The following is a 56,687-nucleotide window of genomic DNA, read 5'->3' as shown; positions in this document are numbered from 1 at the left end:
TAGTAGGCCGTGGTGGTGCCGATCACGCCGCCGCCGAGAACGATGACTTTCATGGTGTATTTGCCGATTCAGATGGAATGAAGGGAATCTAAAGTGCTCAAGGCAGTGAATTCCATTGTTTTCATGGGTTTGGCGGTGGAATACACTGTCGGCCATCGTCCAAACCCGCGCGCGGAGTGAAATGCCCGAACTCGATCGAATCGACCGTCGCATCCTCGACCTTTTGCAGCGCCAGGGCCGCGTTTCCATGACCGAGCTGGCCGAGCACATCGGCCTGTCGGCATCGCCCTGCGCCGAGCGCGTGAAGCGCATGGAGCGCGACGGCGTCATCACCGGCTACCACGCGCACGTGTCGCCCGAGGCACTGGGCAAGACGCTGCTGGTGTTCGTCGAGATCAAGCTCTCGGCCAAGTCGGGCGAGGTGTTCGACAAGGTGCGAAAGGAACTGCTGCACATGCCCGAGGTGCTCGAATGCCATCTCGTGTCGGGCAGCTTCGACTACCTCGTGAAGGCGCGCCTCAGCGGCATGAGCGAGTACCGGCACCTGCTGGGCGACATCCTGAAGAAGCTGCCGGTGGCGGCCGAGTCGCACAGCTACGTGGTGATGGAAGAAATCAAGGAAACGCTGATGCTGGCGGTCGACCGCTGAGCACACGCATCATTCAAGGACAGGCATGACCATTTCGATTCGCCGCGACGGCACCACCGGCACGCGCCACATCCTCAAGATCCGCAATCACGAGATTCCGGTCGACGCCTCGCCCGCGGGCGGCGGCAGCGACGCGGGCCCCGAGCCGCACGACCTGTACGACGCATCGCTCGCCGCATGCAAGGCGCTCACCGTGCTGATCTACGCGCGCCGCAAGGGCATCCCGGTGGAAGACATCGAGGTCGTGGTCGACCGCGACGACGGCGAAGAGCGCAAGGGCGTCTACCGCCTCAAGTCGGGCCTGCGCCTGAGCGGCGACCTGAGCGAGGCGCAGCGCGACGAGTTGCTGCGCGTGGCCGGCAAATGCCCGGTGCACAAGCTGATGACCGAAGTCAAGACCGAGATCGAGACCGGCTGGGCGGACTGAGCGCCAGGTGCCGCACGGCCAAAAGGCGTGGTCAGGTCCGTTTTGGGGCAAGGATTTACACTAGCCGGTGCCGTTTACAGGACACTTTCAACAATGAAGTGGGTCATTCTTGCCATCTTCGCGCTCAGTGCGCTCTACGTTCATTTCCGCGGCCAGGTGCGGCATCGCTTCTTCAGGCAGCTCTCCGACCACTCGACCTTCCTCGCGCCGCTGAACGTCTTCATGTACCTTTTCTCGAAGGTGCCGGGTACGCCGTACCTGTCGCCCGCGCAGTTCCCCGAGATGCGCGTGCTCGAAGAGAACTGGGAGGTCATCCGCGAGGAAGCGCTGGCCATGCGCAATGGCGGCAGCATCAAGGCGTCGAGCCAGTTCAACGACGTTGGCTTCAACTCCTTCTTCAAGAGCGGCTGGAAGCGCTTCTACCTGAAGTGGTACGACGAGGCGCATCCGTCGGCCGCGGTGCTGTGCCCGCGCACGACCGAGCTGCTCAAAGGCATCGGCACCATCAAGGCCGCGATGTTCGCCGAACTGCCGCCGGGCAGCCGCCTCGTGCGCCACCGCGACCCCTTCGCCGGTTCGCTGCGCTACCACCTGGGCCTGTGGACGCCGGGCGTCGAAGGCTGCTACATCGACGTGGACGGCCAGCGCTACCACTGGCGCGACGGCGAGGCCGTGGTGTTCGACGAAACCTACATCCACTACGCAGAGAACACGACCGACCACGACCGCGTGATCCTGTTCTGCGACATCGAGCGCCCGCTGAAGTACCGCTGGGCCAGCGCGGTGAACCGCTGGTTCGCAAAGAACCTGCTGGCCGCCGCCGCATCGCCCAACGACACCGGCGACAAGACGGGTGGCCTCAACCGCGCGTTCAAGTACATCTACCAGATCCGCGTGGTGGGCAAGCGCCTGAAGGCGTGGGACAAGCGGGCGTACTACCTCGTGAAATGGGCCATCTTCGGTGGCCTGGCGCTCTGGATCTTCTGGTAATCACGCCAGGCGCCCGGCGTGGGCGCCGACCATTTCCGCCAGCGCGTCGGCCACAGTCCTGACGCGCGGCGAGCGCCTCACGTCGGGGTGCACAACGCTCCACACCTCCCGCATCACGGGCCGAACTTCGCCCGGCACTTCGACCAGTGCGGCATCGTCGCGCGCCATGAAGTCCGGCAGCATCGCGAGGCCCAAGCCGCAGCGGCAAGCGTTGTGCAGGGCCGTGAGGTCGTTGCTGCGCAGGACGAAAGGGCGCGTGCCGGCAAGATCGGCCAGCAGCCGCTGGTGCGGCACGTTGCCGAGCGAATCGCTGTAGCCCAGAAAGCGCCAGTCGGGCTCCGCGCGCGTGAGCCACACCGGCGCGGCGTAGAGGCGGAAGGCCAATTCGCCGAGCTTGCGTGCAGTTAGGCCGGGCTCGGTCGGGCGCATGAAGCGGACCGCGATGTCCGCGTCGCGGCGCTGCAGGTTGGCACTACGGAGTTCTCCGACGATGTCGAGCGCGATGCCCGGCCGCCGGTCAGCCTGCGCGGTCCACAGCGGCACGATGAAGTGACTGGCAAAGGCAGGCGGCGCCGAGACGCGCACCGTGCCTTGGTCCGCCGTGTTCGCCGCGGCGACACGCGCGAAGGCGAGCACTTCCTGCTCGAGCCGCTCGGCGGGTGCGAGCAGCGCTTCGCCTTCGTCCGTCAGCGCCCAGCTTCGCGGCAGGCGGTCGAAGAGGCGCACGCCGATGTGCGACTCCAATGCGCCGACGCGGCGCGCGACCGTCGAATGCTCCACGCGCAACTGCCGCGCGGCACCCGAGAGGCTGCCCTCGCGCGCCACGGCCACGAAAAAGCGAATGTCGTCCCACGCAAGGGACGCAAGGGAAGCGGGCGCGGAGGCGTCGAGGCGGTGAGCTGGCGATTCGTGCACAACGGATGCGAAGTTTTGGGGAATGGCCAATCATTCTGCCCGCCGATATCGTCCTGTGCATCGTTCGTCACTTCACAGGATTCGCCATGAGCCCCGCGCAACAAACCTTCATTTCCTACGGCCCGCCCGTGTCCCTCGACATCGCCCGGCGCGTCACCGCGGCCGCCGAAGCCGAGGCGCGCGCCAACGGCTGGCCGATGGTCATCGCGGTGATGGACAGCGCCGCCAACCTCGTGGTGCTGCACAAGATGGACCACGCGCAGACCGGCAGCGTCGAGATTGCACAGGCCAAGGCGCGCAGCACCGTGCGCTTCAAGCGGCCGACGCACGTGTTCGAAGAAGCACTGGCCGCGGGCGGGCTGAACCTGCGGCTTTTGGCCACCGAGGGCGCATGCCCGCTCGAAGGCGGCTTGCCGCTGATGCACCAAGGCTGCCTCGTCGGCGCCATCGGCGTCTCGGGCATGCAGTCGACGCAGGATGCGCAGGTGGCGGCCGTGGGCGCGGAGGCGCTCTGACCGCGCGATCCGCACGCGCTCATGGTGCGCGGCGATGCACCGTCGCTCGAACACGCGCTCACCAACCTGCGCGGGCGGGGCGCGGGGGCTGGGTCTTCACCTCGTGGCCCAGGTCACTCGGCTGCATCGCGGGCGGCTGACCATCGGGTCGAGCGAATCGGGCGGCGCGAAGATGGGGCTCGAGTTGAATCTGGATGTGTGAGAACCTCGCCGCCATGAATCTCATCGACCGGCTGCCCGAGCCCACGAACCTTGCCGGCGCGCAAGCGTTGATTGCCCGCGTGCAGGCGGTGCTCGATGCCCAGGGGGTCGCCATGCGTGCGCCGCCGCCCGAGCCCACCACCTGCTGCGGCCGCGGCTGCAACGGCTGTGTGTGGGAGGGCTGGCTTGCCGCCGTGGCCTACTGGCGCGACGAGGCCTCGCTGCTGCTCGATTGAAGGCTCAGGCATGGCGCCCCTGGCCGCGGCAAGGGGCGCTCTCCCTGCCGGGCAGGGCAGCATCGATCAGGTCGGTGCGCCGGAGGACTTTGCGGGTGTCCTACCCGGCCGGCAGATTTCCGCTGACGGATACGAGTCCGCAATGCACCCACGAGGTCGAAGGAGAACGTCATGGCAATTGCAGAACCCGACCTTTCCGCCCGCCCCATTCATTGCGTCGTCGAGCGCAGGATGGCCTGTGCCCCGCACGCGATCTTCCTGGCCTGGGCGCAGCAATTCGATCGCTGGTTCGCCGCACCGGGCACCGTGTTGATGACGCCGAAGGTGGACGCGCCGTTCTTCTTCGAAACCCGGCATGGCGAACAACGGCATCCCCACTACGGTCGATTCCTCCGCCTCATGCCCGATCGACTGGTCGAAGTCACGTGGTTGACCGGCGCAGGCGGCACCGAAGGCGCCGAGACGGTGGTCACTGTCGACATTGCGCCGAATGGTTCCGGGGCACTTGTCCGCCTGACGCATTCCGGCTTTCCGAACGAGGCCTCCATGCGGCGCCATGACGAGGCATGGAGGGCGGTACTGGAACACCAGGAAAACGTGCTGTCGAGTGGCACTTGACAACTATTCATCGGGAACCGGCAGCGTCGCGGAAGCGAGGTAGAACATGCTCGCCAATACAACCACGTCGGGTCAGCTCTTGGACTTTGCGTATTCCTCTGCGCTCATCACCTCGAGGCCGACGAACGAGTCGTTGCCTTCGACCCACGCGTCGTGGCCCGGCGGGATGGTGTACGACATGCCTTCCTTGATGACGGCTTGCGAGCCGTCATTCATTTGCACGGTGATTCGACCGGAAACCGCGTACCCGACGTGAGCCACTTGGCAACTGTCCGTGCCCACGACCGGCTTGATGCATTTCGACCAGCGCCACCCGGGCTCGAACTTGAAGCGTCCGAGCGTGTAGCCCTCGAGGCGGACCACCTCGACCCGGGTCTTTTCGGGCTCCCGAACCTCGTCCGGTTCGTCATGGGATTTCGTCTGAAGCTTGTTGACATTCATGGGACTGGCCATCGCTACTCTCCTTGCACGAGTGAGCAACTGGTTCGCGGCAGCCTCGTGCCAAGCCGCACGTGAACGATTGAATCGTAATCCTGGGCCACCCGTGCGGTGACCCGGAAGCAGAGTTTTCTTTACTGATCATTCTTCCTTCATGGAGGCTGCGATGCGCCTGGTGAGCGGATGCAGGAGGTAGACGAGCAGCGAGCGTTCCCCCGTCTTGAAGACCACCTCGACCGGCATGCCCGGCTGCAACGAACGTTTGCCCAGCTTTCTCAGGCCCTCCTGCGTCACCGCCACCCGCGCGAGGAAATAGCTCGTGTTGGTCTGGGCGTCCGTCAACAGATCGCCGGATACCGAAACCAGCCTGCCCTGCACCACGAGCTGCGGAGAATGGGCAAACGTCGAGAAACGCACGTCCACCGGTATGCCGGCGTGGACGCGGTCGATCAGATGGGGTGGCACTCTCGTTTCAAGCAGCAAGGGCTCGTTGGCAGGCACCACATCCATCAGCTTTTGCCCCGGCGCGATCACGCCGCCCACGGTCTGCGCCACCAGTGCCACCACCTGGCCCGAAGCGGGCGAGCGGATCTCGGTGCGGCCCAGTTCGTCCCGCAAGGCGAGGAACTTCTCGAAGTCTCCAAGCACCTCGCGGCTGACTTCCGCCTGCTGTGTCTCCACTTCCTTGTGGTACTCCTGCTGCTTGGCGATGGCGCGCTGGCGAAGCTCCGCGACCGACCGCCGGGCCCGGCCCATGTTGCCGATGAGTTCGGCAATGAAGGTGCTCGATTCCGCTGCCTGGCGCTCCATCTCCAGCTGGCGAGTGCGCGGGACATAGCCTTCGGCAACCATCTTGCGTGTCTGGGTCAGTTCCTCGTCGAGAAGCGCAAGCTGGGTTCGGCGGCTGCTCAACATGCTTGCGTAGGCTTGAGACAACGCTTGCTGGCCCTGGATGTTCTCTTCGATCGATTGCAGGTCGGCGCGCAAGGCGGCGCGGCGCGACCTGAGCAGTTGCTCCTGGTTGAACATCTGTTGCCGGATCAGCGGGTCCGTGGCAGCCGCCTGCAAGTCCGGATGGAAATCGATGGTGTCCTGTCCCCCCTGCTCGGCCAGCAGGCGGCCTTGTATGGCGCGAAACCCCAGGTAGCGCTGCCGCACGGTTTCGAAGCTCGCCCTGGCCGCGGCGTCGTCGAGCTTGAACAGCAACTGGCCTTCCTGGACTTGATCGCCTTCGCCGACCCGCACCTCCTTGAGGATGCCTCCGATCTGGTGCTGGACCGCCTTGCGCTTCGTGTCGATGGCGACTTGCCCCTGGCTCGGCACGCCCTCGTCCAGCGGAGCAAATGCGGCCCACAGCAGAAACCCGCCGAACCCTGCGACCAAGGCCCATGCGCCGATTCGCCCTGCGCGTCCAAACTCGTTTCCGAGTCCATTGGCATCCTGCGATCGATCGTCCTCGATCGGCGAGGGGACGGAACTCACGTCTCTGAGAAGGTTCGGTTTGGCCATTTGGAACTCCCTGCGAGATGAATCGAGGACAGGACGGCGCCGGATCAGGCCGACTGCACCAAGGCCGCCGGCCGCACGCCAGGCCGAGGGCGACGAAAAGATGCGAGCACGGCATCGCGTGGTCCGTCTGCCGTCAGTTCGCCATCGCTCAGAACCATGAGGCGGTCGGCCACGGCCACCGCGCCCTGGCGGTGGGTCACCAGGAACACCGTTGTCCCCTTGGCCTTCAGCTCCCGTATGGCTCGCAGCAGCGCTGCTTCCCCGGCATCGTCCAGGTTGGCATTCGGCTCGTCCAGAACGATGAGCGATGGGTTGCCATAGAGCGCCCGGGCCAGCCCGATGCGCTGCCTCTGACCCCCGGAAAGCAGGCGCCCCGCGTCCCCGATGGGGGTGTCGTAGCCTTTGGGAAAGCGCAGGATCGTCTCGTGCAGGCCGGCGCTGGATGCCGCCTCGATGACCTTGCGCGAATCGACCTCGCCGAGCCGCGCGATGTTCTCGGCAATGGAGCCCCCGAACAATTCGACGTCCTGCGGCAAATAGCCAAGATGCGGGCCCAACTCGAGACGATTCCAGCCCCGGATCGGCACGCCGTCGAGCAGCACCGCGCCACGGGATGCCGTCCAGATTCCGACCATCACCTTCACCAGCGTGGACTTGCCCGAGCCGGAAGGCCCCAGCACCGCGACCACGGTTCCTGCGGGGACCGCAAACGAAATGTTCTTCAGGATGGGGGCCGTGCGCCCTGCAGCCTCCGCAAAGACGCCTTGCAGGCTGATCTCGCCGGTGGGCGCGGCTCGGGAAGGGGCAGGGGCCTGCTCGGGGAAGTCGGCCAACAGTTTCTCGAGACGTTCGAGTGCGGCACGGCAGGAGACAAACCCCCGCCACGCACCGAGCAGTTGGTCGATGGGCGCGAGGGCGCGGCCCATCAGCACGTTCGCCGCAATCATCGCGCCTGCCGACAACTGGCCATCGATCACCAGCAGCGCGCCTGCCCCCAGCGCGAGCGACTGTTGGCTGTAGCGTATGAACTTGCTCCAGCCGGCCACGCGATTGACAAAGCCGTGCGCGGAAGCGCTCTTGTCCATGCAGGCCGCGTGCTGGCGATTCCAGCGCTCTTGCAGGTTGGCGACCATGCCCATCGATTCGAGCATCTCGATGTTCCGAAGCTTGCTCTGCAGGTCGCTCATCGTCTCGCTCGCGGCTTTCAGGGCCGCTTCCGATGGCGCGACGGTCTTCCTCTGGCCGAACCAGGCCAGTGCGGCCTGGACCAGGGCGAACCCAAGCGCCAGGACGCCGATCCAGGGATGAAGAAAGAAGATCACCGCGATGTAGATCGGCGCCCAGGGTGCATCGAAGAGCGCAAAGACGCCCAGGCCGGTCAGGAACTGGCGGATCTGGTTCAGGTCTGCGAACGGCCTCGACCCGGTGGATGCCGACTGGCCGAGGTAGGCCTGAAAGCTCCCGTTGAACACCCGGGTGCTCAGTTGCCGGTCGAAACGCAAGCTGGCCCGCACCAGCAGGCGCGAGCGCAGCCATTCCGACAAGGCCAGCGCACAGAAAAGGAACATCGTGATCAAGGAAACCGCGAGCAGGGTCAGTTCACTTTGACTGGCCAGCACGCGGTCGAACAGCTGCAGCATGTAGATGGTCGGCGCGAGCATGAGCAGATTGGTCAGGAAGCTCAGCATCCCGACCAGCAGGAACTCCCTGCGGAACCCCCAGAGCGCGCGCCCCAGTTCGCTGCGGTTGAAGAGCGGAAGTTTCTTCATGGCAGTGGACTCGCCTGAAGCGCGGCGCTCGCAGCGGTTGCGGCATCGCGCGGCTTCGGTACGGGGCTGTTTGCCGCCTTGCGCATCCGGTCCACCGCCTGCTCGCCGGCTTGCCGCAGCGCAGCCAGGACCTCGTCGCGTGCGCCGAATGCCTGCATCGCGCCGTCGCACAGCACCAGCATCTTGTCCGCCACGGCCAGCACGCTGGTGCGGTGCGTCATGACGACGAATGTCGTGCCACGCGCCTTGAGATTCGAAATGACAGCCGCCAATGCGGCGTCGCCGGCCTCGTCGAGGCTCGAATTCGGTTCATCGAGCACCACCAGCGCGGGCTCGCCGTAGATCGCGCGCGCCAATGCGATCCGCTGCCGCTGCCCGCCCGACAGCATGGTCCCTTCGGGGCCGATCGGGCTGTCGTAGCCCAGCGGAAGGTTCGCGATGCAGGCGTGCAGGTCGACGGCCAAAGCTGCCGCCTCGACCTTCGCGGGCCGCACCTCCCCGAAGCGCGCGATGTTCTCGGCCACCGTACCCTCGAGCAACTCCACGTCCTGGGGCAGATAGCCGATGTGCGGGCCGAGTTCGCTCTTGTCCCACGCGAACACGTCTGCGCCATCCAGCCGCACCTTGCCGCTCGTCGCGGGCCAAAGGCCGACGATCAGGCGTGCCAGGGTCGTCTTCCCCGCGGCAGAAGGACCCACGACGGCAAGCACCTCGCCGGGCACCAGGCCGAAGGCCACGTTCTTCAGAATGGCCGGACCGTTGCCCGGGGCGCCGGCAACGAGGCTTTCGACTTGCAGCGCGCCTTTGGGCGGCGGCAGGGACATCGTGTCCGGTCTTTGGGCGATGACTCCCAACAGGCTGTCCAGTCGCTGCCACGCATCGCAGGCATTCACCACCGCGCGCCATTGCGTCACGAGCTGCACCAGCGGCGCCAGGGCCCGGCCGCCCAGGATCGAGCCGACGACCATCATTCCGGCGCCGCCGTTGAGCTGGTTCTTCAGCAGCAGCCAGGCACCCAGGCCGAGCAGCAGGGAACCCATGGCGACCTGCAGGAACTTGCTGACGGCCTGATAGGCCCCGGCACGGTCCGAAGCGATGGCCTCGCGCTGCAGGAAGTCGCGTCGCTTGCCCATCCAGCGGCGATGGACGTCCGCCAGCATGCCCATCGACTCGATGACCTGCGAGTTTCGGAGCGCGGCGTCCGCATACTGCTGCGCTTCGATCGCGCTGCGATTGGCCGACACCAGCGGCGGCCGCGTGCTCCGGTCGTTGATCCACCCGACGAACACCTGCAGCAGCGAGCCCACGACGGCCGACAGGCCCAGCACGGGGCTGATGGCGAACATCAACCCCACGAAGACCAGCGAAACCGGCGCTTCCATCAACGCCAGCAACGGCGGTGAATACAGGAACTCCCGCAAGGTCCGAAGGTCGTTGAGCGGCTGTGCGGTCCCGCCCGGCAGCCGCTTGAGACCCGCTTCGAAGATGGCGCAGAACACGCGGTCCCGCATCTTCCGATCCAGTTTCTGTCCGGCCCGGTACATCACCTCCGCGCGCGCCCAGTCGAGTATTTCCATCAGGCAGTAAGCGGCCAGGACCAGCAATGTCAGCATGGCCAGCGTGAGGGTGCTGCGGCTGTTTACCACTCGCCCATACACCTCCAGCATGTACCCGCTCGGCGCCAGCAGCAAAAGGCCGGAGCAAACACTGAACCAGGCCGCCCGCACGAAGTAGGCGCGGAGCGTTGTCACCGCCTGCCGCAATTCGCCAGACTTTTCCTGAGGCTTCATACCACCTCGCAGGTTCGACATCAGTACGCCCGAGCACGCGCCAGGTGAGAAGGGGGCGGCATTTCTGCTGCCCCCTTGCTCCAGGACTCGCTACGCGATCGCTTCCGTTTGCTGGGTCGTGCCTATCAGGTTGGCCACGCCGTCGATCTCCAGGTGGACGTCGAAGTTGAAGCCCGCGAAGTCGGCATCGCCGTCGATCACCTGACCCACGAAATTCAGGTCCACGTCCGAATTGATCGTCGTCGATGTGATCACGTCGATCTTGATGATCTTGAACACATCGTTGTCCGCCGTATCGGCATAGTTCGAGCCGGTCGCGGTCAGATTCACCGTGTTATGCCCGGTTAGGCTGATGCCCGTGCCGGTGATTTCTTCGGTGCTGCTCAGGACCTGCACGCCCGTGATCTGGTAATTGGCGCTGTCGTAGTCGTCCTCGCCGATGCTGACGACCTTCAAACCTCCTCCGGCCGATTGATAGTCCGCCGCGGAGTTGGCGACCAGGAGCCTGGTCGTGGTGGTGTTGTCCGACGCCTTGAACAGCTTGAGCAGAACAACCACATCCTCGCCGTCCGTGATCTGGTCGATCGTGATGTTGATCGCGTCGGCGTAGGCCGTGTCCGTACCGACGATGGCCGCCCCTGGGCGCTGCGGTGGACTCGTCAGATTGGGATTGCTCACCGGATTCGACTTGTAGAAGTCGAAGTTCAGCAACTCGCCCGATTGGACGGTATCGGAGTTCACGCCGAGGGTGTTGGTTGCGACGTTGACGAAGCCGGCACTCTCGCTGGTGAAGGTTTCACCCGCCAGAAACGCGTGATTGTTGCCTGCCAGCAGATCGCCGGAGTCGCTCGGAGGCGTGGACGCCCTGGCCGAAAGCACGCCGAAGAAGTCGTTGCTGTATTTCTGGACCACGATCTCCGGCGAGTTGTTGCCTTCCGTGTCGTAGTTGAAGGATGCCAGCGGCGCACTCGTGGAGAACGTCGTTTGCCCTCCGAAGACCTGATCCAGGTCGAAGGAGAAAGTACCGTCTGTCTTGTTGAAGACGACCGTGCCCGTTGCCGCCTGCGTCGTCGTCGACGTCGGCCCGGGGAAGTAGTTGAAGCCGAATTTGTAGGTGACCGTCGTGGCGTCCTCTGCAAAGTGCGAGACGGTTGCATCGGTGATGGCCCGCCCGCCGCCGGTCGTTCCGGTCAGGCTGTTCAGCACGATGCCGTCGGTCGACGCGTTGTCCACATCGTCTGCGCCAATGGAGAAGTTGTAGGTTCCCGCAATGGGCTGGGCGTCGTTCGCTCCGCTGAGGTCGGAGATGGAGGTCACCGTCGGGCCGTCGTCGTCGAACTTGATGTTGGCGCCGATATTGAGCACCTTGGAATCGGTCGCGGTGTCGCCATCACCGTCGGTGAGCGTCACGGCATGGGTCAGGGTGATCAACGTGTCGACCAGCGTGGCCTGCTGGGCCGCGTAATTCGAGGAAGAACCCGGCAGCGCGTGGTCGATTTCGGCAAACTGCTGCAGCGTCACCGAACCGGTCCCGCTCACCGTGAGGTCGAAGATGGTGTTGGCCGCCGTGATGCCGGCCGCGGTGGCGGAGGTCGATCCGACGACCGTCGTGCCAACCAGGTACAGCTTGATGCTTGCGCCGTCGCTCGTGAGTCCTGAAGCTCCCCCTTGCGTTGCCACGCCGAGCGCATAGGTCGACGTGGTGCTGCCCGCTCCATCGGCGCCAAAGCTGCTCGACGTCACGCCGAAGGCACTCGCGAAGTCCTGGGTGGCGGAGTCGGTGGCCGCTGCGATGGTCTGGGCGTCCTGGGTATTGAGCAGCGCCGTGTCGGTGGGCGTTGCCAGCACGATCGTCGGGCCGTCATCGTCGAACTTGATGTTCGCGCCGATGTTGAGCACCTTGGAATCGGTGGCGGTGTCGCCATCGCGATCGGTGAGCGTCACGGAATCGGTCAGGGTGACCAGATCGTCGGCCAGCGTGGCCTGCTGGGCCGCGTAGTTCGACGAAGCGCCCGGCAGCGCGTGGTCGATTTCGGCGAACTGCTGCAGCGTGACCGAACCGGTTGCGCTCACGGCCAGGTCGAAGACGGTATTGGCCGCCGCGGCGCCGGCCTCGGTGGCGGAAGTCGAACCGATGACCTTGCCGCTCAGCAGATACAGGTAGATGGTCGCGCCATCGCTCTTGAGTCCGGAGTCTCCACCTTGCGTCTTCACGCCGAGCGCGAAGCTCGAGCCGGTCGTGCCCGCCCCGTCGGTTCCGAAACTGCTCGAAGTCGTGCTGAAGGCGGTCGCGAAGTTCTGGGTGGCGGAGTCGGTGTTGGTTCCGATGGTGTCGGCGTCCTGCGTGTTGAGCAGCGCGGTGTCGGTGGGCGTCGCCAGCACGATGGACGGGCCGTCGTCCTCGAAGTTCATCATGGAGCCGACCTCTGCCGTTGCGCTGGAAACCTGCAGCAGCCGGAAACCCCCGATGTCGAAGTCGGCGTGGGTGTTGCCCGAGGCATTGAGGGCGGCCCCGTTTTCGATGAGTACGCGGTTGTGGTCCGCCGACGTCGTGTATTCGATCGAGTAGCCGGCCTTGACGCCGGTGATCGTCGCGACGCCGTTGGTGATGCTGATGACGATGGCCGAACTCAGTGCGCCCTCGGCGCCGTTCGAGAAGGTTTCCAGAGCCGCTCCGGTGACGGAGTCGAGCACGCGCACGCTCGTGATCGAAACCACCTGGTCGCCCGCATAGCCGTCGATGAAGCTGTTGCCGGACTCGACCGCCGTGCTGTATGCGGTGACCTTGACCTGCGCACTCTTTCCGCTTTGCAGCTGCACAACGTCGAAATCGGCGGTCCTGGCTCCGAACATGCCGGTGAAGTCGATGTTCGACTCCAGATCGGCCTCGTTCTGGTCCAGGTTCGGAATGGTGACGTCCGCCCTGGCGCCGGTCACGAACGTGAAGCGGATGCCTTCCTGCTCGGTGATCATCTGGCTGTTGGTGCCGAACGTGGTCGGCCCGCCGGCCTGGCTGGTGTTGATCGTGTCGCCGGTCGTGATGTTGATGTCGTCGGCGGTGCTGTTGGGGTTGGCGCCGGACTGATTTGCCGGGTCCTTTCCCGTCGCGATGATCGACACGTCGGAAATCCGGCCGTTGACGATCGTCGGGTTGTCCTTCGTGAACATCAGGAACAGGTTCTGGCCGGATGGCGCGTTTGCGAGGTTGAACTCCGCATCCTGGCCGACGCTGACGAAGACCTTGTTCAGCAGGTTGACCGCATCGTCGGGATTGGTCGCATCGGGGTTCGCTATCGCTTCATACTGGACCATCCACATCTTGGCGCCGGTCACCGGGATTCCCGTCTCCTCCAGGTAGGCGGCGAACACGACGACATTGAGGGCCGTTTTCCCGTAAACGACGTTGTTGTTGGTCGGATCGGTGAACAGGAGGATGTCTTCGCCGTCGGCGGTGTTGAGACCGCTGTCGAAGCCATTGAGCGGAGCGCCGTTCGCGTCCGTGAAGGAGATATCGGTGACCGTGCCGGTTACGCTGAACGTGAATGCGTTGGTGCCGGAATTGGTCCCGTTGTAGCCGCTCAACGCGGCGTTGATGGCGGTGCCGACACTCTGGGCCGCCAGGCGGCTGCTGAAGGCCGTCGGCAGCGAGCTTGCGGAGATGTCATTGTCGTTACTGTCGCCGGCAGCAGCGGGAGTAGCGGCAAGGTTCTGCAAATTGGCGGATTCGTCCAGAGTGACGGTCGAGCCGGCCGTCAGATTTAGCGCGGACATAAACACTCCTTTGTTTGGAAAAATACGCCGACAGCATTGATGCACCCGATTGACGCGCGTTCGCTGGCAATCGACCGGGCTCATGTATCAGCAGAGAGTGATGCTGAACCGCCGGACGGAGCGTTGTCCATAGGATAAAAGTTGTCACCCAAAGGATGACGCGCTGTGCCGGGCGTGCGCCCTCATGCCCTTAACCTTTTGATACCTTGCGAGGGCCGCAGACCTATCTGCACGATGGTGTGGTCTTTACCATTACCTCCCGGATACCTCCAAAACAAGCGCCTCGGAGGAAGCCATGGAAGAAGTCCCACTGTCGTCTGCTGGGCGGGAACCTGCGTGGAACGTAGATCTGCGGCCGTTCACGCAAGACTTCCGCCCGCTGTCGCCATTTGCACCACCCGCGCTGTGGACATCGAGCTGTTTTCAGCCAGCTTGCCTGGAGATTCCATCTCCTGCCCCGTACCCTGCGGTCGAAGTCCGTGTTCCGGTTCTCGTCGCAACCTGCCTGGGCCGCGCATCGACGCTGTCCGGGCTGGGCCTGTTGGCCTCGAGGCACTCGGCCGAACGGATGTACCGGATCGAGCACGCGGAAATGAACAGCATTTCCGAGCTGGACGCGCGCTGCCTGCAGCAGGCGCCTCGTCTGCTGCTGGTGGACATCGCGTTGATTGCGCCGGAAAGAGTCAACAAATTGGACGATCTGCGCCGCCGTTTTCCGGCCACCGACTGGCTCCTCGGTTGGGAGGGGCCCTCCATGCCGGGGCTGGATGCAGCGATCCGAAGTCAAGCGCGCGGCTGCGTCGAGTGGACAGCGAGCGCAGAGCAGTTCGCGCAATCGCTGGATGCCGTGCTGGCAGGCACCTTGGGCTTCCCGGGTCCGGTGTTGCAGGCACTTTATCTGTCTGTGCTGCGATTGAAAGCGGCCGGCGGGCGGCCGGCGTCCTGTGCCATATCGCCTGCAATGAGGCTGACCGCACGAGAGAACGAGGTGCTGTCGCTGATGTACCGTGATATGACCAACAAACAGATCGCCGAGCGACTCGACATCAGTGTCAACACGGTCAAGAAGCACCTCGCCCATGTGTTCGCGAAGCAGGGGCAGCACAGCCGACGCTGGCATCTCGCCTGATCCGGCGCGGCCTACTGGTTCTGCGACCCGCGGTGCGCCCAGCCTGTGGTGTGCTTCTCGATCACGCTGAACAGTTCGTACATCAGCATCGCCATCGCGCCCACCACCATCAGGCCCGCGAAGGCCAGGCCCATCTGCATGGCCGAGCCGGCCGAGATCAGCAGGTAGCCGATGCCTTCGTTGGCGGCCGTCATCTCGCTCACCGTGGTGCCGACGAAGGCCAGCGTGATGGCGACCTTCAGCGAGCCGAAGAAGTAGGGCATGGAACGCGGCAGGCCGATCTTCATGAGCACGTCCCAGCGCTTGGCGCCCAGCACGCGCAGCACGTCTTCGAGCTCAGGCTCCAGCGTGGCAAGGCCGGTCGCGATGTTGACCATGATCGGGAAGAAGCTGATCAAAAAGGCCGTGAGGATCGCCGGCCCCGCGCCGATGCCGAACCACACCACCAGGATGGGCACGAAGGCCGCCTTGGGCAGGGCGTTGAAGGCCGTCATCAGCGGGTAGATGGCCGCGTATGCGATGCGCGAGCTGCCGATGACGAAGCCCAGCAGCACGCCCACGACGATTGCAAGGCCGAAGCCCGCCATCGTGACCCAGAAGGTGCGCCACGCATGGCCCGCGATGATTTCCTTGAATTCCCAGAACTGGTTCCAGATGCGCAGCGGGCTCGGAAAGATGAAGTCCGAAACCTCGAAGCCCGCGCAGATCACCTGCCACAGCAGGATCACCGCCACGAGCAGCAGCCACGGCGACCAGCGTTCGAGTTGCTTGGTGTTCTTCATGGTGCGTTCCTCAATGCGCCGCCGCCACAGCGGCATTGCCGCGGATCGCGCCGATATGCCCGCGCAACTCCAGCACGATGTCGGTGAACTCCTTCGTGTAGGTGAGTTCGAGCTCGCGCGGGCGCGGCAGCTCGATGTCGCGCTTGACCACGAAGCGCCCCGGGCTCTTGCTCATCACATACACCGTGTCGGCCAGGAACACCGATTCGCGCAGATCGTGCGTCACCAGGATCACGTTGAACTGCTGCTCGGTCCAGAGGTCGCGCAGGATGCACCATAGCTCTTCGCGCGTGAAGGCGTCGAGCGCGCCGAAGGGTTCGTCGAGCAGCAGCATCTTGGGCTCGTGGATGAGCGCGCGGCAGATGCTCGCGCGCTGCTGCATGCCGCCCGAGAGCTGCCACGGAAACTTGTCTTCATAGCCCGCGAGGCCCACCTTCTGCAGCAGCTTGCGCGCGCGCTCGACGTACTCCTTGCGTTTCGCCTTGAAGTTCGAGCGGTAGGGCTCGACGATTTCCAGCGGCAGCAGCACGTTGTCGACCGTGGTGCGCCACGGCAGCAGCGAAGGCGCCTGGAAGGCCATGCCGGAGATCTTCAGCGGCCCGGTCACGTTCTGTCCGTCGATGCGGATCTTGCCCATCGAAGGCATCTTCAGCCCCGTCGTGAGCTTCATGAAGGTCGACTTGCCGCAGCCCGAGGGCCCGACGATGGCGATGAATTCGCCGCGCTTGACCTTCAGGTCGATGGCCTCGACCGCGAAGTGGTTGGCGCGAAGAAGCTCTTCGTTGTAGGCGAGCCAGACGTCCTGGAAGTCGACGAAGGGGGCGGCCGCGTCCTGCGATGCGCCCGCCATCACTTCTTCGACAGGATGTTCAGTTCGGCCGCTGGCGGCAGCAGTGCAGCGGTCCACACCGCGTCGGGGCTCACGCGCGTCTTGGTGTTGAACGCGTCCGACACCTGCGAGGCCATCAGCGACATGCGGCCCGCGTTGACCGTGCCGAAGCCTTCGGCGCGCGCGTCGGCGCTGTTGATGACGGTGTCGATGGCCAGCTGCAGGCGGCGCGTCTCGAGCTTGCTGTCGACGATGCCGTCGCGCGCCTTCACCGATTCGATGCCCATCGCCGGGTTGGCGATGACTTCCTTCGCTCCCTTGGCGAAGGCCGAGAGGAATTTCTTCACCGCTGCCGGGTTCTCCTTGATGAGCTTGGGCGAGGCGATGATCACGTTGCCGTACAGCTTCACGCCGTAGTCGGGGTACGGCAGGATCACCACGTCGGCCGCCTTGGCGCCGCGCGCCTCGAGGTTGAGCAGCGAGGTGAAGGTGAAGCCGGTGATGGCGTCGATGTCGCCGCGGATCAGCATGGTCTCGCGCAGCGTCGGGTCCATGGCAGTCCAGTTGACGGGACCGATGTTGTTGGCCTTCGCGAAGATCGGGAAGGCGCGGCGGCCGGCATCGAACACCGGCGCGCCAAGCTTCTTGCCGGCGAGGTCCGCGGGCTTGGTGATGCCGCTCTTCTTGAGCGCCATGACCGAGGCCGGCGTGTTGTTGTAGACCATCATCACCGCGACCGGCTTGTTGGGACTGTCGGGGTTGTTGGCGTGGAATTCCATCAGCGCCGCGAGGTCGGCAAAGCCCATGTCGTAGGCGCCCGAGGCCACGCGCGTGACGGTGCCGCCCGAGCCATTGCCCGCGTCGATGCTCACGTCGAGCCCGGCGGCCTTGAAGTAGCCCTTGGCCGCCGGATGAAGGAACAGCGCGGCCGGTCCCTCGAAGCGCCAGTCGAGCTGGAACTTGATCGGCGTCGGGCTCTGGGCAAGGGCCGGCGAGAGGCCGAAGCTGAGGGCCGAGGCGGCGAGGAAGGACTGGAGCAGTTGGCGCTTGTTCATGCGGTATCCGTGATGTGAATGCTTCGGCATTCAAGCAAAAACGGTGCCCGCACGCGATTGGTGCGAACCCTCCCGCCGGCTGCTCGGTACTTACTTGTCGACGGTCACCTTCGCCACCGCCAGCGCCGTCATGTTGATGATGCGGCGCACCGTCGACGAGGGCGTGAGCACGTGCGCCGAGCTCGCGGCGCCCAGCAGCACCGGGCCGACCGTGATGCCGTTGGCACCGGTCATCTTCAGCACGTTGTAGAGAATGTGCGCCGAATCGAGGTTCGGGCACACCAGCAGGTTGGCTTCGCCGCTCAGCGTGGTATCAGGCAGGGCGGTGCGGCGGACGTCTTCCGACAGCGCCGCGTCGCCGTGCATCTCGCCATCGCATTCGATGTCGGGCGCCATTTGCGCGAACAGGTCGCGCGCCAGCCGCATCTTGCGCGCCGAGCCGCGGCTGGAGGTGCCGTAGTTCGAGTGCGACAGGAAGGCCACCTTCGGCGGCAGGCCGAAGCGGCGCACTTCCTCGGCGGCCATCACCGCGATGCTCGCCAGCATCTCGGCGCTCGGGTCTTCGTTCACGTTGGTGTCGGTGATGAAGACCGTGCCCTTGTCGAGTGTCAGCGCGTTCAGCGTGGCGAAGCCGGGTGCGCCGCGCTTCAGGCCGATCAGGTTGCGGATGTGCTCCAGGTGCACGTCGAAGCGTCCGACCAGGCCGCAGATCATCGCGTCGGCGTCGCCCAGGTGCAGCATCAGCGCGGCAATGGTGGTGTTCGAGCGGCGCACCATGGTCTTGGCAGCCTCCGGCGTCACGCCGCGGCGGCCCATGATCTTGTGGAAGCTCTCCCAGTAGGTGCGAAAGCGCGGATCGTCCTCGGGGTTGACGATCTCGAAGTCGGTGCCCGCGCGGATGTGCAGGCCGGCCTTCTTGATGCGCGCCTCGATCACGGCCGGGCGGCCCACCAGGATGGGCTTGGCCACGCCTTCGTCGACGGCCCACTGGGCGGCGCGCAGCACGCGCTCGTCTTCGCCTTCCGCGTAGGCCACGCGCTTGGCCGTGGCGATCTTGGCGGCGCTGAACACCGGGCGCATGAACATGCCGGTCTGGTAGACGAAGCGCGTCAGGTGCTGGCGGTAGGCGTCCATGTCCTCGATCGGGCGCGTCGCGACACCCGAGTCGGCGGCGGCCTTGGCCACGGCCGGCGCGATGCGCAGGATCAGGCGCGAGTCGAAGGGCTTTGGAATGATGTAGTCGGGGCCGAAGGCCAGTTCCTGGCCGGCGTAGGCGGTGGCCACTTCCTCGCTGATGTCGGCCTTGGTGAGCTCGGCGATCTCGCGCACGCAGGCCAGCTTCATCTCTTCCGTGATCTTGCTGGCGCCGCAGTCGAGCGCGCCGCGGAAGATGTACGGGAAGCACAGCACGTTGTTGACCTGGTTCGGGTAGTCCGAACGGCCGGTGGCGATGATGCAGTCCGGCCGCACGGCCTTGGCCAGCTCGGGGCGGATCTCGGGCTCGGGGTTGGCCAGCGCCAGGATGATGGGCTGCGTGCCCATGGTCTTGACCATCTCGGCGCTCATGACGCCGGGGGCCGAGCAGCCCAGGAACACGTCGGCGTCCTTCACCACGTCGGCCAGGGTGCGGGCGCCGGTGTCTTTCTGGGCGTAGCGTGCCTTGGATTCGTCGAAACCGCCCGCGCGGCCCATGTAGATCAGGCCCTTGGAGTCGCAGGCGTGGATGTTGGCGGGCTTGGCGCCCAGGCCGACCATCACGTCCAGGCAGGCGATGGCGGCGGCGCCAGCGCCCGAGACGGCGATCTTCACGTCCTCGATCTTCTTGCCGACCAGCTCCAGCCCGTTGAGCAGCGCGGCGGCCGAGATGATGGCCGTGCCGTGCTGGTCGTCGTGGAACACCGGGATGTTCATGCGCTCGCGCAGCTTCTTCTCGATGTAGAAGCACTCGGGGGCCTTGATGTCCTCGAGGTTGATGCCGCCCAGCGTGGGTTCCAGCGCCGCGATGATGTCGACCAGCTTGTCGGGATCGCGCTCGGCCAGTTCGATGTCGAACACGTCGATGCCGGCGAATTTCTTGAACAGGCAGCCCTTGCCTTCCATCACCGGCTTGGCGGCCAGCGGGCCGATGTCGCCCAGGCCGAGCACGGCGGTGCCGTTGGTGATCACGCCCACCAGGTTGCCGCGCGCGGTGTATTCGGAGGCCGTGGCGGGGTCTGCGGCGATGTCGAGACAGGGATAGGCCACGCCCGGCGAATAGGCCAGCGACAGGTCGCGCTGGTTCAGCAGGGGCTTGGTCGGGGTGATCGAAATCTTGCCCTTGACGGGCGACCGGTGGTATTCGCGTGCTGCCTCGCGAAGTGCTTCTTCTGCGGGGGAAAGGGGTGCAGCCATGAAAGTCTCCTTGTTTCTGACGGGCAATGAGGCTACCGCAAAAGCGCAGCCCCTTTGTACAGGGGGAATGCCGAAAACGCCTGAATCCATATCTTCGGCGTGATGGAGTTGGCTTGCCGGTTGGCTAAACTGCGCGATCGTTACCTGCAGTGACTCACGGCTTGCGATGGGCCGGTGCTGGCCGGGGTAGCGCTAAAAAGCGATAAAACCACAACGAGGAGCAACAACGCATGGCATCCGGACCTTTCACCAGCAACGATCCCGATGTCGTGGTCATTGGCGGCGGCCCTTCGGGCTCCACGGTGGCCGCGTTGCTCGCGGACAAGGGCCACGACGTGGTCCTGATCGAGAAGGCGCAGCATCCGCGCTTTCACATCGGCGAGTCGCTGCTGCCGATGAACATGCCGCTGTTCGACCGGCTGGGCGTGCGCACCGAGGTCGAGGCGATCGGCATCCGCAAGCATGGCGCCGAGTTCGTCTCGCCCTGGCACGACCACAGCAGCCACTTCAACTTCGGCGAGGCGATGGACAAGAGTTTTCCGTACGCGGTGCACGTGCGCCGCTCGGAGTTCGACGAACTGCTGTTCCGCCATGCCGGCGCGCGCGGCGCGCGCACCTTCGAGGGCCGGCGCGTCACCGGCGTGGACATGGACGCCGACACCGGCGGCGAGAAGCGCCCGCTGGTCAAGGTCAAGGCCGACGACGGCACCGAAACCACCTGGCGCCCGCGCTTCGTGATCGACGCCAGCGGGCGCGACACCCTGCTGTCGAACCAGTTCGACGTGAAGCAGCGCAACCGCAAGCACGCCAGCGCGGCCCTGTACGGCCACTTCGCCAACGCCGAGCGCCGGCCGGGCCGCTTCGAGGGCAACATCACGCTGTTCTGGTTCGACCACGGCTGGTTCTGGTACATCCCGTTGAAGGACGGCACCGTGAGCGTCGGCGCAGTGGCTTCGCCGGCCTACTTCAAGCGCCGCAAGGGCTCGCTCGAAGAGTTCCTGATGGAAACCATCGCGCTCGCGCCCAAGCTGGCCGCGCGCCTGAAGAACGCCACGCTGATGGAGGGCGCCACCTCCACCGGCAACTACGCCTACGACTCCAAGTTCTGCCGCGGCGACCGCTTCATGATGGTGGGCGACGCCTATGCCTTCGTCGACCCGATGTTCTCCTCGGGCGTGTACCTGGCGATGAACAGCGGCTTCGAGGCCGCCACCGCGGCCGACCACTGGCTCAAGGGCGAGGCGAAGGAGGCCGAGAAGGCCTTCCGCCACTACGAGAAGGTGATGAAGCGCGGACCGAGGATGTTCTCGTGGTTCATCTACCGCATCACCTCGCCGGCCATCCGCCGCCTGTTCATGAACCCGCGCAACGTCTGGCGCATGCAGGAGGCGATGCTGTCCATCCTGGCCGGCGACCTGTTCCGCGACACGCCGATCGGGCCGCGCTTCTGGGGCTTCAAGGTGACCTACTACGCGTCGTGCCTCGGCATCCTGCCGCAGGCCGTGAAGACCTGGGCATGGCGCCGGCGCAACCTGAAAGAGTCGCTGGAAGCCGCCAAGACCTGATTCTTTCCGAGGAACACCGCGGAACCGGCTTTGCCGGGCCGCTGGTGTTGCCCCCGGCGAGGGGGAAGGAGAAGCGACACGAAGTGCGCGAAGCCTGGGGGAGCGCCTGGTCAGTCCGGGGTCACCGTGTGTTGGGCGAGCGCTTCGAGCGCGCGCACGAGCGCCGAGTGGTCCAGCTGGCCGTAGCCCATGGCCGCGCAGGCGTTCATCAGCTGCGCCGCGTTCGCCGTCTGCGGCAGCGCCACGCCCAGCGAGCGCGCGCTCTGCATCGCGAGGTTCAGGTCCTTCTGGTGCAGCGCAATGCGGAAGCCTGGCGCGAAGGTGCGCTTGATCATCCGCTCGCCGTGCACTTCGAGGATGCGCGAGCTCGCGAAGCCGCCCATCAGCGCCTGCCGCACCTTGGCCGGATCGGCGCCGGCCTTGGAGGCGAACACCAGCGCTTCGCCCACGGCCGCGATGTTCAGCGCCACGATGATCTGGTTGGCCACCTTGCAGACCTGGCCGTCGCCTGCGCCGCCCACCAGCGTCACGTTCTTGCCCATCCTGTCGAGCAGCGGCTTCACGCGCTCGAAGGTGCTTTCGTCGCCGCCGCACATGATCGTGAGGCTCGCGGCCTTGGCGCCCACTTCGCCGCCCGAGACCGGCGCGTCGATGTAGCCGGCGCCGAGCGCGACGATGCGTTTGGCGAAGCCCTTGGTGGCAATCGGGTCGATGGAGCTGCAGTCCACCACGATCTTGCCGCGCGAATCCTTCAGGCCTTCGGCCACGCCGTGCGTTCCCGGCTCGCCGAACAGCACCTTTTCCACGTCGGGCGTGTCGGGCACCATGATGAAGATCACGTCGGCCTGGCGCGCCACTTCGGCGGCCGAGGCGCAGATCGTGGCCTTCGAAATGAAGGGCTCGGGCGTGTTGCCCTGCGTGTTCACGAACAGCTGGTGGCCCGCGTCGAGCAGGTGCCCCGCCATGGGCGCGCCCATGATGCCGAGGCCGATGAATCCGATTTTTTGCTGGGTTGTCATGTCTCTGTTTCCTTGTCCGATGCTCATTGCTGCTGGGTGAGTGCCTGGCGCCATCCCAGGCCTTCCACCGTGGTGGCGCGAGGCTTGTATTCGCACCCAATCCAGCCGTCGTAGCCGAGCGAATCGATGTGCCGGAAGAGCCACGGGTAGTTGATCTCGCCCGTGCCCGGCTCGCCGCGGCCCGGGTTGTCGGCCAGCTGGATGTGGCCGATGCGCGCCAGCTGCTTCGTGAGCGTGTTGCCCAGTTCGCCTTCCATGCGCTGCGCGTGGTAGATGTCGTACTGCACGCGCAGGTTGGCCGAACCGACTTCATCGATCAGCGCCAGCGCCTGGTCGGTCCGCGTGAGGAAGAAGCCCGGAATGTCGAAGGTGTTGATGGGCTCGATCAGCAGGCGCAGGCCGGCCGCTTCGAGTTCGCGTGCGGCGAGGCGCAGGTTCGCAACCGCTGTCTTGTGCGCGGCCTCGGTGGTCACGCCCGCGGGCACCTTGCCGACGAGGCAGTTGACCTGCGGGCAGCCGAGCGCGGTCGCGTAGTCGATCGCCATGGCGATGCCTTCGGCGAACTCGCCCGTGCGGTCGGGGTGGCATGCGATGCCGCGCTCGCCCTTGTCCCAGTCGCCGGCCGGCAGGTTGTGCAGCACCTGCTGCAGGCCGTTGTCGCGCAGGGCGGCGGCGAGTTCCTTCTTCTCGAAGGCGTAGGGGAAGAGATACTCCACCCCTTCGAAACCCGCCTTGGCGGCGGCCTCGAAGCGTTGCATGAAAGGCAGCTCGGTGAAGAGCATCGTGAGGTTGGCTGCGAACTTGGGCATGTCTTTCTCTTCCTTCTTTTCAGTCGAGCAGGGCCGCAACGGCGGTTGGCGCATCGGCCAGCGTCTCGGCCAGCGGCTCGAACTCGGTGATGTTGTCGATCTCGGTGCCCATCGCGATGTTGGTCACGCGCTCCAGCATCACCTCGATGACCACCGGCACGCTGAACTCCGCCATCAGCGCTTCGGCGCGGCGGATGGCCGGTGCAATTTCTTCCTGCCTGTTGACGCGGATCGCCTTGCAGCCCAGGCCTTCGACCACTTTGAGGTGGTCCACGCCGTAGCTGCTCTCGATGCCGGCGTCAGGGCCGGCATTGATGTTGTCGAACGCGAGCTGCACGCAGTAGTCCATCTCGAAGCCGCGCTGCGCCTGGCGGATCAGGCCGAGGTAGGAGTTGTTGACCACGATGTGGATGTACGGCAGCTTGAACTGCGCACCCACGGCCAGCTCCTCGATCATGAACTGGAAGTCGTAGTCGCCCGAGAGCGCGACGATCTTGCGCGTCGGGTCGGCGGCGCGCACGCCCAGCGCGGCGGGAATGGTCCAGCCCAGCGGGCCGGCCTGGCCGCAGTTGATCCAGTGGCGCGGGTTGTACACGTGCAGGAACTGCGCAGCCGCGATCTGCGAGAGCCCGATGGTGCTCACGTAGCAGGTGTCGTTGCTGAAGTTGTTGTTCATGCACTGGTACACGCGCTGCGGCTTCATCGGCACGTCGTCGAAGTTGGTCTTGCGCAGCATGGTCTTCTTGCGCTCGATGCATTGCCTGGCCCAGTCGCGGCGGTCGGGCAGGCGGCCTGCGGCCTTCATTTCCTCGGCCACCTCGACGAAGAGCTGCAGCGCGGCCTTGGCGTCGGACACGATGCCGAAATCCGGCGTGAACACGCGGCCGATCTGCGTGGGCTCGATGTCCACGTGCACGAACTTGCGCCCCTTGGTGTAGACATCGACCGAGCCTGTGTGCCGGTTGGCCCAGCGGTTGCCGATGCCGAGCACGAAGTCGCTCGCGAGCATCGTCGCGTTGCCGTAGCGGTGGCTGGTCTGCAGGCCGCACATGCCGGCCATCAGCGGGTGGTCATCGGGAATCGCGCCCCAGGCCATCAGCGTGGGAATCACCGGCACGCCGGTGGCTTCGGCAAAGCGCACCAGCAGGTCGGCCGCATCGGCGTTGATGACGCCGCCGCCGGCCACGATCAGCGGGCGCTCCGCCGCGTTGAGCATCGTGATGGCCTTCTCGATCTGCGCGCGCGTGGCGGCCGGCTTGTAGGGCTTGAGCGGCTCGTAGCTGTCGATGTCGAACTCGATCTGCGCCATCTGCACGTCGAAGGGCAGGTCGATCAGCACCGGGCCCGGACGGCCCGAGCGCATCAGGTGAAAGGCCTGCTGGAACACCTGCGGCACCTGGCCGGGCTCGCGCACCGTGACCGACCACTTGGTGACGGGCTTGGAGATCGACTCGATGTCGACCGCCTGGAAGTCTTCCTTGTAGAGCCGAGCGCGCGGCGCCTGACCGGTGATGCAAAGGATGGGAATCGAATCGGCCCAGGCCGAGTACAGGCCCGTGATCATGTCCGTGCCTGCCGGCCCCGAGGTGCCGATGCACACGCCGATGTTGCCCGCGATGGCGCGCGTGTAGCCCTCGGCCATGTGCGAGGCGCCCTCGACGTGGCGCGCGAGGATGTGCGAGATGCTGCCGCGCTGGCGCAGCGCCGAATACATCGGGTTGATCGCCGCACCCGGCACGCCGAAGGCCTGCGTCACGCCTTCCTTCTCCATCACCAGAACCGCGGCCTGGACCGCTGTCATCTTTGCCATTGCAATCTCCTTTGGGATGGGCTCACTGTAGGAAGCAGGGCGCTTTCCAGGAAGACGGCTGCAGGCCATAAAACCTATTCCAGATTGGAATAAGTGACTACCATCCGGCCCATGGACAGATTGCTTGCAATGGAAATGTTCGTGCGCGTGGTCGAGACCGGCAGCTTCTCGAAGGCCGCGCGCGAGTTCAACACCACCCAGCCCACCGTGACCAAGCAGATCGCCGCCACCGAGGAGCGGCTCAAGGTGCGCCTGCTCAACCGCAACACGCGCGGCGTGAGCCTCACCGAGCCGGGCGCGCTGTACTACGAGAAGTGCAAGACCATCGTGCGCGAGGCCGAGGAGGCCGACAGCATCGTGCAGCTGCGGCAGACCCAGGCACAGGGGCTGCTGCGCGTGGGCACGTCGGTGGCGTTCGGGCGGCGCGTGGTTGTGCCGCTGGCGCTGGAATACATGCGCCGGCATCCGCAGGTGCAACTCGACCTGAGCTTCGAGGACCGCTACGTGGACCTGATCGCGCAGGGCATCGACGTCGCGATCCGAATGGGCAAGCTGGCCGATTCTTCATTGGGCGCGCGCTACCTGGGCGTGAATCCGTGGGCGATGGTGGCGTCACCGGCCTACCTGAAGAAGCACGGTACGCCCAAGCGCGCGCAGGACCTGAGCGCGCACGTGGCGCTGATCTACAGCAGCGTGGTGGGCGACGAGTTCTGGCGCATGCACACACCGAAGGGCGAGCCGGTCACGGTGCCGGTGTCGGGCCGCTTCCGCTCGAACAACCTCTCGGCCGTGTTGGCTGCGGCGCGCGACGGGCTGGGCATTGCGCTGATGCCGCGCTACGTGGCCAGCGACTCCCTGGCCACGGGCAAGGTGCGCGAAGTGCTCGGCGACCATGCGCTGCCTGAGCAGGAAATTCATGCAGTCTTTCCTTCGCCCAAATTGGTGCCGGGCAAGGTGTCGGGCTTTGTTGCGTTCCTGCAGGGGCGTTTCGACGAGGGATGGTGGGCGGGCTGAAGGGTGTTCGTTGCTGAAGGGTTCGTTCGGGGCGCGTACACAGGCCACCGGGTACTCCCCTCCGCGAATGTCCCCCGCTTCGCTCCTCCTTTATTTCGCTGCGGGGAGCACCCGGTGCCCTGTGCACGAGGGCACGGTGCCTTGCTCCGCGAAATAAAGGAGGAGCGAAGCGGGGGACATTCGCGGAGCAAGGTACCCCGTCGGCGTGATCGCCCCCCCGAACCGCACCCCGAACAATCGACGTGCAGCCACGCAGACAGCACGTCCCTCTTCAGGCCGGCACAAAGGCCCCGTGCAACCCCAACGGCAGTGCATACGGCAACGTGGCCTGAGCCACTGGCCCCGCCCCGAGGTGGTCTGCCGCGAAGCACGACAGCACGGTTTTCTTCCGGCCGAAGTCGAGCGCCGTGCCCAGCACCCAGCCCGGCTTCGAGCCGTCCGGCACGAAGACGTGTTCTTCCACGATGGCCTGCGCGCCGTAGCTGAAGCGCTGGCTGCGGCCGGTCTCGACATCGGTGCGTGCAATTGCGCCGAAGCCCGGCAGTTCGCGCCGGATCTGCGTGGCGTGGACCACGTGGCGGTGCCGCAGGCCCACGCGGCGTGGATCGATGCGCGGGAACTCGGCCTCCTGCGCCAGCGCCGTTTGCGTCGCCCGGCCCGTGCTCAGGTTCAGCGTGGCGACGGTCAGATACGGCTCGGTGCTTTTCACGCGGCGCCCGCGCATCACTTCGCGGTTGCTCGTGAACACCGAGTCGGCGTTGTCCGATCGCACATAGTCGACGTGAATCAGCGTGCCGCGCGGCGTGACTTCTTCCCAGGCGTTGCCGACGTGGAACAGGAAGCCGGCCGGCAGCGCCAGCAGCTGGCGCCGCTCCCAGTTCTGCTTGTCGACGACCAGTGCGCGCATGCCCAGCTCGGGCCGCCAGACGTGGGCATCGAGAAAGCTCGCGCCGACCTCCTTTCGCTTGCCGTCGTAGACCAGCGGCGGCATCAGGAACACGAGGTGCCGCTCGGTCACGGCGAAGTCGTGGACCATCGGCATGTCGGCCACCGGCACCACAGCCGCGCGGCGCAGCGTGCCCTCGGAACCGATCTCGTACAGCGCCAGCAGGCCCTGGCCGGAGCTGACGCCGAAGTTCCAGACCGTGCCGTCCGGGTCCACCTTCGGGTGGGCCGAGAAGGGCATGCCCGCGAGGTCGGCGCGCCAGGTCTTCAGGCCCAGCGTGTCCAGCGTGCGCGCGTCGATGCGCGTGGCCGAGCCGCCCTCCCAGAGCGCCAGCACCTCGCCCTGCATCGGCAGCACACTGGTGTTGGCGACGTTGATGCTGTCGGCCGAGGTCGGTGGCTCGACGCCCGGCGGCATGGTGCCGAAAGCCTCGAACAACCGGCGGCCGGCCTTCACCTCGGCCACGCGCTTGGGCGTGGCGACATAGCGGCCCTCGTGCCGCACGTCGCTCCCTTCGATCGCGAGGCGATGCACCATGCCATCGCCGTCGAACCAGTGGTGGTAGCGCTCGCCGCCCAGGTCGTGCCCGGCCGGACCGATGCGGAACAGCGTGCCGGCGACGGCATCGGGGAAGCGACCGCGCACCGTGGCGCGGGTGGGCGGCATGTCGTCTGGCGGCGTGGCGAAGCCGATCTTCCAGACGGCGCCGGAGGTTTCGTACTGGGCCTGCCAGTCGTCAGTGCCCGCGGCGCGCGCCAGCGGTGCCAGAAGCGGCAGGGCGCCGGCGGATGCGAGCAGGCGCAGGAGTTCGCGTCGTTCCATGGTTGCCTCAGCGCAGGCGGATGGTGGTTTGAAGATCGGCGTCGATGCGGATCGCAGCGGCCTCGAAATCAGGCGCGGCGCGGTTGCCCTTGGCATCGTTCGAGAAGCCGTAGCGCTCGGTCGGCATGCCCATGAGATTGGTGTCGAGCTTGCCGTTGCCGTTCTCGTCGGCGAATGCCCGCAAGGCGTAGCGGCCCGGTGCCAGGCCCGGGAACACGAGGCGGGCCTTGCCGCCCTGCATCGGCACGGTCTGCGCGGCCACCGACCTGCTGTCGGCGTAGCCGGCGGCGTCGCTGTACAGCGCAACGTAGAGCGTGGCATTGGCGGCGGGGCCGTCGACTACGCTCAGGCCAAGGTCGGCGGCAAGGGCGCCCACGGGCGAGAGGGGCGCGAGGATGGCGGCGGTGCACAGCGTGCGCACGGCCGGTCGGCACAGGAGGGCGGGAAGTTGCATGGCGGAGCCTCTGGAAGTTGGAGGCCCGACGATCTCGCAGGCCACCCCGTTGTGCCCAGTGCCATGCGACGGAATGCGCGATTGCGCGCGCGAAATGCACGCGGCGGGGAGCAGGCGGGCTGGCACCCGCCCGTGCCTCAGCCCCTTTTCCTGTCCTTGAGGCTTTCCGCGCGTTCTGAACTTTCGGCCGGTTCGTGCTCCACGCCCACGTGCCCCGAGTCCGCGAACAGGCTCCACGCCGCCATGAACAGCGCCGCGATCACCGGCCCGATCACGAAGCCATTGATGCCGAAGATCGCCATGCCGCCGATGGTCGACATCAGCACGATGTAGTCGGGCATCTGCGTGTCCTTGCCCACCAGCACGGGGCGCAGGATGTTGTCGACCAGGCCGATCACGAACACGCCCACGAAGATCAGCACGCCGCCCTGCCAGAAATGCCCCGTGGCCAGGAAGTAGATGGCCACCGGCCCCCAGATCAGCGCCGCGCCCACGGCAGGCAGCAGCGACAGGAAGGCCATCAGCACCGCCCACAGCAGCGCGCCCTGCACCCCGAGGAACCAGAAGGCCACCCCGCCGATGGTGCCCTGCGCGATGGCCACTGCCACGTTGCCCTTCACCGTCGCGCGGATCACGGTGGTGAACTTGTTCAGCAGGTAGTGCGTGTGCGGCTTGGCCAGCGGCACGGCGTCGCGCATGGTCTTCGACAGCGTCGCGCCGTCGCGCACCAGGAAGTACAGCAGATACAGCATCACGAAGAAGCTGACCACGAAGTCGAAGGTGTTCTGGCCGATGGCGAGCGCCTGGCTTGCGATGATCTGGCTGGCCTGCCCGGCGATGGCCGAGATGCGCGCCTGCCATGCCGCCATGTCGCCGAGGTCGAAGCGCTCGACCAGGTTCAGTAGCCATTGCGGCGAGGCATCGAGGATCTGCTGGAAGTAGGCTGCGAAGTTGATCTGGCCCGAACGGATGTTCTGCGTGACCAGCGCGATTTCCTGCACCAGCGAAACGCCCACCATGGCCAGCGGCAGGATCACGATGAACAGGCAGATGGCCAGCGTCGACAGCGCAGCGAAATTGGGTTTGCCGCGCATCTTCTTCAGCAGCCATTTGTAGAGCGGCGTGAACAGGATCGCCAGCGCCACGCCCCACAGCACCGCGCCGAAGAACGGCATAAGCACCCAGAGGAAGGCGACGGTCACGGCGGCGAGTAGGGCGAGGAACACGCCGCGCTGGAGTTGGGGTGAGTTCATAGGTGTCTCGGACTGTAGCCGAGCGCGAACCCGCGGCCGTGTCAGCTGGCGCGCCCTTGTGCAGTGCAACAGACTGGAGGGCGGGATTCGCCCATGGTGCACAGCTTCAGCGCTTGGTGCGCGGCAGCGCCACGGGCGCCAGCGTGGCGCGCAAGCGGGTCGGCGCGTCCGCCTCGGCGGCAACGTCCACTTCGAGCGCACGTTCGACATTGCCGATGTGATCGAGCATCAGCAGGCGGGCCTTGGCCGTGTCGCCCGCTTCGAGCGCCGCCACGATGGCGCGATGCTCCGTGCACGACTGTCCCGCTTCGTGCTTCGACTGGTAGAGCGTGGCCGCCAGCGTGGTGCGTGCCGTGAGGTCGCGCAGCACGTCGACCAGCAGCTGGTGCCCCATCTGCTCGGCCAGGCAGACGTGGAAGTCGGCCAGCAGAAAGGCGCGGGTGGCGGCGTCGGCGCCGTCGATGGCGCGCTGCTCATCGGCGATGTGGTCGCGCAGCTTGCGGATCACCTTCGACAGCGGTCGCCCCGCGCTCGCTTCCAGGATGCCGGCCTCGACGATGCGGCGTGCCGAGAACGCATCGCGCGCTTCTTCGGCCGAGGGCTCCACCACGTACCAGCCGCGGCGCGACTGCACCTCGACGAAACCGCGCGCCTGCAGCTGCATCAGCGCCTCGCGCACCATCGTGCGGCTCACCGAGAAGTTCTCGGCCAGTGCCTGCTCGCCGAGCCGCTCGCCCGGTGCGAGCTTCTGCGCGAGGATGGCCTCGACGACGCGTTCGGCAATGACGGTGGGGCTGACATCGGCGGGCATGTTTTTTTTCAGTGGGCGCTGGAGGCAGTACCGGTGCCGGCGTTTATCACGGACCCGGCCTCGGCCAGCGGCTCGTCGTCGGGCGAATAGCTGCCGTTGAGCACTGCATGCGCGCGCTCGCGGTCGATGTCGCCTTCCCAGGCGGCAATGGCCACCGTTGCCACGCAGTTGCCGATCAGGTTGCCCAGCGCGCGGGCGATGCCCATGAACCAGTCGACCGACAGCACCAGCACGAGGCCGATGGCGGGAATTGCGGGAATCGCATGCAGCGTGGCGGCCAGCACCACGATGGCCGAGCCCGGCACGCCGTGCGCGCCCTTGGAGGTGACCAGCGCGATCGCGAGGATCGTCAGCAGGTCGGCCATCGAGATCGGTGTGTTGGTGGCCTGCGCGATGAACACGGCCGCCAGCGTGATGTAGATCGAGAAGGCGTCGAGGTTGAACGAGTAGCCGGTCGGGATCACGAGGCCCACGGTCGAATCGCGGATGCCCATGCGGCGCAGCTTGGCCATGATCTGCGGCAGCACGCTGTCCGACGAGGTCGTGGCGAACACGATGGTGAGCTCTTCGCGCAGGTAGCGCAGCAGCTTGATCAGGCTGAAGCCCGACATGCGCATCACAAGCCCGAGCACCACGAACACGAAGATCAACACCGCGCCGTAAAAGAGCGCCACCAGCATGCCCAGCTGCTTGAGCGAGCCGATGCCGTACTGCCCCACCGTGAAGGCGATGGCACCCAGCACGCCCAGCGGCGCCAGCTTGATGATGATGCCCATGATCTTGAACAGCACCAGCGAAAGCGCATCGACCACCACCGCCACCGGCTTGCCGCGATCGCCCAGCAGCGTGAGCGCGCAGCCGAACAGTACCGCGAACAGCAGCACCTGCAGCACGTCGCCGGTGGCAAAGGCATTGACCACCGTGGTCGGAATGAGCTTCATCAGGAAATCGACCGTGCCGCCGCTCGTGAGCTTGTCGGCGTTCGAGGCGTAGGCGCTCATCGCGGTCGCGTCGAGCTTGGAGGGGTCGACGTTCATGCCCGCGCCGGGCTGGAACACGAAGGCCAGCACCAGGCCCATGGCCAGCGCGATGGTGGTCAGCACCTCGAAGTAGATGAGCGACTTCACGCCCACCCGGCCCACGCGCTTGAGGTCTCCCGCGCCGGCGATGCCATGCACCACCACGCAGAACACCAGCACTGGGATGATCATCTTGATCAGCTTGATGAAACCGTCACCGAGCGGCTTGAGCTTGACGGCGAGTTCCGGTATGAATAGCCCGGCGAGCACGCCGAGCACCAGCGCGATGACCACCTGGCCGAAAAGCGATTTGGCGAAGCGAGGCATGGAAGCTCCTGTCGTGTTGGTTGTTTGCATGCAAGACATTGGTGTTCTTGCATGCAAGAAATGTAGGCAAGGAAACTTCGATGCGGTCACAGGGTATTCCCGCTCTTCCAGTTGGGGGCGTCGCGCTTGCGCAACCAATATGAATTGATGTGACATTTTCACATTACTCACATATAGTCACATTCGAATGACTTTCCGAGCCCGGTTCAGTTAGAGATCGGCGGGCGAAAGGATGCGGTCTTATGTATCAGTTTTCAAGAAAATCGACGATGGTATCGATGCGTACCAGTTTGTCCGACCCTCAATCCGGATCGGCGAGAGTGCGTGGCTTCACACTGATCGAATTGATGATCACGGTGGCGATCGTTGCCATCCTTGCGGCCATCGCCTATCCGTCGTACACCAACTACATCGTCCGCTCCAATCGGTCGGCGGCCCAGGGTTACATGCTCGAACTCAGCAGCCTGCAACAGCGCTATCTGCTGGACGCGCGAACCTATGCCGCCAACCTCACAACGTTGAATTCGAGCGTGCCCTCCCACGTGTCGTCCAATTACACGGTCACGACGCCCCTCAAGACCGGAACGACGCTGCCGGGCTTCACGATCACGGCCACGCCGATCAATAGCCAGCTTGCGCGGGACACCGCCTGCGGAACGCTGACCATCGACGAAGCGGGCACGAAAACCGCGTCGGGCTCCAGCGGAGTGGCGGGATGCTGGTAGGCCGCCGCCCGAAGTCCCCTGCGCGGGGTTTCACGCTGATCGAACTGGTAACCACCATCACGATCATGGCGATCCTGGCCGGTATCGCGTTGCCTTCCTTCAGCGCGTTCATTGCCACCCAGCGCGTGCGCAACGTCTCCTTCGACCTGATGGCTGCCATCACGCTCGCCCGGAGCCAGGCCGTGTCTCGCAATGCAAACGTGTCCCTGCAGAAGATCGGGGCCGCCTGGGACGGCGGCTGGAAGGTAAGTGACGGCACCCTGACGTTCCACAACCAGGAGGCCTACAAGAACCTCTCGATCACCGATTCGGCGGGCCTGGGCGCCATCACCTACGGCAAGGATGGCCGTACCGTGACGACGAGCACGAAATTCACCATCGCACCGTCGCCCGCGTTGAACGGCGTGAGTTCCCGCTGTGTCTCCATCGGCCTGGGCGGTGTGCCGAGCAGCAGCACGGGAGCATGCTAGATGTCGTACCGTACCCACCGCACCATTTCCTATCGCCTGCTTCAGGTGGCCGCCCCCCAGCAAGGGATCGCGCTGATCGAAGTGCTGGTCTCGCTCGTCATCTTGTTGTTCGGGTTGCTCGGCCTGGTGGGGGTAAGCAGTCGGTCGAGCATGGCAGAAATGGAGTCCTACCAGCGGATCCAGGCCTTGCAGCTCGTGCAGGACATGTCGGATCGCCTCAATGCGAACCGGAAGGTTGCGGCGTGCTATTCGAATGGGGCGACCGGCGTGCAACTGGGCACCGGCACCGGGAACACCGGGGTTGCGAGCTGCGCCGCAGGCAACGCGCAGCAGCAGGCGCGGGCCGGGGCCGATCTCACAGCCTGGGACAACATGCTCAAGGGGCAGTCCGAGATCCAGGCGGGCTCCAACATCGGCGCGATGGTCGGTGCGATCGGCTGCGTGACCCTCGACGACCCTGCCAGCAATATCTACATGATCGCCGTGTCGTGGCAAGGCCTCGTCAAGACGGCCGCACCGACTCTGGCAGATGGCACTACCGCATTTCCCTGCGGCAGCGGCGCCTACAGCGACGAAAAACTGCACCGGGTCGTCACAACCAAGGTCCGGATCGGAGCATTGTCGTGAGAACGCGAACCATGTCCCGTTGCCGGCAGGCCGGCCGCGGCTTCACGCTGGTCGAGTTGATGGTGGCGATCACCCTCGGCCTCTTCCTTCTGATTGGCCTGAGCAGTCTGCTGGTGTCCACCGTGAGCTCGCGCTCCGAGCTCGACAAGTCGTCGCGCCAGATCGACAACGGGCGCTATGCATTGCAGATACTTACTGAAGACATACAGCTCGCCGGCTTTGTCGGTGCGTCTTCGAGCACGGCTTTCTCCACCGCCACGCCCGCGGCCTGCCCCGCGAGCATTGCCGATCTCGGCTATGCGTCAACGACGAGTCCGGGCACCTCGAGCGTTCCCTTGCCGGTCTACGCGCTGGGCAGCGTGCCGAGTTGCCTGGACCACGTCATGTCCGGCACCGCCATGCTGGTCGTCACGCGCGTCAGCACGAGCGCGGTGAGCGTGGCGTCGGCGGCCAGCGGCGAGCGCTATCTGCAGATTTCCACTTGCGCGAACGACCTGCTGCCCTTCGTGGCAGCGGCCGGCTCTTCGGCGGCGAGCTTCACGCTGATGGGCAAGGACTGCCTTGCGACCCAACTCGCGCCGCTGCGCAAGATCGTGCAGCACGTGTACTTCGTGAGCACCTGCAACGTGTGCGGCACCGACACCACACCCACGCTCAAGATGGCCGAATACCTCAACGGCGCGATGACCATCACACCGCTGGTGGAAGGCATCGAGAACTTGCAGCTCGACTATGGCGTCGACATGGATGCCGATGGCTCGCCCGACTGCTACACCAGCGATCCGGGCAGTCCCCCCGCAGCGGAAGTCGCCGTGGCCGTGTGCCCGCAAACGACGCCTGCCTACGACTGGACCGCGGCCGCGGCGAACTGGGCCAACGTGATGGCGATCCGCATTCACGTGCTGGCGCGCAACACCGAAGCCAGCGGCGGCTGGACCGATGCCAGAACCTACGACATGGGCCTGGCGACACCGACGGCTGGCCCGTTCAACGACCATATCAAGCGGCACGTCTACAGCACGGTTGCCCGCCTCTACAACAGCTCGGGCCAGAGAGAAGTGCCATGAATCGTTCGAAGAATGCCTGCCCTCCCCAGGGTCAATCGGGCGCAACCTTGCTGGTCTCGATGATCTTCCTGGTGGTGCTGACGCTCATGGTCGTCTCGGCCGTCAAGGTCACCAACGTCAACACGAAGCTGGTCGGCAACATGCAGACCGAGAAAGAGGCCAATGCGGCCGCGATGCAGGAGATTGAAAAAACGATCAGCACCGACTTCACCGCGATGCCGGTGGCCAGCACCACCACGGTGGATATCAACAAGAGCGGCCAGACCGGCTCCTCCTACACCGTTGCCGTGGCTGCGCCCGCTTGTACCGGCATCAAGCCCATCAAGCTCAGCGAACTGGATCCCAGCCTGACCAGCGACCAGCCCTGCTATGTGAGCGGCGCTTCGCAGAACACCGGCATTGCGGGCAGCAGCGCGGGCGGCAATTCGCTGTGCTCGAACTCGAACTGGGACGTCAATGCGACCGCCACGCCGGGGGTCGGTGGCGTGCCGAGCGCCCCGACTCACCAGGGCATTGCGGTGCGCGTCACCGTGGGTGCGGCATGCTGATCAAACGGGAGTCGGACATGAAGAAACCCTCGAATTTCTGGCAGCTCGGCGCCCTGACGCTGCTTGCATTGGCAAGCGCGGGAGCAAGGGCCGACGACATCGACATCTACCAGGGCACGACCACCGGCGCTGCCCCCAACATGTTGATCATCCTCGACAACTCGGCCGCGGCGAGTGCGAGTTCGAGCTTCACCTGTTCCGAGTTAGCCGTGAACGATCCGTCGAAGAACCTGGGCTTCGAGCAGTGCGGGCTGTACAGCGCCGTCAAGTCCGTCGCCACCGACGCCGCCCTGAACGGCAACATCAGCCTGGGCCTGATGTACTTCCCTACCGGCGGGACCAACGGCGGTACCTTCGTGGTGCCCGCGGCATCGCCGGTGCCGAGCTCGCTGATGTTGATGGACGGCAACGGTACCGACGGCAAGGGTGTCGACCAGATGCTCACGCGGGTCGCGGCACTGAGCCTCAACAGCGACAAGAGCAACAACAACCAGATTGCCCAGACCATGCAGGAAGCCTGGGCCTTCTACCAGGGCAAGACGGGTCTCTCCGGCACGGCCTACCGAGGGCTTACGAACCAGCAGGCTTGCGCCACGAATTTCGTTCTCTACATCACGCTCGCCACCAACAATCAGAAACCGCAGGACAGCGGCAACGTGGGTGGATCGGCCCTGCAGACGGCCGCAGCCCTGACCGCGCTTCCCGCCCAGGTGGCGCTGCCGAACTGGAAGTCGCCGATCTCGCCGTACGCCACGGCCGGGGCCAAGTACAAGAGCGACTACGCCGACGAGTGGGCGAATTTCATGTACACGGGGACTTCTCCCAACCTGACGACGCCGTATCCGGCCATCACCACTTACACCATCATCCTGAGCGACGGCAGCAACCCGGACTACGAGCAACTCATGGTCAGCATGGCCAACCAGGGTGGCGGCAAGTATTTCGTGGTGAAACTTGGCGACGTCGCAGCACTGGCCGCCGCCATCGGGCAGGTCTTCACCGAAGTGCAGGCCGTCAACAGCGTGTTCGCGGCGCCGGTGCTGCCGGTGAGCGCCAACACGCAGGGCACCTACGTCAACCAGATCTACATGGGCATGTTCCGCCCCGACGGCAGCGACAACCCGCGCTGGATGGGCAATCTCAAACAGTACCAGTTCGGCGTGGACACCACAGATCCGACCGCGCCGCAGCTGTTTCTCGCCGATGCTTCGTGGGGCACCTATTCCGCCGGCACCAATGCCAACCGGGCGCTGAGCGCGGCGGGCACCGGGTTCATCTCGCCAACGGCGGTCAGCTTCTGGACCTCCAAGGACATCAGTTCCTTGCCCGACTCCAAGGGCGGCTTCTGGCTCAACGCCTTCAAGGCGCAAGGTGCCAAGGACGGCTACGACTGGGGGGACGGGCAGGTCGTCGAGAAGGGCGGGGTGGGGCAGCAGATCCGTCTCAAGTACCTGACCGACACCTATCCCCAGACCTCGACAGCAACCACTGCGACAACGGCGCGCAATGTGTACACCTGCGTCGGCACCGGTTGCACCGCCAACGCGGCATTGAGCACGATGCCGTTCAAGGCTGGCAACACGAACCTCACCTCTACGGCGCTGGGGATTCCGGCGTCCAGCTCGGTGACGCCCGTCAACCTCATCAACTGGGCGCGTGGCGACGACACGTTCGCGGCGGGTGACACCGTCGCGGGCCGGGAAGCCAGCAGCCCGCCGGACGCCAGCATCACGATCCGTGGCTCGGTTCATGGAGACGTGTTGCACTCGCGGCCAGCAGTGATCAACTACGGCGGCACGACCGGCGTGGTGGTGTTCTACGGCGCCAACGACGGCCTGTTCCGTGCCGTCAATGGCAACCAGCCGAACAATCCCACCGACTCCAGCAAGCCCAAGGGCAGCTGCACGGTGTCGTCGACATGCGCAATCACCGTGAAGGACGCCACCGGCGCCACGGCGAGCGTGCCCCCGGGCGGCGAGCTGTGGAGCTTCGTGCCCTCGGAGTTCTATTCAGGCCTGCAGCGGCTCTACCAGAACAGCCCGGCGCTGAAACTGGGCAACTCCTCCGCCGGCACCCCGAAGACCTATTTCTTCGATGGCGCACCGGGCGTCTACCAGAACAGCGTCACGGGCAAGGCCTACCTCTTCCTGTCGGCGCGCCGAGGGGGGCGGCTGCTCTATGCGCTGGATGTGAGCGATCCGGCCAACCCGAAGTTCATGTGGAAGCGCACCAATGCCGACACCGGCTTCGGGGAACTCGGGCAGACCTGGTCGCAACCGAAGGTGGCGATGGTCAAAGGCCGCACGAACCCGGTGCTGATTTTCGGCGCCGGCTACGACCCGAACGAAGACGCCGAACCGCCCGCAGCTGACACCATGGGCCGCGGGATCTTCATCGTCGACGCGGTCACCGGCACCCTGCTCTGGCAGGCCGGGCCGGGCGGCAGCGGCACGACCTGCACCGGCAATCCCTGCAAACTGGCGGGCATGACCTACGCGATCCCGGCCGACATCACGCTGGTCGACCGCGACTTCGACGGCTACATCGATCGGCTCTACACCGCCGACACCGGCGGCAACATCTGGCGCGTGGATCTCCAGCCGACCGGCAGCGGCGACGTGAGCACATGGCAGGCGACGCAGTTTGCCGCGCTCGGTGGAGCCGGTACGACCAAGCGCAAGTTCTTCTTTCCGCCCGACGTGGTGCTGACGAAGAACTACGACGTGGTGCTGGACATCACCGGCGACCGGGAGCACCCGCTGTTGACCCAGAAGGCCACCAGCATCGTGAACCGCTTCTATATGCTCAAGGACTCCATCGTGGGGGGAAATGCGTCCAGCTGGACGCCCGTGCACGACGACACCAGCAGCACGGCGGACACGTCGCCCACGGCGCTGTTTCACGCCACCGCTTCCGCCCCTTACGACGGCACGTTGAGCGGGTTCTACGTGACCTTGAGCGGCTCAGGCGAGAAGGGCGTGAATGCGCCGACCACCGTTGGCGGCACCGTCTATTTCGGAACCAACCAGCCCATCGTCCCGAGCACCACCAGTTGCCAGGCCAACCTGGGCTCCGCGCGCAGCTACGGTGTCAATTTTCTGACGGGCAGCGCGACTTCCAGACTGCTCGACGGCGGCGGGTTGGCGCCTTCGCCGGTGTTCGGCATCGTCACGGTCAACGTCGGCGGCACGGATCGGCAGTTGCCGTTCCTCATCGGTGGCGGCGGTGGTTCCGGGGCGGATGGGAAATCGGGTCTCGGTGCCCAAAAACCGGTCATTCCCCTCAGGGCCACGAGAAAAAGAACCTACTGGTTCCGTGAGACCGATCGTTGAGAGAAGGCGAGCCCCATTTCGCCTAAGGCGACGCTGAAAGGGCCACGAGCGCGCTGGACCGCTGCTTCCCCAGCAGCGGGCTCATGCCCGTTAACCCTGATCGGCTACCAGACACATGTCCAAGAACTGGACACGCAATTTGTCTGAATGAAGCGCACCAGCCCATCGGCCATTCAGAAATCCCTTGCGGATCAAGGCCTGGGCAGTTGGCACGCCCTGTGCAAAGTACAGCCGATCTGATCCACCCCGGCCAGTGCACCCGTCGCGACGCGCGGGCTCGCATGCGCGCAGGGGCCGGCACACGTTGCGCAGGAAGAAAACCCATGGACACACTGCAAGCGCGCGGAAACGCGCCGCAGGCCCACGACAGCGTTGCAGTCTGGTTCGAACCGCTGCTGTCCGAACGACTCTCACAGGCGGGCTTCGGCACGCTGAAGCAGCTGGTGCGGCGCATCAACGACGCAGGCATGACCTGGTGGTACCCGGTGCGAGGCATCGGCGTCAGGCGCGCCGAGCGCGTCGTGCAATGGCTGCATGAACAGCAGGAAAGCACCGGCATGGAAGTGAACCTGCAAAGCCCGCGGGCACAGGGGCGTCGTCATGCGCCTTGACGGCTCGCTCTGCGCTCCTAACCCGCCCGGATAATGGTCGACTTCGTATCAGCAGCAAAGCCAGAATGAGCGCCGCGGATTTCCTTTTCTCCCCCGAAGTGCAGAAGCTCCTCACGGTGTTGTACGCGGCGCCCGATCAACAGTTCCCGACGAGTGAGCTTGCACGGCGGTCGAAGCTGGCCGAAGCCGAGACCGCCCTCACTGTGGAGCATCTCGTTCGCAGCGGCATCGCGAAGCGGCAGGCGGCGAAGGCGGACCAGGCCGAGACGGTCCAGGTCGATCGCTCGTTCGTCTTCCACAAGGAGCTTCGGAGCATCGCGCTGAGATCGTTCGCCGCGGCAGAGCCGATCCGCTCCATGCTGCGGTCCAGGTTCAAGGACTCGGTCGTGCGCGCGTTCGTGCTGGGAGAGGACGCGCAAGGCACCGTGGAACTGCTCGTCGTGCACGGCCAACTGGTCCCGGACGAAGCCGCCATGGCAACGGCTTGCCAGAAGCTGTCGAAAACCATGGGCCGGCACCTCAAGGTGCACGTCATCCCGCTCGGGAGGTTCAACGACATGTCGCCGCGCGATCCGTTGTCTTCAAGGATCTCGGCAGCCACCGTGCATGAGATCGTCGCGCTCGGGGATACCAAGGCGGCACTGCCCGTCGAACGAGGCGGCCTCTTGCAGGCGGCCAGGAAGAAGCTGGCGACGCTGGCCAGGCCGTCTGCCTGACGGCCCGCGGCGCGCGCCGCGCCCCGCTCAGTGCGACTGCTTCGGCAGGTTCAGGCTCTTGAGCATCGGCACCCAGCGCTCGAACTCGGTCTGCACGAACTTCGCCAGCTCTTCAGGCGTACCGCCGCGCGGCTCCATGCCCATGGCGCGCGCGCGGGTGACGAAGTCGGGCTGCGCGATCACCTCGTTCACGGCCTTGTTCAGGCGGCGGATCGACTCGGCCGGCGTGCCGGACGGCACCGAGAGCGAATACCACAGCACGGCCTCGAAGTCGTAGCCCTGCTCCTTGAAGGTCTGGGCGTCGGGCACCTGCGGCAGGCGCTGGCTGTCCATCACGCCCAGCACGCGCAGCTTGCCCGCCTGGATCAGCGACAGCGAGCCGGTGAGCGAGGTGCCATGGATGTCGATGGTGTTGCTCAGCAGTGCCTGCACGGCCGGTGCGTCGCCGTTGAAGGGGACGTGCGTCGTGCTGAAGCCATTGCTGCGCTCGAAGCTCATCGGCGCCAGGTTGGTGAGGATGGCCTCGCCCGGCGAGCCGCGGTTGATCTTGCCCGGATGGGCCTTGGCGTAGGCGACCATCTCCTTGATGTTCTTGTAGGGCAAGTCGACGCGGCCGACGATGATCGCGGGCTGGTAGCCGATCTGCGAGACGGGCGCGAAGTCTTTCTTCGGGTCGTACGGCAGCTTGTCGTACAGCACGGTGTTGTTGGCCAGCGTGCCGAGCGATGAGACCAGCACCGTGAGGCCGTCGGGACGCGAACGGGCCACGTAGTCCGCGGCGACGATGCCGCTGGCGCCGGGCTTGTTCTCCACGATGATCTGCGTGCCCTTCTTTGCGAGCTCGGAGGCCAGCAGGCGCACGTACTGGTCGGTACCGCCGCCGGCCGCGAAGGGCACGACCATGCGGATGGGTTGCTGTGCCTGCGCCGCGCCTCCACCTGACATCACGGTCAGACCGAGCAACAGCGGGGCGATGAGTTTTCGATAAATCACTTTGTCTCCGATCTCTTTTAGGGGGGTGAATGGCTGCTGCCAGTCCCGTCGAGGCAGTCTATCGACGGGGCTGGCTCAAGGTGCTGCAGGGTGTGAAAAGCTGCTTTGTAGGTTGCGCACCGGCGCGGGCGGGTTCGCCCCCTTGACGACGCCGGCTTCGCGCAGTGCCTCGATCTCGGCGGCGCCGTAGCCCGCCTCGCGCAGCAGTTCCTCGGTGTGCGCGCCGTGCGCCGGCGCCGCCTGGGTCCGGCGGCGCGGCGTGTCGCACAGCTCGTAGGGCAGGCCGAAGCTGGCGTAGCCCGGCACGTCGCCGTTGGGCGCGGCCTCGATGACCATGCGGCTGGCGCGGAAGTCCGCGCCCGCGAGCGCATCGGCATAGCTGCGCACCACGCCCACCACGATGTTGTTGCGTGTGAGCAGTTCGACGCACTCGCCGGTGCCGTAGTGCGCGAGCCGCTCGCTCACGGCCGCCTTCATGGCCGGCCGGTTGGCCACGCGCAGCTCGTTGGTGACAAAGCGCGCGTCCGTTGCCAGCTCGGGGCAGCCGATGGTCTCGCACAGCCGCACCCAGTGCGCCTGCACGTAGGCCGAGATCACCACCATGCCGTCGCGCGTGCGGAAGATGTCGGCCGCCGGCGCGCTCAGCGGCTGGCCGTCGCCGCTGCGCGTGGGCTCCACGCCGCGCACCATGTAGTCGCTCCAGTTGGCCAGCTGCAGGTTCAGCGCCACCTCCAGCAGCGACACGCGGATGGTCTCGCCGCGGCCGGTGCGCTCGCGGCGGAACAGCGCGGCCAGGATGGCCTGCGTCGCCACCTGCACGCTGGCCGTGTCGATGATGGTGGCGCCCACCTTCTGCGGCAGGCCCTGCGGCTCGCCGGTCACGGACATGAGGCCGCTCTCGGCCTGCGCCGCGATGTCGTAGCCCGGCCGGTCGCGCGAAGGCGCATCGGCCGGGAAGCCGCTGATCGAGACGTGCACGAGGCCCGGGTGCGCCGCGCGCAGCGCCTCGGCGCCCAGGCCCAGCGCATCGGCGGCGCCCGGGCGCAGGTTCTGCACCACCACGTCGGCACCGGCGATCAGGCGGCGCGCCACCTCCAGCCCGCGGGGCTGGCGCAGGTCGAGCGCGATCGATTTCTTGCTGCGGTTGTAGGCGCGCAGCATCGCGTGGCCGAAGTGCCCCGTGTGGCGCGACATGTCGCCTTCCATCGATTCGATCTTCAGCATCTCCGCGCCGAGATCGCCCAGCGACATCGCCGTGCCGGGGCCTGCGATGTAGTTGCCGAGCTCGACGACGCGGATGCCCTGCAGGGGCGGTGGAGCGGTGGGTTCGTTCATCTGCCGCACTCTAGGAGCGTGCGGCCGCCGCGGGAGCGCACGATCCGCAAAGCTGGTTTTCACGATGCGCTTCCGGCTGCGCGCCGTGCGTTGCCACACTGCGGTCCCATGGATGCATTCACTGTTCGAGAACTCGGCACGACCCGGGATCTGCTGGGCGAAAGCCCCTGCTGGGATGCGCGCTCGGGCGCCGTCTGCTGGATCGATTCGCTGGCGGGCACGCTGCACCGGCACTGGCCCGGCAGCGGGGAGTCGGAGCGGCACAGCCTGCCCGCGCCCGTCGGTTCGATCGCGCTGTGCGAGAGCGGCGCCGTGCTCGTGGCGCTGAAACACGGCTTTGCGCTCTACGACCTGGGCACGCGCACGCTGCAGAGCATCGCGCAGATCGACACCGACCACCCGGACGTGCGCCTCAACGATGGCAAATGCGACCCGTGGGGCAACTTCGTGGCGGGTACCTTGCACGTCCACCGCCAGCCCGACGAGCCGATCGGCGGCGGGCTGTACCGCTTGCGGCCCGGCGGCGAAGTCGAGCTGCTGGCGGACGGCTTCTCGCTGACCAACGGCCCCTGCTTCAGCCCGGACGGGCACACCTTCTACGTGGCCGACAGCCCGCTGCGCACGATCTGGGCCTACGACTATTCACCACATGGGCCGCTCGCCAGCAAGCGCGCCTTCGCGCAGACCGACAGCTTCGGCTCCGGCCCCGACGGCGCGACCGTGGACGCCGAAGGCTTCGTGTGGAGCGTGCTGCCGCGCGTCGGCAAGATGGCGCGCTTTGCACCCGATGGCCGCGTGGAGCGCCTCGTCGAACTGCCCGCGACGCACCCGACCAGCCTGTGCTTCGGCGGGTCGCAGTTCGACAAGGCCTTCGTCACCTCGCTTTCCAAGAGCACGAACCTCTCGGGCGACCGCCCGCAGGACGGCGCGCTGTTCGAAGTGAGCGGATTGCCTGCCCCCGGCCTGCCGCCGCACCGTTTCGGCGGCTGACGCCTTCTTCAGGCGCCGTCGTTCTCGCGCAGCGCCTCGGCCATGAAGTCGACGAAAGCGCGCACCTTCAGGGGCAGCGTGCGGCTCTGGCGGAACACCGCGTAGACGCCGTTCGAGAACGCGCGCACCGCAAATCGATACTCGGGCAGCAGGCGCACCAGCGTGCCGTCCTGGATGCAGCCGCGCACCGTGGGCTCCGACAGCAGCGCGATGCCCATGCCGCCCATGGCGGCCAGCCGCAGCAGCTCGCCGTTGTTCGAGGTCAGCACGCCCTGGATGGGCAGCTCCTGCTGCACGCCCTGTTCGTCGATGTATTTCCAGGTGACGGCCTCGTGCTCGCGCTTGTAGGTCAGGCAGCGCACCTGCAGCAGGTCGTTTGGATGACGGATGCGCTTGTGCACCTTCATGAAGGCGGGGCTCGCCACCAGCACCTCGTCGCTGCTGAGCAGCCGCTTGATGACGAAGTTGGAGTCGTTCGACTCGCCGGTGCGGATGTCGATATCGAAGTCCTGCTCCACCAGGTTCACCGGGTGCTCCGACAGTTCCAGTTCGAGCTGGATGTCGGGGTGGCGCTGCGCGAAGCCCGGCAGCAGCGGCCCGATGACGCGCAGGCCGATCTGCGTGCGCGAGTGGATGCGCAGGCGCCCCTCGGGCAGCAGCTTCGAATTGCGCGCCGCTTCCTCGGCCCGCGCCATGGCCTCGAGCACCACTTCCGCATGTTCGAGGAAGGCCTGGCCTGCCTCGGTCACCTTGAGGTTGCGGCTGGTGCGGTCGACCAGCTGCACGCCGAGCTCTTCCTCCAGCGCGCTGATGCGCCGCGAGATGGTGGCGGGCGAGAGGCTCAGGCTCCGGCCGGCCGCGGAGAGGCTGCCCTTCCTCTGGACGATGACGAAGATCCGCAGCGAATCGAGGGCCTTCATTTCAATAAGCGCAAAGAAGCTGTGCGAAGCATGGTGAGCCGGGCGGGGACCCCGCTCCTACGATCAAAGCACGTAACCAAGCCCACAAGGAGACCAGCGATGGATTTCGGAATCTTCATATTGATGCAGCAGCGAAACAAGCACAAGACGTCGCACCAGATCCTGCGCGACGCGGTGGAACAGACGCGCCTGGCCGACGAGCTGGGCTTCGGTGCCGCGTGGTATGCCGAACATCACTTCAGCAACTACGGCCTGTGCTCATCGCCGCTGACCATGATCGCGCATTGCGCCGCGGTCACCCGCAACATCCGGCTGGGAACCGGCATTGTCGTCGCACCGCTGTACCAGCCGGCGCGCCTGATCGCCGATGTGGCCATGGTCGACCAGCTGTCCAACGGCCGTCTCAACCTGGGCATCGGTTCGGGCTACCAGCATTTCGAATTCGAGCGCTTCGGTGTCTCGCTCGACACCGCCAAGGCGCGCACGCTGGAAATGCTCGACATGCTCGAGCTGGGCCTGAAGCAGCCCAAGTTCAGCTATGACGGCGAGTTCTATCAGCAGCCCATGAGCGCCATCAGCCAGCGCGCGGTGCAGCAGCCGATGCCGCCGATGTGGATCACCAGCGTCGACCCGACCTTCGTGACCCGCGCCGTGCGCAGCGGCCACCATGTGTTCGTTTCCGGCGGCGACGGCGGCGTGGAGAAGCTGCAGCAGACCCGCAACCTGATCGACAAGGTCGCGCTCGCCGAAGGCAAGGACCCGGCCCAGGTGCAGGTCGGCGTGCTGCGCGCGGCCTACGCCAGCGACAACAAGGACGAGGTGGAGCGCTACCTCGACTGTGCGCGCTTCCAGCGCCGCGTGGCCGTGAGCCTGAAGCGCCGCACCGCGCAGGTGGCCGACGACTACCAGGTCGAGGAAGGCATCGTCGAAGGCGAATCGAGCCTCGAGGAAATGCGCGCCAATCTGCCGGTGGGTTCGGTGGACCAGGTGATCGAGCGCGTGGTGAAGGAGATCCGCACGCTCAAGCCCTGCCACTACGCGTTCCAGACGCAGATGGGCGACTTCGACCACCCCACCATGCTGCGCCAGCTGGAGCTGTGGGCCAAGGTGATCATGCCCGCGGTGCAGCGCGAGATTGCCAACGACCCGCCGCACGTGGCGCAGGTCGCGCCCGAACTCGCAGCCGCCTGAGACGGCGCCGTACGGTGACTCACCCAAGGGGAACGCCATGACCCATGCCCTGTCCGATGTGACCCGGGCCGCACCCGTCGCACCGATCGAGCCGATGCTGTTCCGCCAGCTGCTCGGCTGCTTCCCGACCGGCGTGGCCGTCATCACGACGCGCGACGCCGGTGGGCGCCCGGTCGGCCTGACCTGCAACTCGTTCAGCTCGGTGTCGCTGGAGCCGCCGCTGGTGCTGTTCAGCCTGCGCAAGGCCAGCAGCCTGGTGGGCGCGTTCAGCGAGGCCGAGGGCTTTGCCATCAACATCCTGTCGCAGCAACAGGACGCACTGTCGGGCCGCTTCGCCTCCAGCAAGATCGCCGACAAGTTCGAAGGCGTGGCATGGCGCACCGGCCCGCTCGGCATGCCGGTGATCGACGACTGCCTGGCCAGCTTCGAGTGCAGCGCGCATGCCTGCCACGACGCGGGCGACCACCTCGTCTTCATCGGCGAGGTGAAGCACATGGGCGGCGGCGGCGCCGACCATGCGCTGGTGTTCTACAAGGGCGCCTACATGATGCTGGCGGAGTCGCTGCGCACGCTGGTGGTCCAGGGGCGGTTGGGCTCGGCCGATCTCGACGAGGCCTACCGCACGCTGTACGGCACGCTGCTGCGCCTGGCCTGTGACCGCGCGAGCGAGGCCGAGCTCGATGCGGTCGAGAAGGCCGTCGACGACATCGAGCGCCACCAGGCCACCGACACGCTCGCGCAGCGCATCGAGTCGGCCAGCCGCTTCTTCTGCGCCATTGCCGACGCGGGCCACAACGAGGCCCTGACGCTGATGGCGCAGACCATGACCACCATCCTGCGCGAACGCTTGACGCATGTCGTTCCCGTGCTGCCGCGGCCCGACCTGTTCCCGCTGCGGCGCGAGGTGGTGCGCTGCCTGCGACGGCGCGACGCCGATGGCGCCGTGGCCGCGCTGGACGAACTGATCACCAAGCTGCGCAAGGACGCTCCCACGGCCGCCTAGCCAAAGCAGCCGATGGCGCAGCAAGCGCATGGACAACACGACTGGAGACAACAACATGTCGAACACCGACACCCCGAACGCCACAGGCGAAGCCGACGCCTACGCGGGCTTTCGCCGCGAGCTCGAGGACTTCGCGCGCAGCGCGTGCCCCCCGGAGATCCGCGCCGTCGTGGCCGCGGGCCAGAAGGTCACCAAGCGCGAGTACCTCGGCTGGCAGAAGATCCTCGCCGCCAGGGGCTGGGGCGCGCCCAGCTGGCCGCGCGAGCACGGCGGCACCGGCTGGGACATCATGCAGCGGCTGATCTTCGAGGAGGTGATGGCCGAGGCCGATTGCCCGCCGCTGTACCACCACGGCCTGGGCCACATCGGCCCGGTCATCATCCGCTTCGGCACGCCCGAGCAGAAGGCGCGCTTCCTGCCGCGCATCCTGGACGGCGCCGACTGGTGGTGCCAGGGCTATTCCGAACCGGGCTCGGGCTCCGACCTGGCCTCGCTCAGCACCAGCGCGCGGCTGGACGGCGACGCGTACGTGATCAACGGCCAGAAGATCTGGACCTCGCACGCGCATGAAGCCAACATGATCTACATGCTCGTGCGCACCTCGAAAGAGGCGAAGAAGCAGGACGGCATCTCGCTGGTCCTGGTGCCCATGGACACGCCCGGCATCACCGTGCGGCCGATCCACACCATCGACGGCTGGCACCACTTGAACGAAGTGTTCTTCGACGAAGTGCGCGTGCGCGCCGACAACCTGATCGGCGAACCCGGCAAGGGCTGGACCTGCGCCAAGTTCCTGCTCGAGCGCGAGCGCCTGCCCCCGGCCAACGTGGCGCGGCTGGAGCTGGTGCGCCGGCAGGTCACGCAGCTGGTCGAGCAGGCCGCCAAGGCGGCGGCAGGACGCCGCGATTTCAGCAGCCTGCGCTACCGCCTGCTGCTGGCCGAGGCCGACGTGAAGGGCGCGCGCGTGATGATGGCCCAGGCCACCGACGACCTGATCCACCAGCGCCCGCTGGGCGTGCAGCCCTCGGCCATCAAGATGACCTGCGCCGACGTGGCCCAGCGCCTGACCACGATCGCGCTCGACGCGGTCGGCCCCGATGCCGCGCACCGCTTCCTGGCCGACCAGGGCGAAGGCGAGCCCGGTGCCGCATGGGTGCAGAACTACCTGTTCACCCGCGCCCGCACGATTGCCGGCGGTACCTCCGAAGTGCAGCGCAACGTCGTTGCCAATGAATTGCTGGGAGCCTGAAAAGTGTCGATGTCATTCACCCCCTTGTTCCCCGGCATGCTTCTGGATGCCGCCGCGCGCTTCGCGCAGGACAACGAGACCACGAAGGATTTCGCCGGCACCGACCCCGTGCGCGAGATGGGCTGGACCTGCACGCTGGTGCCCGAAGAAGCCGGCGGCGTCGGCGGCACGCTGGCCGACCTGGCCTCCATCGTCGTCGGCCTGGCCACGCACGGCGTGCACCTGCCCGTGATCGAAACCTGCGCCATCGCGCCGCTGCTGTTGCAAGCGGCCAATGCCGACACCTGCGCGCGCTGGCTCGAAGCGGTGTGCGAAGGCAGCGCGAAGATCGCGCCGCTGACCTCGCTCTCGGCTTCGCTCGACGAGGTCGCCCTGACGGCGAAGCAGCTGGACATCGGCTACGCGTTGACCGGCGAGGCGAAGGGCGTGGACGTGTCGCTGGCGGCCACGCACCACCTGGTGCCCGCCACGCTGCAAGGCAGCGGCGAAACGGCGCTCTTCCTGGTCGACCACGAACACATGCCCGCGCCCAGCGCCACCTATCGCACCATGGAAGGCCGGCGCAGCGCCGACTTCAAGCTCGACGGCCTGACGGTGCCGGCGGTGGCGTGCATCGCACGCGGCGCCGCGGTGGACTCGGCCATCGAGCAAGCCGACAACGCCGCGCTGCTGCTCACCGCGGCAGATACCGTGGCCGCGCTCGCCACGCTGATCGAGCAGACCGTGAAGCACCTGCAGGAGCGCCGCCAGTTCGGCGTGGCGCTGGCGTCGTTCCAGGTGCTGCGGCACCGAACGGCCGACATGTACGTGCGCTATCTCTGCGCCAAGGGCCTGCTGATGCACGCCTTCCAGGAACACGAGCGCGGCGCCGCCAACCTGCGCCGCACGCTGCGCCTGATGAAGGTCGCGCTGGCCGAGACGGCGCGGCTGTGCGCCGAAGGCGCGATCCAGATGCACGGCGGCATGGGCGTCAGCGAAGAGGTGCTGGCCACCCGCATGGCGCAGCGCCTGCTGGCCTCCGAGTTTCGCTACGGCGACCGCATGACGCATGCGTCGCGGCTGTTGTATCCCCAAACCGAAGCGACCGCTGCCGATGCATCGGCCAGCGGCATGTCCCACGTCGTCAGGAGTTCGTCATGAGCGTCAGTCTTGAAGTTTCCGAGTTCGTCGCCGTCGTGCGGCTGGACAAGCCACCCGTCAACGCACTGAGCCGCGACACCCGCCATCGCCTGATCCAGGTGTTCGACGAGATCTCCGAGCGCGACGACATCCGCGTGGCCATCCTCACCGGCACCGGCAAGTTCTTCTGCTCCGGCGCCGACCTCAAGGACCGCCCCTCGGCCGACAAGCCCGGCGACTTCCTCGACCACAACCGCTGGACCCGCGAGACCGGCAACGCCATCCGCGAATGCGCCAAGCCCGTCATCGCGGCCGTCAACGGCCCGGCGCTGGGCGCGGGCTTCGGCCTGATGGCCGCCTGCGACATCTTCCTGGCCTCCGACGATGCGAGCTTCGCGATGCCCGAGATCAACGTGGGCCTGGCCGGCGGCGTCTCGATGCTGCGGACCATGTTCGGGCGCTCGTTCACGCGCCACATGTTCTTCACCGGCATGCGCGTGCCGGCCGCCGAGCTGTACCGCCGCGGCGTGCTCGACGAGGTGGTGCCGGCGGACGAGCTCATGCCCGCCGCGCTGCGCCTCGCGCAGGAGATGGCTTCCAAGAGCCCGATCGCGCTGGCCTATGCCAAGCAGGCCGCCAACATGATGGACGTGATGCCACAGCGCGACGGCTACCGCTTCGAGCAGAACATCACCATGGCGCTGTCGCGCACCGAGGACGCCAAGGAAGCGCGCCAGGCCTTCCTGGAAAAGCGCCCGCCCGTGTTCAAGGGGCGCTGAGCGATGGCCACAGTTGAAGTCGAAGTGGGCAGAGGTTTGGAGGCGCTCTTCAAGCCGCGCTCGGTCGCGGTCTTCGGCGCGTCGGACGACGTGACCAAGATCGGCGGGCGGCCGCTGCAGTTCCTGCAGAAATACGGCTACCGCGGCGCGATCTATCCGGTCAACCGCAAGGGCGGCACGGTGCAGTCGCTGCCCGCCTATGCGAACGTTGCCGAGCTGCCGTCGGTGCCCGACCTGGCCGTGATGGCGGTGCCGCCGGATGCGGTGCTCGAGGCGGTAAAAGACTGCGCCGCGCGCGGCGTGCGCGCAGCCGTCATCTTGTCGTCCGGCTTCTCGGAGATGGGCGAGGAGGGCAGCCGCCTGCAGGCGGCCATCGGCGAGGTCGCCAGGGCATCGGGCATGCGCGTGGTGGGGCCGAACTGCCTGGGCTCCATCGGCGTGGCGGACAGGAGCATCGCCACCTTCTCGGTGGCGCTGGAGTCGTCGTTCCCGACGGCGGGCCCGGTGGGCATCGTGTCGCAGAGCGGCAACCTCGGCAGCTACACGATGCGCCTGGCCGTCGAGCGCGGCATCGGCATCAGCCGCCTGCTGACCACGGGCAACGAATGCGACGTCGACATTGCCGACGGCATCGCCTCGCTGGCGACCGACCCGGCCACCTCGGTCATCCTGTGCTGCATGGAAACCTGCCGCAATGCGGCCAAGCTGCTGCGTGCCCTGGCCATGGCGCGCGAAGCCGGCAAGCCGGTGATCGTGCTGAAGGTCGGCGTGTCTTTGGCCGGCAGCGAAGCGGCCGCCTCGCACACCGGCGCGCTCGCCGGTTCGGACGCAGTGTTCGACGTGGTGCTGCGCAATGCCGGCGCGATTCGCGTGCCCAGCATCGAGCAGCTGCTCGAAGTGGGGCATGCCGTGTCGGTGGTCGGCACGGCGCGTGCGCCGAATGGGCCGCGCGTGGCGCTGGTCACCGCATCGGGCGGCTTCGGCGTGCTGATGGCCGACGCGGCCAGTGCACAGGGGCTGGAACTGCCGAAGCTCTCCGCGGCTACGCAGGAGCACATCGTGGCCGCGCTGCCGTATGCATCGCCGGGCAACCCGGTCGACATGACGGCGCAGGTGTCGAGCCGGCCCGAGCTGCTGGTCCAGGTGCTGTCGGCGGTGGCGCAAGATGCGAGCTGCGACGCGGTGATCCTGCAGTCGGCGTATGCCTTCCAGATGCCGCGACTGCGCGACGTGTACCTCGCGGCGCTGGAGCAGGTGCGCCGCGCACATCCGTCGCGGCTCGTCCTGCTGTGCTGCAAGGCGCCGCCCGACACCGTGGCGCAGCTGAACGAGATGGGCTTCCCGACGGTGGAGACCATCGATGCCGCGTGCGCCACGCTGGCCGCGCTGGTGCGCCTCGGCATGCGCGGCGAACAGGCCGAGGCGGCAATCGCATCGCCGTCGGCCGAAGCGCTTCCGGCCGGAGCCTTCGCCAACGAGGCGAGCGCCAAGACCGTGCTCGCGCAGGCCGGTATCCCGGTGCTGAACGAAGTCACGGCCAGCGGTTGGGACGAAGCGCTGGCCGCGGCGCGCGACATCGGTTTTCCGGTGGTGCTGAAGATCGTCTCGCCAGACATCCCGCACAAGACCGAGGTCGGCGGCGTGGTGACCAACGTGCGCTCCGAGGCGCAGCTGCGCGACGAATACGACAGCCTGCTGGCGCGGGTCGCGCAGAAGGCCCCGCAGGCGCGCATCGCCGGCGTGCTGGTCGCGCAGATGGCGCAGGGCGGTACCGAGCTGATCCTCGGCACCACGAAGGACCCGGTCTTCGGCCCGGTCGTGATGGTGGGCCTGGGCGGCATCTATGCCGAGGTGCTGCGCGACGTGGCGCTGCAGGTGGCGCCGGTGACCGAGGCGCAGGCCATGCAGATGCTTCGCTCGCTCAAGGCCTTCCCGCTGCTCGATGGCGCACGCGGCCGGCCGAAGGCCGACGTGGCGGCCGCGGCGCGCGCCGTCGCGGCGCTGTCGCAGTTCGCCGCGCGGCATGCGCGCAGCGTCGCCGAGATCGACATCAACCCGCTGGTGGTCCTTGACCACGGGCACGGTGCCTTCGCGCTCGACGCGCTGCTGGTGCCGGAAACGAAAGACAAGCCATGAATGCATCACAGTCCCTCGAAGGCCGCGTGGCCTTCATCAGCGGCGCGGGCCACGGCATCGGCCGAGCCACCGCGCTGGCCTTCGCCCGCCTGGGCGCGACGGTCGGCGTGAACGACCTCAAGGCCGAGTTCGTGGAAGACACCGTCGCGGAGATCCGCCGGCTCGGCGGCAAGGCCGTGGCGGTGCCGCAGGACGTGTCCACCCGCGAAGGCATGCGCCTGGCCGTGCAGCGCCTGCACACCGAAGCGGGCCGGCTCGACGTGATGGTCAACAACGCGGCGTGGGTGCGTTACCAGCCGCTGATGGAAATCACGCCCGAGGTGATGGACCGCATGGTCGACATCGGCTTCAAGTCGGTGATCTGGGGCATCCAGGCCGCGGCCGAGGCGATGGACCCGGAACGCGGCGGCGCCATCATCAACGTGGCCTCCGTCGCCGGCTTCAAGTCGCCCGCGCGATCGGTGGTGTACAGCGGCCTGAAGGCCGGCGTGCTCGGCATCACCCGCGCCGCGGCGGCCGACCTGGGCGCGCGCCGCATCCGCGTGAACGCCGTGGCGCCCGGCGCAGTGCCCACCGAAGGCACGGCCAAACACCGCAACGCCGAGCTCGACGCCAGGCGCATCGCGCGCACGCCGCTGGGCCGGCTCGGCACCGTGGAAGACATCGCGGACGCCATCTGCTTCCTGGCCGGCGACGGCTCGCGCTTCGTCAACGCTGAGGTGATCCGACTGGACGGCGGTGCATCGGAGACCTCGCTGTGAGCGCCGAGGGCATTTCTCCCCAGCGCCTGCAGAACGTGTACGTGGTGGCGCAAAGGCCGGCCGAGCTGCATGCCTTCTACGAATCGGCACTGGGGCTGAAGCTCAAGTTCCGCGACAAGGACCGCTGGTTCCAGTACGGCGTGGGCAACACCAGCGTGGCGCTGGCCTGCCCCGAAGAGGCCGCGCCGGCGACCTCCGGCGTGGTGATGGTGTTCGAGGTGGGCGACTTCGCCGGTGCGCAGGAGCGCATCACCGGCGCGGGCGGCGAGGTGATCGGCATGCGCGACATGGGCGCGCACGGCGCGGTGATGTCGCTGCGCGACCCGGAAGGCAACGTGGTGCAGCTGTTCAAGCGCGCCCCGGCTCCGGCGCCATGAGTACGGCCGCACCGCTGCAGGCGCTGCTCGATCGCGAGGCGATCCGCCAGTGCCTCTACCGCTACTGCCGCGGCATCGACCGCGTCGACGAAGTGGCCCTGCGCTCGGCCTACTGGGAAGACGCCACCGACTGCCACGGCGCCTGGAACGGCAGCGCCGAAGGCTTCATCACGCAGGCGCTGCAGCGGCTGCGCCAGGGCGGGCGGCGCGTGCACCAGGTGAACAATATCGCGATCGAGCTGCATGGCGACGTGGCTGCAGTGGAGAGCGGCTTCTTCGCACTGCAGGCGAGTGCCGACGCGCCCGCGAAGCGCACCCTGCTGTGCGGACGCTACCTCGACCGCTTCGAGCGCCGCCAGGGCGAATGGCGCATTGCCGCGCGAACGGTGGTGTACGACTGGATCGAGGAGCGCGAACGGACCGAACTCGTGCACAGCGACGCCGTGCTGTTCGGCGCGCGCCAGCCGGTCGGCTGCGCAGCGCCGCACGACATGCTGTATGCGCTGCTGCGGGATGTGCGTGCGACGGCTGACGAGACGAATCCATGATCAGCGACCCCGAGAAATTCCAAGCCCTGCTCGCCGAGGTGCGCCGGTTCATCCATGGCGAATGCCGGCCGCTGGAGGAACAGGTCGATCGCGACGACCTGATCCCCGAACCGATCGTCCAGCGCATGTGCGAGATCGGCCTGTTCGGCCACAGCATTCCCGAAGCCTTCGGCGGCGCCGGCCTGACCACCGAGGAACTGACACTGGTGAACCTCGAGGTGTCGCAGGTCGCGACCGCATTCCGTGCGCGCTTCGGCGGCAACACCGGCATCGCGTCGGAGTCGCTCGTGGTCGACGGCACGCCCGAGCAGCAACGCCGCTACCTGCCGCGGCTGGCCAGCGGCGAGCTGACCGGCTGCTTCGCGCTCACCGAGGCCGAGGCCGGGTCGGACGCGACGGCGCAGAAGACGGTGGCGGTGCGCGACGGCGACAGCTTCGTCATCACCGGGCAGAAGTGCTTCATCACCAACGCGCCGATCGCGAACCTGTTCACCGTGTTCGCCCGGACCGACCCGAACGCGAAGGGCGCGGCCGGCATCAGCGCCTTCCTGGTCGAGCGCGGCGCGCCTGGCCTGTCGACCTCGCAGCCCTACCGCAAGATGGGCCAGCACGGCTCGCCGGTGGGCGAGGTCAGGCTGGAAGGTGTGCGCGTGCCGGCCTCGGCCATCGTCGGCGGCGTCGAAGGGCAGGGCTTTCGCACGGCGATGAAAACGCTGAACAAGCAGCGCATCAACCTCGCCGCGCTGTGCATCGGCCCGGCGATCCGGCTGGTGGAGGAAATGGCGCGGCAGGCGCAGTCGCGCCGGCAGTTCGGCCAGCCCATCGGCGACTTCCAGCTGGTGCAGCAGATGATTGCCGAGAGCAACACCGAGGTGCATGCGGCGCGCGCGCTGGTGCTGGAGACGGCGCGCAAGCGTGACGACGGCATCGACGTGACGATGGAAGCGTCGATGTGCAAGCTGTTCGCCTCCGAGATGTGCGGCCGTGTCGCCGACCGGGCTGTGCAGGTCTTCGGCGGCAGCGGCTTCATTGCCGGCAACGTGGCCGAGCGCTTCTACCGCGACGTTCGGCTGTTCAGGCTCTACGAGGGAACGAGCCAGATCCACCTCGTCAACATTGCGAAGCGGACCCTGGCGCTGGCCGCGCAGGGCGCCGCCCGCTGAAGCACTGCTTACTTGTCGTGATGCAGGTACGTCGCCTGCTTCGGCAACAGCAGGCTCACCAGGAACACCACGCCCATCATCGCCGTCACGTACCAGTAGAAGTACGACTCGTGCCCGATCGACTTCAGCCCCAGCGCCACGTACTCCGCGCTGCCGCCGAAGATCGCATTGCCGACCGCGTAGGACAGCCCCACGCCCAGCGCGCGGATCTCGGGCGGGAACATCTCGGCCTTCACGATGCCGCTGATCGAGGTGTAGAAGCTCACCACCGCCAGCGCGAGCGTGATGAGCACGCCCGCCACCAGCGGGCTGCCGACGCTCTGCAGGTTGCTCAGCACCGGCACCGTCATCAGCGCACCTAGTGCGCCGAACAGCAGCATGTTGGTGCGGCGGCCGATGCGGTCGGACAGCGCGCCGAACACCGGCTGCATGCACATGTAGATGAACAGGCAGGCCGTCATCACGTTGCTGGCGGTCTTGATCGACATGCCCGCCGAGTTCACCAGGTACTTCTGCATGTAGGTGGTGAAGGTGTAGAAGATGAGCGAGCCGCCGGCCGTGTAGCCCAGCACCACGAAGAAGGCGCGCTTGTGGTTCGTGAACAGCTCGCGCATGGTGCCGGCGCCCTTGGCGGCGCGGGTCTTGGTGCTGGCGGTCTCGGTCAGCGTGCGGCGCAGCATGAGGGCCACCACGGCCGCCACGGCGCCGAGCACGAAGGGAATGCGCCAGCCCCAGCTCTTGAGCTCGGCCTCGTCGAGCACCTGCTGGAGCACCACGACCACCACCACCGCGAGCAGCTGTCCGCCGATCAGCGTGACGTACTGGAATGACGAGAAGAAGCCGCGCTGGCCGCGCATGGCCACTTCGCTCATGTAGGTCGCGGTGGTGCCGTATTCGCCACCGACCGACAGGCCCTGCAGCAGCCGCGCCGCCAGCAGCAGCGCGGGCGCGGCGGCGCCGATCTGCGCGTAGGTGGGCAGGCAGGCAATGACCAGCGAGCCCACGCACATCATGACCACCGAGGTCACCATCGATGTCTTGCGGCCCTTGCGGTCGGCCAGGCGCCCGAACAGCCAGCCGCCGATGGGACGCATCAGGAAGCCGGCAGCGAACACGCCGGCAGTGTTCAGCAGCTGCACGGTCGGGTCCGACTTGGGGAAGAAAGCCGGCGCGAAATAGATGGCGCAGAAGGCGTAGACGTAGAAGTCGAACCATTCCACCAGGTTGCCGGACGAGGCGGCGAAGATGGCGAAGATGCGCTTGCGCTTTTCTTCGAAGGTGTAGGGGGTGTGGTTGTCGTTGGCGGTTGCGTCGGGGCTGGAGGCGCCGGCGGTCGTGCTGCTTGCGATGGCGGTCATGGATAGGGGTCCTTGTCTCTGGCTGCGGCCCCGCCGCGGAGCCGAGCGAAGCCGTGCCGGCGAGTCTGTCCGGTCCCCGCCGCGCTGTCGTCCGTAGCCGCCCTCCGGCGGGCTACGTATCGGTACGCAAGGGTAAATACCTAGAAGATTTTCGGCTGCTTCGCGAGCGCGAGAGCGAAAGCGCGACACTGCCTATGTGGGTCTGTGCGTTTTCTCGCCCGGGGCGAGCCCACGCGCACGTTGCAATGCCACTGCAGGTTCTGCCAGCGGTGACGGGTTCGACGTCATATGCACAGTCAACGTATCCGGTCGACGCAGTTCAATTTTCGGGCGAGCCGATGGCACGGTACTCGCACAGATCGGAACGTAGTTCGAAGCAGGTGCATGTTCACTTCTGTCCCAATGTTGATGCCACAAAGCAGCCGCTCGACGCCGCTCTCAGCCCAGAGTCGTCTGTGACAACTTCTCGCTTGAGTGACCGGCCCGAAAGTGGCCGTTCGCCGACCATGTCGAGGAATCGGAGCGTGGCAACAGCAGTCATTCGCGGCAGGCATGGTGGCTACCTTTGCCGAACAGGGCTTGGCGAGCTGACCAGCGGTGATGCCCATGCCATCTGAGTTAACGGCAAGACGCCAAACCGAGCGGTGCATCACGCGCTCGGCAGCAGGGCCGTACTGGCCGGGTTCGCGAAGGTTTTCGCGGCCCCATTACCCAGCCCCCCCGATGCGATGCAGCTCGCGAACTGGCGGCGTGTTGTTGGCCCCGACGGCTTCACGCCTGAGCGGTCGCCAGCACGCTGACCGCTG

Annotated in this window: 51 protein-coding genes (1 of these 51 running past the window's edge); 28 read left to right on the top strand and 23 right to left on the bottom strand. The window is 66.4% G+C overall.

Translation table 11 applies throughout. From position 1 onward, the window contains the following. A protein-coding gene (locus tag ASC92_RS06390; protein WP_235505706.1) for a D-amino acid dehydrogenase crosses the window boundary here: on the bottom strand, positions 1–53 show its 5' end (the start). The gene continues 1,357 nt to the left of window position 1, outside the view; 53 of the gene's 1,410 nt are visible here — the first part of the coding sequence; it begins with the start codon at positions 51–53; its stop codon lies off the left edge, out of view. A gap of 128 nt (positions 54–181) precedes the next feature. On the opposite strand from ASC92_RS06390, the gene ASC92_RS06385 reads away from it, so the two are divergent. The 3 genes from ASC92_RS06385 (at position 182) to lpxO (ending at position 2,066) form a co-directional block, all read left to right on the top strand. Then, positions 182–649, top strand: a complete 468-nt coding sequence (locus ASC92_RS06385) for a winged helix-turn-helix transcriptional regulator (RefSeq protein ID WP_056512058.1) — start codon at positions 182–184, stop codon at positions 647–649. Between the two features lie 25 nt (positions 650–674). Next, a complete protein-coding gene (locus ASC92_RS06380; protein WP_056512055.1) occupies positions 675–1,076 on the top strand; it encodes an OsmC family protein in 402 nt (133 codons plus the stop codon). Between the two features lie 93 nt (positions 1,077–1,169). Then, positions 1,170–2,066 (top strand): lipid A hydroxylase LpxO, encoded by an 897-nt coding sequence (gene lpxO / locus ASC92_RS06375; RefSeq protein ID WP_056512054.1) that lies wholly within the window; start codon positions 1,170–1,172, stop codon positions 2,064–2,066. On the opposite strand, the gene ASC92_RS06370 is transcribed toward lpxO, so the two are convergent. Continuing rightward, on the bottom strand, positions 2,067–2,981 hold the full coding sequence (locus tag ASC92_RS06370; RefSeq protein WP_056512052.1) for a LysR family transcriptional regulator: 915 nt from the start codon (positions 2,979–2,981) through the stop codon (positions 2,067–2,069). 86 nt (positions 2,982–3,067) lie between these two features. Here ASC92_RS06370 and ASC92_RS06365 point away from each other — a divergent pair, with 86 nt between their 5' ends. The 3 genes from ASC92_RS06365 (at position 3,068) to ASC92_RS06355 (ending at position 4,551) form a co-directional block, all read left to right on the top strand. Then, positions 3,068–3,496: a GlcG/HbpS family heme-binding protein gene (locus ASC92_RS06365; protein ID WP_082519503.1), complete on the top strand. Its 429-nt coding sequence runs from the start codon at positions 3,068–3,070 to the stop codon at positions 3,494–3,496. Between the two features lie 215 nt (positions 3,497–3,711). Next, a complete protein-coding gene (locus tag ASC92_RS06360) occupies positions 3,712–3,933 on the top strand; it encodes an oxidoreductase-like domain-containing protein (RefSeq protein WP_056512787.1) in 222 nt (73 codons plus the stop codon). Between the two features lie 171 nt (positions 3,934–4,104). Then, positions 4,105–4,551, top strand: coding sequence for an SRPBCC family protein (locus ASC92_RS06355; RefSeq protein ID WP_056512046.1), 447 nt, complete (start codon positions 4,105–4,107; stop codon positions 4,549–4,551). A gap of 72 nt (positions 4,552–4,623) precedes the next feature. Here the strand turns inward: ASC92_RS06355 and ASC92_RS06350 are convergent, their stop codons facing one another. The 5 genes from ASC92_RS06350 to ASC92_RS06330 form a co-directional block, all read right to left on the bottom strand. Further along, a complete protein-coding gene (locus ASC92_RS06350; RefSeq protein ID WP_056512043.1) occupies positions 4,624–5,004 on the bottom strand; it encodes a cupin domain-containing protein in 381 nt (126 codons plus the stop codon). A gap of 126 nt (positions 5,005–5,130) precedes the next feature. Next, on the bottom strand, positions 5,131–6,498 hold the full coding sequence (locus ASC92_RS06345) for an HlyD family type I secretion periplasmic adaptor subunit (RefSeq protein WP_056512040.1): 1,368 nt from the start codon (positions 6,496–6,498) through the stop codon (positions 5,131–5,133). Between the two features lie 44 nt (positions 6,499–6,542). Beyond that, positions 6,543–8,267, bottom strand: coding sequence for a type I secretion system permease/ATPase (locus ASC92_RS06340; protein ID WP_056512037.1), 1,725 nt, complete (start codon positions 8,265–8,267; stop codon positions 6,543–6,545). Next, positions 8,264–10,057: a type I secretion system permease/ATPase gene (locus ASC92_RS06335; RefSeq protein WP_056512034.1), complete on the bottom strand. Its 1,794-nt coding sequence runs from the start codon at positions 10,055–10,057 to the stop codon at positions 8,264–8,266. The genes ASC92_RS06340 and ASC92_RS06335 overlap by 4 nt, the downstream gene beginning before the upstream one ends. Before the next feature lie 90 nt (positions 10,058–10,147). Then, complete coding sequence (locus ASC92_RS06330; protein ID WP_056512030.1) at positions 10,148–13,828, bottom strand: DUF5801 repeats-in-toxin domain-containing protein; 3,681 nt, start codon at positions 13,826–13,828, stop codon at positions 10,148–10,150. A 295-nt stretch (positions 13,829–14,123) separates the two neighbouring features. Here ASC92_RS06330 and ASC92_RS06325 point away from each other — a divergent pair, with 295 nt between their 5' ends. After that, positions 14,124–14,957: a response regulator transcription factor gene (locus ASC92_RS06325; protein ID WP_082519502.1), complete on the top strand. Its 834-nt coding sequence runs from the start codon at positions 14,124–14,126 to the stop codon at positions 14,955–14,957. 11 nt (positions 14,958–14,968) lie between these two features. Here ASC92_RS06325 and ASC92_RS06320 read toward each other — a convergent pair whose 3' ends face one another. From ASC92_RS06320 to ASC92_RS06305, 4 genes are all read right to left on the bottom strand, one after another. Beyond that, positions 14,969–15,739 (bottom strand): ABC transporter permease, encoded by a 771-nt coding sequence (locus tag ASC92_RS06320; protein ID WP_056512782.1) that lies wholly within the window; start codon positions 15,737–15,739, stop codon positions 14,969–14,971. A 10-nt stretch (positions 15,740–15,749) separates the two neighbouring features. Continuing rightward, positions 15,750–16,589: an ABC transporter ATP-binding protein gene (locus ASC92_RS06315; RefSeq protein ID WP_056512025.1), complete on the bottom strand. Its 840-nt coding sequence runs from the start codon at positions 16,587–16,589 to the stop codon at positions 15,750–15,752. Then, the gene (locus tag ASC92_RS06310) at positions 16,589–17,623 is read right to left on the bottom strand and encodes an ABC transporter substrate-binding protein (RefSeq protein ID WP_056512022.1); all 1,035 of its coding nucleotides are present in this window, start codon (positions 17,621–17,623) and stop codon (positions 16,589–16,591) included. The genes ASC92_RS06315 and ASC92_RS06310 overlap by 1 nt, the downstream gene beginning before the upstream one ends. A gap of 90 nt (positions 17,624–17,713) precedes the next feature. Further along, positions 17,714–20,014 carry an NADP-dependent malic enzyme gene (locus ASC92_RS06305; protein WP_056512021.1) on the bottom strand — a complete coding sequence of 767 codons (2,301 nt, stop codon included), beginning with the start codon at positions 20,012–20,014 and terminating at the stop codon, positions 17,714–17,716. A 230-nt stretch (positions 20,015–20,244) separates the two neighbouring features. Between ASC92_RS06305 and ASC92_RS06300 the strand changes: the two genes are divergently transcribed. Further along, positions 20,245–21,579, top strand: coding sequence for an NAD(P)/FAD-dependent oxidoreductase (locus ASC92_RS06300; protein WP_056512017.1), 1,335 nt, complete (start codon positions 20,245–20,247; stop codon positions 21,577–21,579). Positions 21,580–21,689: 110 nt separating this feature from the next. Here the strand turns inward: ASC92_RS06300 and ASC92_RS06295 are convergent, their stop codons facing one another. From ASC92_RS06295 to gcl, 3 genes are read right to left on the bottom strand one after another with little or no spacing between them, the layout of a single operon-like run. After that, positions 21,690–22,598, bottom strand: coding sequence for a 2-hydroxy-3-oxopropionate reductase (locus ASC92_RS06295; RefSeq protein WP_056512013.1), 909 nt, complete (start codon positions 22,596–22,598; stop codon positions 21,690–21,692). 23 nt (positions 22,599–22,621) lie between these two features. Next, positions 22,622–23,407, bottom strand: coding sequence for a hydroxypyruvate isomerase (hyi, locus tag ASC92_RS06290; protein ID WP_056512011.1), 786 nt, complete (start codon positions 23,405–23,407; stop codon positions 22,622–22,624). Positions 23,408–23,426: 19 nt separating this feature from the next. Further along, positions 23,427–25,217, bottom strand: a complete 1,791-nt coding sequence (gene gcl, locus ASC92_RS06285) for a glyoxylate carboligase (protein WP_056512009.1) — start codon at positions 25,215–25,217, stop codon at positions 23,427–23,429. Between the two features lie 111 nt (positions 25,218–25,328). Here gcl and ASC92_RS06280 point away from each other — a divergent pair, with 111 nt between their 5' ends. Further along, positions 25,329–26,231, top strand: coding sequence for a LysR family transcriptional regulator (locus tag ASC92_RS06280; protein ID WP_056512006.1), 903 nt, complete (start codon positions 25,329–25,331; stop codon positions 26,229–26,231). 271 nt (positions 26,232–26,502) lie between these two features. Here ASC92_RS06280 and ASC92_RS06275 read toward each other — a convergent pair whose 3' ends face one another. The 5 genes from ASC92_RS06275 to ASC92_RS06255 form a co-directional block, all read right to left on the bottom strand. After that, entirely contained in the window at positions 26,503–27,999 is a 1,497-nt protein-coding gene (locus tag ASC92_RS06275; protein ID WP_056512001.1) for a carotenoid oxygenase family protein, read from the bottom strand. Between the two features lie 7 nt (positions 28,000–28,006). After that, positions 28,007–28,453 (bottom strand): DUF2141 domain-containing protein, encoded by a 447-nt coding sequence (locus ASC92_RS06270; protein WP_056511995.1) that lies wholly within the window; start codon positions 28,451–28,453, stop codon positions 28,007–28,009. Positions 28,454–28,590: 137 nt separating this feature from the next. After that, positions 28,591–29,706, bottom strand: a complete 1,116-nt coding sequence (locus ASC92_RS06265) for an AI-2E family transporter (protein WP_056511992.1) — start codon at positions 29,704–29,706, stop codon at positions 28,591–28,593. Between the two features lie 106 nt (positions 29,707–29,812). Beyond that, a complete protein-coding gene (locus ASC92_RS06260) occupies positions 29,813–30,517 on the bottom strand; it encodes a GntR family transcriptional regulator (protein WP_056511989.1) in 705 nt (234 codons plus the stop codon). Between the two features lie 8 nt (positions 30,518–30,525). Then, complete coding sequence (locus ASC92_RS06255; protein ID WP_056511986.1) at positions 30,526–31,863, bottom strand: C4-dicarboxylate transporter DctA; 1,338 nt, start codon at positions 31,861–31,863, stop codon at positions 30,526–30,528. 278 nt (positions 31,864–32,141) lie between these two features. On the opposite strand from ASC92_RS06255, the gene ASC92_RS06250 reads away from it, so the two are divergent. The 8 genes from ASC92_RS06250 to ASC92_RS06215 all read left to right on the top strand — a co-directional run bounded on the left by ASC92_RS06250 (position 32,142) and on the right by ASC92_RS06215 (position 39,959). Continuing rightward, positions 32,142–32,588 carry a type IV pilin protein gene (locus tag ASC92_RS06250; RefSeq protein WP_056512778.1) on the top strand — a complete coding sequence of 149 codons (447 nt, stop codon included), beginning with the start codon at positions 32,142–32,144 and terminating at the stop codon, positions 32,586–32,588. Then, positions 32,579–33,058: a GspH/FimT family pseudopilin gene (locus ASC92_RS06245; protein ID WP_056511982.1), complete on the top strand. Its 480-nt coding sequence runs from the start codon at positions 32,579–32,581 to the stop codon at positions 33,056–33,058. Before ASC92_RS06250 ends, ASC92_RS06245 begins: the two co-directional genes overlap by 10 nt. Further along, positions 33,059–33,685 carry a type IV pilus modification protein PilV gene (pilV, locus tag ASC92_RS06240; RefSeq protein WP_056511979.1) on the top strand — a complete coding sequence of 209 codons (627 nt, stop codon included), beginning with the start codon at positions 33,059–33,061 and terminating at the stop codon, positions 33,683–33,685. A gap of 11 nt (positions 33,686–33,696) precedes the next feature. Beyond that, on the top strand, positions 33,697–34,752 hold the full coding sequence (locus tag ASC92_RS06235) for a PilW family protein (RefSeq protein WP_056511976.1): 1,056 nt from the start codon (positions 33,697–33,699) through the stop codon (positions 34,750–34,752). Further along, positions 34,749–35,300, top strand: coding sequence for a pilus assembly protein (locus ASC92_RS06230; protein WP_157608996.1), 552 nt, complete (start codon positions 34,749–34,751; stop codon positions 35,298–35,300). The genes ASC92_RS06235 and ASC92_RS06230 overlap by 4 nt, the downstream gene beginning before the upstream one ends. A gap of 17 nt (positions 35,301–35,317) precedes the next feature. Further along, positions 35,318–38,632 carry a pilus assembly protein gene (locus tag ASC92_RS06225; protein ID WP_157608995.1) on the top strand — a complete coding sequence of 1,105 codons (3,315 nt, stop codon included), beginning with the start codon at positions 35,318–35,320 and terminating at the stop codon, positions 38,630–38,632. 323 nt (positions 38,633–38,955) lie between these two features. Continuing rightward, the gene (locus ASC92_RS06220) at positions 38,956–39,243 is read left to right on the top strand and encodes a phage integrase family protein (RefSeq protein ID WP_056511963.1); all 288 of its coding nucleotides are present in this window, start codon (positions 38,956–38,958) and stop codon (positions 39,241–39,243) included. Between the two features lie 65 nt (positions 39,244–39,308). Continuing rightward, on the top strand, positions 39,309–39,959 hold the full coding sequence (locus ASC92_RS06215; RefSeq protein ID WP_056511960.1) for a hypothetical protein: 651 nt from the start codon (positions 39,309–39,311) through the stop codon (positions 39,957–39,959). 27 nt (positions 39,960–39,986) lie between these two features. On the opposite strand, the gene ASC92_RS06210 is transcribed toward ASC92_RS06215, so the two are convergent. Next, positions 39,987–40,952: a Bug family tripartite tricarboxylate transporter substrate binding protein gene (locus ASC92_RS06210; RefSeq protein ID WP_082519501.1), complete on the bottom strand. Its 966-nt coding sequence runs from the start codon at positions 40,950–40,952 to the stop codon at positions 39,987–39,989. A gap of 75 nt (positions 40,953–41,027) precedes the next feature. After that, on the bottom strand, positions 41,028–42,287 hold the full coding sequence (locus tag ASC92_RS06205) for a CaiB/BaiF CoA transferase family protein (RefSeq protein WP_056511958.1): 1,260 nt from the start codon (positions 42,285–42,287) through the stop codon (positions 41,028–41,030). 108 nt (positions 42,288–42,395) lie between these two features. On the opposite strand from ASC92_RS06205, the gene ASC92_RS06200 reads away from it, so the two are divergent. Continuing rightward, positions 42,396–43,277 (top strand): SMP-30/gluconolactonase/LRE family protein, encoded by an 882-nt coding sequence (locus tag ASC92_RS06200; RefSeq protein WP_056511956.1) that lies wholly within the window; start codon positions 42,396–42,398, stop codon positions 43,275–43,277. A gap of 8 nt (positions 43,278–43,285) precedes the next feature. Here ASC92_RS06200 and ASC92_RS06195 read toward each other — a convergent pair whose 3' ends face one another. Next, entirely contained in the window at positions 43,286–44,197 is a 912-nt protein-coding gene (locus ASC92_RS06195) for a LysR family transcriptional regulator (protein ID WP_056511953.1), read from the bottom strand. Positions 44,198–44,296: 99 nt separating this feature from the next. Here ASC92_RS06195 and ASC92_RS06190 point away from each other — a divergent pair, with 99 nt between their 5' ends. From ASC92_RS06190 to ASC92_RS06145, 10 genes are read left to right on the top strand one after another with little or no spacing between them, the layout of a single operon-like run. Further along, positions 44,297–45,388, top strand: coding sequence for an LLM class flavin-dependent oxidoreductase (locus tag ASC92_RS06190; protein WP_056511948.1), 1,092 nt, complete (start codon positions 44,297–44,299; stop codon positions 45,386–45,388). 37 nt (positions 45,389–45,425) lie between these two features. Then, complete coding sequence (locus ASC92_RS06185; RefSeq protein ID WP_056511945.1) at positions 45,426–46,391, top strand: flavin reductase; 966 nt, start codon at positions 45,426–45,428, stop codon at positions 46,389–46,391. Between the two features lie 55 nt (positions 46,392–46,446). Continuing rightward, entirely contained in the window at positions 46,447–47,640 is a 1,194-nt protein-coding gene (locus ASC92_RS06180; RefSeq protein WP_056512771.1) for an acyl-CoA dehydrogenase family protein, read from the top strand. A 9-nt stretch (positions 47,641–47,649) separates the two neighbouring features. Further along, complete coding sequence (locus ASC92_RS06175) at positions 47,650–48,780, top strand: acyl-CoA dehydrogenase family protein (RefSeq protein WP_056511943.1); 1,131 nt, start codon at positions 47,650–47,652, stop codon at positions 48,778–48,780. Beyond that, on the top strand, positions 48,777–49,538 hold the full coding sequence (locus tag ASC92_RS06170) for an enoyl-CoA hydratase/isomerase family protein (RefSeq protein WP_056511940.1): 762 nt from the start codon (positions 48,777–48,779) through the stop codon (positions 49,536–49,538). The genes ASC92_RS06175 and ASC92_RS06170 overlap by 4 nt, the downstream gene beginning before the upstream one ends. Before the next feature lie 3 nt (positions 49,539–49,541). After that, positions 49,542–51,674, top strand: a complete 2,133-nt coding sequence (locus ASC92_RS06165; RefSeq protein WP_056511937.1) for an acetate--CoA ligase family protein — start codon at positions 49,542–49,544, stop codon at positions 51,672–51,674. Then, on the top strand, positions 51,671–52,435 hold the full coding sequence (locus ASC92_RS06160; RefSeq protein ID WP_056511933.1) for an SDR family NAD(P)-dependent oxidoreductase: 765 nt from the start codon (positions 51,671–51,673) through the stop codon (positions 52,433–52,435). The genes ASC92_RS06165 and ASC92_RS06160 overlap by 4 nt, the downstream gene beginning before the upstream one ends. Further along, entirely contained in the window at positions 52,432–52,812 is a 381-nt protein-coding gene (locus ASC92_RS06155) for a VOC family protein (RefSeq protein ID WP_056511931.1), read from the top strand. Before ASC92_RS06160 ends, ASC92_RS06155 begins: the two co-directional genes overlap by 4 nt. Continuing rightward, positions 52,809–53,360, top strand: coding sequence for a nuclear transport factor 2 family protein (locus ASC92_RS06150; protein WP_056511928.1), 552 nt, complete (start codon positions 52,809–52,811; stop codon positions 53,358–53,360). The genes ASC92_RS06155 and ASC92_RS06150 overlap by 4 nt, the downstream gene beginning before the upstream one ends. Continuing rightward, positions 53,357–54,523, top strand: coding sequence for an acyl-CoA dehydrogenase family protein (locus ASC92_RS06145; RefSeq protein ID WP_056511925.1), 1,167 nt, complete (start codon positions 53,357–53,359; stop codon positions 54,521–54,523). Before ASC92_RS06150 ends, ASC92_RS06145 begins: the two co-directional genes overlap by 4 nt. A gap of 8 nt (positions 54,524–54,531) precedes the next feature. Here the strand turns inward: ASC92_RS06145 and ASC92_RS06140 are convergent, their stop codons facing one another. Then, positions 54,532–55,881, bottom strand: a complete 1,350-nt coding sequence (locus tag ASC92_RS06140; RefSeq protein WP_056511922.1) for an MFS family transporter — start codon at positions 55,879–55,881, stop codon at positions 54,532–54,534. Between the last annotated feature and the right edge of the window lie 806 nt (positions 55,882–56,687).

The sequence above is a fragment of the Variovorax sp. Root411 genome, assembly GCF_001425205.1.
Lineage (GTDB): Bacteria > Pseudomonadota > Gammaproteobacteria > Burkholderiales > Burkholderiaceae_C > Variovorax.
The sequence above is the reverse complement of the archived record's forward strand: the minus strand, read 5'-3'. Positions and strand labels throughout refer to the sequence as shown.

Bases quoted from the DNA above. Each gene is read 5' to 3' on its own strand.
- ASC92_RS06265 (WP_056511992.1), bottom strand. From the start codon at position 29,706: ATGAACTCACCCCAACTCCAGCGCGGCGTGTTCCTCGCCCTACTCGCC.
- ASC92_RS06330 (WP_056512030.1), bottom strand. From the start codon at position 13,828: ATGTCCGCGCTAAATCTGACGGCCGGCTCGACCGTCACTCTGGACGAA.
- ASC92_RS06310 (WP_056512022.1), bottom strand. From the start codon at position 17,623: ATGAACAAGCGCCAACTGCTCCAGTCCTTCCTCGCCGCCTCGGCCCTC.
- ASC92_RS06185 (WP_056511945.1), top strand. From the start codon at position 45,426: ATGACCCATGCCCTGTCCGATGTGACCCGGGCCGCACCCGTCGCACCG.
- ASC92_RS06345 (WP_056512040.1), bottom strand. From the start codon at position 6,498: ATGGCCAAACCGAACCTTCTCAGAGACGTGAGTTCCGTCCCCTCGCCG.
- hyi (WP_056512011.1), bottom strand. From the start codon at position 23,407: ATGCCCAAGTTCGCAGCCAACCTCACGATGCTCTTCACCGAGCTGCCT.
- ASC92_RS06145 (WP_056511925.1), top strand. From the start codon at position 53,357: ATGATCAGCGACCCCGAGAAATTCCAAGCCCTGCTCGCCGAGGTGCGC.
- pilV (WP_056511979.1), top strand. From the start codon at position 33,059: ATGTCGTACCGTACCCACCGCACCATTTCCTATCGCCTGCTTCAGGTG.
- ASC92_RS06315 (WP_056512025.1), bottom strand. From the start codon at position 16,589: ATGGCGGGCGCATCGCAGGACGCGGCCGCCCCCTTCGTCGACTTCCAG.
- ASC92_RS06140 (WP_056511922.1), bottom strand. From the start codon at position 55,881: ATGACCGCCATCGCAAGCAGCACGACCGCCGGCGCCTCCAGCCCCGAC.
- ASC92_RS06220 (WP_056511963.1), top strand. From the start codon at position 38,956: ATGGACACACTGCAAGCGCGCGGAAACGCGCCGCAGGCCCACGACAGC.
- ASC92_RS06205 (WP_056511958.1), bottom strand. From the start codon at position 42,287: ATGAACGAACCCACCGCTCCACCGCCCCTGCAGGGCATCCGCGTCGTC.
- ASC92_RS06195 (WP_056511953.1), bottom strand. From the start codon at position 44,197: ATGAAGGCCCTCGATTCGCTGCGGATCTTCGTCATCGTCCAGAGGAAG.
- ASC92_RS06280 (WP_056512006.1), top strand. From the start codon at position 25,329: ATGGACAGATTGCTTGCAATGGAAATGTTCGTGCGCGTGGTCGAGACC.
- ASC92_RS06355 (WP_056512046.1), top strand. From the start codon at position 4,105: ATGGCAATTGCAGAACCCGACCTTTCCGCCCGCCCCATTCATTGCGTC.
- ASC92_RS06215 (WP_056511960.1), top strand. From the start codon at position 39,309: ATGAGCGCCGCGGATTTCCTTTTCTCCCCCGAAGTGCAGAAGCTCCTC.
- ASC92_RS06225 (WP_157608995.1), top strand. From the start codon at position 35,318: ATGAAGAAACCCTCGAATTTCTGGCAGCTCGGCGCCCTGACGCTGCTT.
- ASC92_RS06260 (WP_056511989.1), bottom strand. From the start codon at position 30,517: ATGCCCGCCGATGTCAGCCCCACCGTCATTGCCGAACGCGTCGTCGAG.
- lpxO (WP_056512054.1), top strand. From the start codon at position 1,170: ATGAAGTGGGTCATTCTTGCCATCTTCGCGCTCAGTGCGCTCTACGTT.
- ASC92_RS06235 (WP_056511976.1), top strand. From the start codon at position 33,697: ATGTCCCGTTGCCGGCAGGCCGGCCGCGGCTTCACGCTGGTCGAGTTG.
- ASC92_RS06360 (WP_056512787.1), top strand. From the start codon at position 3,712: ATGAATCTCATCGACCGGCTGCCCGAGCCCACGAACCTTGCCGGCGCG.
- ASC92_RS06275 (WP_056512001.1), bottom strand. From the start codon at position 27,999: ATGGAACGACGCGAACTCCTGCGCCTGCTCGCATCCGCCGGCGCCCTG.
- ASC92_RS06180 (WP_056512771.1), top strand. From the start codon at position 46,447: ATGTCGAACACCGACACCCCGAACGCCACAGGCGAAGCCGACGCCTAC.
- ASC92_RS06200 (WP_056511956.1), top strand. From the start codon at position 42,396: ATGGATGCATTCACTGTTCGAGAACTCGGCACGACCCGGGATCTGCTG.
- ASC92_RS06340 (WP_056512037.1), bottom strand. From the start codon at position 8,267: ATGAAGAAACTTCCGCTCTTCAACCGCAGCGAACTGGGGCGCGCGCTC.
- ASC92_RS06350 (WP_056512043.1), bottom strand. From the start codon at position 5,004: ATGGCCAGTCCCATGAATGTCAACAAGCTTCAGACGAAATCCCATGAC.
- ASC92_RS06295 (WP_056512013.1), bottom strand. From the start codon at position 22,598: ATGACAACCCAGCAAAAAATCGGATTCATCGGCCTCGGCATCATGGGC.
- ASC92_RS06245 (WP_056511982.1), top strand. From the start codon at position 32,579: ATGCTGGTAGGCCGCCGCCCGAAGTCCCCTGCGCGGGGTTTCACGCTG.
- ASC92_RS06165 (WP_056511937.1), top strand. From the start codon at position 49,542: ATGGCCACAGTTGAAGTCGAAGTGGGCAGAGGTTTGGAGGCGCTCTTC.
- ASC92_RS06250 (WP_056512778.1), top strand. From the start codon at position 32,142: ATGCGTACCAGTTTGTCCGACCCTCAATCCGGATCGGCGAGAGTGCGT.
- ASC92_RS06335 (WP_056512034.1), bottom strand. From the start codon at position 10,057: ATGAAGCCTCAGGAAAAGTCTGGCGAATTGCGGCAGGCGGTGACAACG.
- ASC92_RS06325 (WP_082519502.1), top strand. From the start codon at position 14,124: ATGGAAGAAGTCCCACTGTCGTCTGCTGGGCGGGAACCTGCGTGGAAC.
- ASC92_RS06385 (WP_056512058.1), top strand. From the start codon at position 182: ATGCCCGAACTCGATCGAATCGACCGTCGCATCCTCGACCTTTTGCAG.
- ASC92_RS06300 (WP_056512017.1), top strand. From the start codon at position 20,245: ATGGCATCCGGACCTTTCACCAGCAACGATCCCGATGTCGTGGTCATT.
- ASC92_RS06230 (WP_157608996.1), top strand. From the start codon at position 34,749: ATGAATCGTTCGAAGAATGCCTGCCCTCCCCAGGGTCAATCGGGCGCA.
- ASC92_RS06380 (WP_056512055.1), top strand. From the start codon at position 675: ATGACCATTTCGATTCGCCGCGACGGCACCACCGGCACGCGCCACATC.
- ASC92_RS06305 (WP_056512021.1), bottom strand. From the start codon at position 20,014: ATGGCTGCACCCCTTTCCCCCGCAGAAGAAGCACTTCGCGAGGCAGCA.
- ASC92_RS06255 (WP_056511986.1), bottom strand. From the start codon at position 31,863: ATGCCTCGCTTCGCCAAATCGCTTTTCGGCCAGGTGGTCATCGCGCTG.
- ASC92_RS06175 (WP_056511943.1), top strand. From the start codon at position 47,650: ATGTCATTCACCCCCTTGTTCCCCGGCATGCTTCTGGATGCCGCCGCG.
- ASC92_RS06190 (WP_056511948.1), top strand. From the start codon at position 44,297: ATGGATTTCGGAATCTTCATATTGATGCAGCAGCGAAACAAGCACAAG.
- ASC92_RS06150 (WP_056511928.1), top strand. From the start codon at position 52,809: ATGAGTACGGCCGCACCGCTGCAGGCGCTGCTCGATCGCGAGGCGATC.
- ASC92_RS06270 (WP_056511995.1), bottom strand. From the start codon at position 28,453: ATGCAACTTCCCGCCCTCCTGTGCCGACCGGCCGTGCGCACGCTGTGC.
- ASC92_RS06170 (WP_056511940.1), top strand. From the start codon at position 48,777: ATGAGCGTCAGTCTTGAAGTTTCCGAGTTCGTCGCCGTCGTGCGGCTG.
- ASC92_RS06320 (WP_056512782.1), bottom strand. From the start codon at position 15,739: ATGAAGAACACCAAGCAACTCGAACGCTGGTCGCCGTGGCTGCTGCTC.
- ASC92_RS06365 (WP_082519503.1), top strand. From the start codon at position 3,068: ATGAGCCCCGCGCAACAAACCTTCATTTCCTACGGCCCGCCCGTGTCC.
- gcl (WP_056512009.1), bottom strand. From the start codon at position 25,217: ATGGCAAAGATGACAGCGGTCCAGGCCGCGGTTCTGGTGATGGAGAAG.
- ASC92_RS06160 (WP_056511933.1), top strand. From the start codon at position 51,671: ATGAATGCATCACAGTCCCTCGAAGGCCGCGTGGCCTTCATCAGCGGC.